Below are 56109 nucleotides of genomic sequence, written 5' to 3' on the forward strand. Positions count from 1 at the left end.
GAGCACGGCGTGGCCATGGCTCCCCGCAGCCTGGCCCTGCTGTTGGGCCTGCCCGTTCCCCTGGCCGCGGCAGTCGGCGCACTGAGCGGCCCCACTGACGTCCGGGGCGTAATCCGGGACCTGGCGACCGCGCCGGGGCTGGGGTTCCTGAAGCCTCGGCCGGTCACCGTCGTCGGCAGCGAAACAGCCACCGCGAAGGTGGACCTGTCGCCGGCGGGCCTGTTGCGGCGGGCGGACGCGGTGGGCCGGAGAAGCGGGGACATTGAAGTCATCCGGGTCGACGGCGGCGACCGGCGCGCCTGGGTGGTCATCATCCCGGGGACCCAGCTCGGGGGCCTGCCCGAGGGCACGAACCCTTTCGACACGGCCGGCATTGCCGAGGGCCTTGGCTACGATTCGCAGGAGACGACCGCTGCCATCCGGCAGTCGCTGCGCCAGGCCGGTGCGGAGGCGGGCGAACAGCTTGCTGTCGTGGGTTACAGCCAAGGCGGGATCCACGCCATGAACCTCAGCAAGGACAAGGCCTTCCTGGCTGAGTTCGACCTCAAGTTTGTCCTGACCGCCGGTTCCCCGGTGGGCGGCATCACCCCCGAGCCCGGGATCGGCAGTCTGCACCTGGAACACCAGCACGACTGGGTTCCGGGAGCCGACGGACTCGCCAACGCGGACACCAAGGACCGCGTGACGGTCACATTGACCAATGATCTTGTCCTGCCGCCGCCGCAGGATTTCGGTCTGGGTCCCGGCCATCGGCTGGAGAACTACGCGGCCGGGGCGGAGGCGGTCTCGGCGAGCCGGGACCCCTCGCTGCGGGCGTCCACGGCCGCGCTGGCCGCCGTGGTCGGCGCTGGCGGCACCGCAACGGTAACCCGGTTCTCCTTGCGGCGGGAGCCGCTGCCGGCGCAGGGGGTGGTGACGGCTCCGGGCGCAGACCGCAGGACCCGCGTGCTGCCTTCGAACCGGCCGCTGGCGGACGCGCCGCAGGCTGCGAAGGCCGCGCCCGCCGGTGTGCCCGGCTAGCGCCGATGTGCCCGGCTAGCGCCGGTGTGCTCGGGTAGCGCCGGTTAGCGCCGGCGGCCGCCGGGGAGTCGTCCGGCGACGAGGGAAACCACGGTGATGATGATAGCGGCGAGCACCGCGGTCCAGAAGAAGGAGTCGATGGTGAAGTGCACCGGCGTGTAGCTGCTCAGCCAGGAGGTCACGTACAGCATCGCGGCGTTGATAACGATCGTGAACAGCCCCAGGGTGAGGATGGTGATCGGCAGCGACAGCAGGCTGACCAGTGGCTTGACGAGGGCGTTGACGAGCCCGAAGATCAGCCCGATAAACAGGTACGCCAGAATGATCCCGATCGTATCCGTGCCCTGCGTGACGCCGCTGTTGGCCACGGCCCCGGTGGTGGCGGATGTGGAAATATCCAATCCGGGGAGGATCCAGCTGGCGATCCAAAGGGCCAGGGCGTTGACGATGACCCGCACGAAGAGTGAGCGCATGCGCCCATGCTGTCACATCACCCGCCCTCCCGGCAGGAGGGCGAAGTAGGCTAAGAGGCATGACTTCATCAGACAACCCGGCCGGAGGGATCCGCCCGCGGCCGGTAGTGGACCTCCTACCCCGCTACGCCGCCGGAAAACCGCCGGTCCCCGTCGAGGGCCTCGTGAGCTACAAGCTGTCCTCCAACGAGAACCCCCTGCCCCCGATCCCTGCAGTGCAGCAGGCCATCGCGGCGCAGACCGACTTCAACCGCTACCCGGACCCGCTGAGCAGCAAACTGCGCGGCGCGCTCGCCGGTTTCCTCAACGTCCCGGCCGAGGACATCGTCACCGGCGCCGGCAGCCTGGGCGCCCTCAACCAGCTGCTGGCCACCTTTGCCGGCCAGAACGACGACGGCAAGGCCGACGAGGTCATCTATGCGTGGCGCTCCTTCGAGGCTTATCCCATCAGCGTTGGCCTGGCCGGTGCCGAGAGTGTCCAGGTCCCGCTGACCGCCGACGGCCGGCACGACCTGGAGGCGATGGCCGCCGCCGTGACGGCGCGCACCCGGATGATCCTGCTGTGCACCCCGAACAACCCCACCGGTCCCATCCTGACGACCGAAGAGACCGAGCGGTTCCTCAGGACCGTCCCCTCGGACATTGTGGTCGTCATCGACGAGGCCTACCAGGAGTTCGTCCGGTCTGCGGAGGCCGTGGACGGCATCGAGATGTACCGCAAGTACCCGAACGTCGTCGTGCTGAGGACATTCTCCAAGGCCCACGGACTGGCGGGCCTGCGGGTGGGGTACAGCGTCTCCCAGCCGGACCTCACCCAGCACCTGCGCGTTACCGCCACGCCCTTCGCAGTCTCCCAAATCGCCGAGACAGCCGCCGTCACCTCACTGGAGCACTTCGACGAGGTTGTAGAAAGGGTACAAAGCCTGGTCGATGAGCGGGACCGCGTGACCGCCGGCCTCCGCGAGCTGGGCTGGTTCGTGCCGGACGCCCAAGGCAACTTCGTATGGCTCAATCTTGGCGCCAACAGCGCCGACTTTGCCGCACTGGCAGGGGAGCGGGCGCTGTCGGTCCGGGCCTTTGGCAACGAGGGCGTGCGGGTGAGCATCGGCGAGGCTGAGGCCAACACCCGTTTCCTCGAATTGTGTGCGATGTATACAAAACCCCCACAGCGTTCCTAGCGCTTAACACGAAGCCCGCCGCGATGAGGCTGCGGATAAAGTAGGGACGAGTAAGCCAAAATATATGCCGCGCCTGGAACGTATGCCAGGTAAGGCATATATCCCAGCGATCGCGGCGCATTCGGATGCGGCAGGCAAGGAGACGGTATGGGCGCCACACATCTGCCCTCTACCGAGTTCGACGGAACCGAAGCGGACGACCAGCTCGAGGCGCAGGCCGAGGCGGTGCTGGGCGACCCCGCGGTCCCGATGGTCCAGCTGCTCGGTCCGGACGGCACCCTGGGCACCGACCCGGTGTTTTCCGAGTACGCCGCGCGGCTGGACGCCGGGAAGCTCCGCGGTTTCTACGCCGACATGGCAAAGATCCGGCGCTTCGACGTCGAGGCAACAGCCCTGCAGCGGCAGGGCCAGCTCGCCCTCTGGGTGCCGCTCACCGGACAGGAAGCGGCGCAGATCGGCTCCGGCCGGGCCAGCCAGCCGCAGGACTACATCTTTCCCACCTACCGGGAGCACGGCGTCGCCCTGACCCGCAACGTGGACCTCGCGGAGCTGCTGCGCCAGTTCCGCGGCGTGTCCAACGGCGGCTGGAATCCCAAGGACACCAACTTCCACCTCTACACGCTGGTCCTCGCCGCCCAGACGCCGCATGCGGTCGGCTACGCCATGGGCATCCAGCGCGACCAGAAGCTCGCCGCAGCCGAGGCGGCCACCGGGGGAGCCGCGGCCGGCTCAGCGAAGCCCAAAGCGGCCGTGATGGTCTACTTCGGCGACGGCGCCAGTTCGGAGGGCGACGTCCACGAATCCATGGTCTTCGCAGCCTCGTACAACGCCCCCGTGGTGTTCTTCTGCCAAAACAACCACTGGGCCATCTCGGTCCCCACCGCCGTCCAGACCCGCATTCCGCTCTCCAACCGCGCCAAGGGCTACGGCTTCCCCGGCATCCGGGTGGACGGCAACGACGTGATCGCAGTCCACGCCGTCACCGAGTGGGCGCTCGAGCGGGCCCGCGAAGGCAAGAGCCCGGTGCTGATTGAGGCCTTCACCTACCGCGTCGGCGCGCACACCACCGCCGATGATCCGACGAAGTACCGCGGCTCGGACGAAGAGGCTCAGTGGCGGGCGAAGGACCCGCTGGAGCGGCTCGAGAAGTACCTGCGCGCCGAAGGGCTGGCCGACGACGCTTTCTTCGAACAGGTCAAGGCCGACGGCGACGAACTCGCCGCTTACGTCCGCAGGACCATCCACGACCTGGGGACCCCGGATATCCGGACGGCGTTCGCAAACACCTACGCCGAGGCACACCCGTTGGTGGCCGAGGAGCTGGCCTGGTTCGAGGAGTACAGCGCGGGCTTCGCCGATGAGGCAGAAGCAGACGAGGCACACACAGACGGGGCGGTGCGCCGATGACCACCATGACCATTGCCAAGGCCATCAACGAGGGCCTGCGCGCGACGCTGAGCAACAACCCGCGGACCCTGCTCATGGGTGAGGACATCGGCCCGCTCGGCGGCGTCTACCGCGTCACCGACGGCCTGATCGGGGAGTTCGGCGCAGACCGCGTCGTCGACACCCCGCTCGCCGAGTCCGGCATCATCGGCACCGCGATCGGCCTGGCGTTGAGCGGCTACCGGCCGGTCTGCGAGATCCAGTTCGACGGCTTCGTCTTCCCGGGTTTCAACCAGATCACTACGCAGCTGGCGAAGATGCATTCGCGCAGCAACGGCAACCTGACCGTCCCGGTCGTCATCCGCATTCCTTACGGCGGCGGCATCGGCTCGATTGAACACCATTCCGAGTCACCGGAAGCGCTGTTTGCCCACACCGCCGGGCTGCGGATCATCACCCCGTCCAACCCGCATGACGCTTACTGGATGATCCAGCAGGCCGTCGACTGCCTGGACCCCGTGATCGTCTTCGAACCGAAGCGGCGCTACTGGCTCAAGGGCGACGTCGACACCGACACCCCGGGCCACTCGGCAGACCCGTTCAAGGCGCATGTGCTGCGTGAAGGGTCCGACGCTACGGTCGTGGCTTATGGCCCGCTGGTTCCGGTGGCCCTAGCTGCGGCCTCCGCCGCGGCCGAGGACGGCCACAGCGTCGAAGTGATCGACCTGCGCTCCATTTCGCCGATCGACTTCGACACCGTCACGGCCTCGGTCCGGAAGACGGGCCGGCTGATCGTGGCGCACGAGGCTCCGACCTTCGGCGGGATCGGCGGCGAGATCGCGGCCCGGGTCAGCGAGCGGGCCTTCCATTCCCTGGAAGCTCCGGTCATCCGCGTCGGCGGCTTCCATATGCCCTACCCGGTCGCCAAGGTGGAGGAAGACTACCTGCCGGACATCGACCGCATCCTTGAGGCGCTGGACCGCGCCTTCGCCTACTGACGGGGATTTCCATGACCGTGAACAAGTTCAACCTTCCCGATGTGGGCGAAGGCCTGACCGAGGCCGAAATCGTGTCTTGGAAGGTCAAGGCCGGCGACACCGTGGCCGTCAACGACGTGCTGTGCGAAATCGAGACCGCCAAGTCCCTCGTGGAGCTCCCGTCGCCGTACGCCGGCACCGTCACCGAGCTGCTGGTTCCGGAAGGCGTGACGGTCGACGTCGGGACGCCGATCATCAGCGTCTCCGACGCCGCTGCCGCTGCCGTGCCCGCCGCTGCCGCGGCCGCCCCCGCGACCGCCGCTGCCGCGCCCGCTCCCGGTTCGGTTACCGAAGCGCCGGCTCCCGACGCCCCGATGTACGGAAAGCTGGAGCACGACGCATCCGACGCCGGGGAGTCTGCCGGACCCCCGGCCGGCGGCCCGCTGGTGGGTTCTGGCCCCAAGGCCGACGCCGTCAAACGCCGCCGCCGGATCTCCGCGCCGGCTGCGACCGCACCGGCTGCGACTGTCCCGGCTCCGACGGTGGAGCGGGCCGGGATCGAGGCCCACGACATCTGGATCAGCCCGGAAACGGTTCCGGCCGCGGAAGTCCCCGGTCCGGAGGAAGCAGCCGTCGACCAGCGGCCCACGCTGGGCGGGGCCATCACGGGCCTCGTCAACCGCGTCCTGGCCAAGCCCCCGGTCCGGAAGATCGCCCGCGACCTCGGCATTGACCTGGCCGACGTCGTCCCCACCGGCGCGCGCGGCGAGGTGACCCGCGAAGACCTCGTCAGCTACCAGGCCCAGCGCGACGCCGAGGTGGACAAGGCGGATTCGTTCTGGGGCAAGACCGGCCGCCCGCAGGAACAGCGGATCGAGCGCATCCCGGTCAAGGGGGTCCGCAAAGCCACCGCGCGGGCCATGGTGGAGTCCGCGTTCGCGGCACCGCACGTCAGCATCTTCGTCGACGTCGACGCCAGCCGCACCATGGAGTTCGTCAAGCGGCTCAAGGCCTCGCGGGACTTCGAGGGCATCAAGGTCTCCCCGCTGCTGGTCCTCGCCAAGGCCGTTATCTGGGCCGCGGCACGCAACCCCAGCGTCAACGCGAGCTGGGTGGACGCCGAAGACGGCAGCGACAGCGCCGAGATCCACGTCAAGCACTTCATGAACCTTGGCATCGCCGCCGCAACACCGCGCGGCCTGATGGTGCCGAACATCAAGAACGCCCAGGACCTCTCGCTCAAGGAACTCGCGCTGGCCCTCAACGAGCTGGCCACCACTGCCCGGGCGGGCAAGACCCAGCCGGCCCAGATGCAGGGAGGCACCCTCACAGTCACCAACATCGGCGCCCTGGGCATCGACACGGGGACGCCGATCATCAACCCCGGCGAGGTGGCGATCGTGGCTTTCGGCACCATCAAGCAGAAGCCGTGGGTGCTCGACGGCGAAGTGATTCCGCGCTGGATCACGACTCTGGGCGGCTCGTTCGACCACCGCGTGGTGGACGGGGACCTCTCGGCCCGCTTCATGGCCGACGTCGCAGCCATCCTCGAAGAGCCCGCCCTGCTGCTGGACTGAGCCGGGGCGGGGCCCCTCGGACGCTCCCGCCCAGTTCGTCCGGTACGGACGATCCCGCACCCGCGGAGTTCCCCGGGTTTCCCGGGGGCGTACCGGCGGCGGGCACGCAGTAACTGGGCGGGAACGTCCGCGCGGGTGTAGGGCGCGGCCGGGCCAGCCGACGTGCGGCTAGGTACCGGAATAAGCGGACAACAGCTGGGCCACAGCAGGGTCGCCGCCCCAGCCTGCCACGGCTGCCGCGGCGGCAAACACCACGCCGGCAAAGCCGAAACTGGCGGCCGTCACCGTGGCAAGGAACTTCCAGTCCTCGCGCAGGACGCTCCGGACCGTATCGGGCATCCGCAGCGCCGGGGAGATCAGGTTGGGGGCACTGTCCACCGAACCGTCGTCGAGGTAGGCCACCACCCGGCCGGCGGCGCGGTCCACCCGCATGGTGCTGATGTGGTTTCCGTGGCGGGCCAGCAGAATGTCGTGGCCGACGAGCTGGCGGCGCTGAAGAACAGGCATGGTTTCTCCCCGTGAGTGGGCGGATAGGACTGTCCGCACCATCGGGGGCACCTCCAATTTTACCGGCGCGCACCCCGCCGAATGGGGCCAAATCCCGGTGAGGCTGGCCACGGAGCAGGGTGACGGCGGTCAAATCCCCTGGAATCCTGTCCCGAAGCGGCGCGGCGGCACTAGAGTGGCACCAGCCGCCGCCGAGCCGGCGAACGCCGATCAAAGGAGATTTTGCGTGTTCTCGAGCCCGTTCCCCGCCGTGGAAATACCCGACGTCAGTCTCTACGAGTACCTTTTCGGCGGCCTGCAGGAGGCGGACCTGGACCGGGTCGCCGTCGTGGACGGCACCAGCGGAGCGGAAACGACCTACCGGGAGCTACGGGATCGGATCAACGGCCTCGCCGGCTCCGTCGCAGCACAGGGGCTGGGCATCCACGGCGTCGCCGCCATCCTTTGTCCGAACATTCCGGCGTTCACTGTCGTTTTCCACGGCCTGCTCCGGGCCGGCGCCACCGTCACGCCGGTCAACTCGCTCTACACGGCAGATGAGATCGCGAAACAACTTACCGACGCCGGAGCCAGCTGGCTCTTCACCATCTCCACCCTGCTCCCCGCCGCCCAGGAGGCGGCCGCGCAGGTTGGCATACCGGCGGAACGGCTGGTGGTGCTCGACGGCGCCGAGGGCCACCCCTCGCTGACGGACCTGCTCAGCAGCGGCGCACCCGCCCCGGACGTCAGCTTCGATCCGGCCACTCACCTCGCCGTGCTGCCGTACTCTTCGGGAACCACCGGACGGCCCAAAGGGGTAATGCTCAGCCACCGCAATCTCGTGGCAAACGTGGAACAGTCGCGCGGGCTGCTCAAGGTCCGGCCGGAGGACCGGCTGCTGGCGCTGCTTCCGTTCTTCCACATCTACGGGCTCACGGTGCTGCTGAATTTGGCCCTTCGGGAGCGCGCCCGCCTGGTCACGATCCCGAAGTTCGACCTCGCGGAATTCCTGCGGATGGTCCAGGACCACAAATGCAGCTACCTTTTCATCGCCCCGCCGGTTGCCGTGGCCCTGTCCAAGCACCCGCTGGTTGCGGACTACGACCTGAGCTCGGTGCACACCACCCTGTCCGGGGCGGCCCCGCTGGACGGCGAATTGGGGGCGCGGCTGGCCGAACGCCTGGGCTGCCGGGTGCTCCAGGGCTATGGCATGACGGAGATGAGTCCCGTCTCGCACCTGATCCCCGTCGATGCGGCGGACGTCCCGGTCAGTTCGGTGGGCTACACCGTCCCCAACATGGACTGCCGGCTGGTCGACCCGGCCACGGGCGAGGAAATCGAGGTCCCTGCGGAAGGAACCAGCGCCCCGGGCCACCTGCTGTGCCGCGGCCCCAACGTCATGCTCGGCTACCTGAACCGGCCTGAGGAAACGGCGGACACCCTCGACGCTGACGGCTTCCTGCACACGGGGGACATCGCCACGGTGCGGGCGGACGGAGTGGTCTCGATCGTGGACCGGCTCAAGGAATTGATCAAGTACAAGGGCTACCAGATCGCCCCGGCCGAGCTTGAGGCACTGCTGCTCACCCACCCCGGGATCGCCGACGCCGCCGTGGTAGGAACCGCCGACGCCGACGGCCAGGAGGTGCCGATGGCCTTCGTGGTGCGCCAACCGAACGCCGACGGCGAGCAGTTGGACGAAGCGGCCGTGGAGGAGTTCGTGGCCGCACGGGTGGCGCCGTTCAAGAAGATCCGGCGCGTGGAGTTCATCGACGCCGTGCCGAAGTCCTCGTCCGGCAAGATCCTGCGCCGGATGCTCAAAGCGGTGGACGCCTGAAAGTGGATGCTTAAAAGCAGTGGTGCCGGCGCAGCAGCCCTATGGCCGCCGCGCCGGCACCTCTACGCTTAGTCGGCGCTGTCAGTCTTGGCGATGTAGACGTCGCAGGGGGCGCCGTGGGCCACGCTGTTGGCAACGCTGCCCAGGACGCGCCCCAAGCCGCGCATCCGGCGGTTGCCGACCACGATCATCCGCGCGTCGGAGCGCTCCGCCTCCCGGATCAGCGCTTCCGCCGGCTTGCCCCGGGCCGCCGCGTAGGTCACGTTGATCTCGGCCGTCCGGAGACTGTCGGCTACGCCCTTGGCCACCTTTTCGGCGCCGTCGGCATCGGAGACAATGAACCGGTCGCTGCCGCTGCCGAACACCTCCGTCCGGTCGCTGTCGAAGGCGCTGACCACGTGCAGCGTGGCTCCCAGCGAGACGGCGAGGTCCCGGGCGGCCTGGGCCGCTTTCAGGGCAGTTTCACTGCCATCGACGCCGACAACGATGATTCCGGTCATAAGAGACTCCTCTGGTCACGCTTGAATAGGGTCAGGCACGGTCTGGTCCACAGCAATAGTTCAGGCTACAACGCCGCGACAGCTTCCCGCAGTACCGGCGCCAGGCGCCGCACGCCTTCCTCGATTGCCTCCGGCGGCACCGCACTGAACGCGAGCCGCAGTTTGTTGGAGGGCTCATCGGAGTGGGTAAATGCCGCGCCGGGAATGAAGACCACGCCGGCGTCAATGGCCTTCTGCAGCAGCGGATACGTGTCGATTCCCTCCGGCAGGGTGACCCAGATGAAGAAGCCGCCCTCCGGCCGCGTCCAGCTCAGCCCCTCCGGCATGTGCTCCTGGAGCGCCGCCAGCATGGCCTCGCAACGTTCCTGGTACAGGCCGCGGTAGGTCGCAATCTGGCCGCGCCAGTCGTAGTCGCGCAGGTAGGCGGACACCAGCATCTGGTTGAGCGTTGGCGGACACAGGGTGACGGCTTCCGAGGCCAGGTAATAGCGGCGCTGCAGGTGGGCGGGGACCAGGGCCCAGCCGATCCGCAGCCCCGGGGCGAAGATCTTGGAGAAGGAACCCATGTAGATCACGTCATCCGGGTTGCCGGCCCGCAGCGGGGTCAGCGGCTGGCCATCGAAGCGCAGCAGGCCGTACGGGTTGTCCTCCAGGACCAGGATATTCGCGTTACGGCATATATCCACGACCTGCTGCCGCCGTTCGGCGGCGAGGGTAATTCCGGACGGATTGTTGAAGCTGGGGATGGTGTAGAGGAACTTGATGGTCTTGCCGGCGGTCTGCAGGGCCGCGATCCTGGCTTCCAGGAGGTCCGGGACGATCCCGTGCTCGTCCATCGGCACCGTGCCCACCTCCACTTGGTAGGCCTCGAAAGTGTTGAGGGCGCCGACGTAGGTGGGATCCTCCACGAGGACCACATCGCCCGGGTTGCAGAAGACCTTGGTGGCGACGTCCTGGGCGGATTGGGAGCCTGCGGTGATGACGATGTTTTCGGGCTTCGCATCGAGGATCCCCTCGGCGGCCATGACCTCGCAGATCTGCGTGCGGAGTTCCTCGGTGCCCTGCCCGCCGCCGTACTGAAGCGCGGTCAGGCCCTGCTCGGCGATGATTTTCGCGGCGGACTGGCCGAGGCGTTCCAGCGGCAGGGACTGCAGGTACGGGCTGCCGCCGGCGAGGGACACGAGGCCCGGCCTCAGGGAGATGTCGAAGACGTCTCGGACGGCCGATTGCTTGATATTTGCTGCGCGCTCCGAGAAAAGCTTCTCGTGGCGGTGGGCGGACGTAGCCGCACGTTCGATTGCGTCAATTGCCTCGGCCGGAAGGAACTCTGCGGCGGCATCAAGTGTTTCGTGGGTCACAGTCCTAGGATACAGGCCAGCGTTGTCAGGGGGAAAACTTTTGTTCACAAGGAGGCTGGACCGGATCCGGATACAGGACACCCCCGGCAGTGGGGGGAACTGCCGGGGGTGTCAGTCTGTGGGGCTTAGGCGGCGTCGGCGGTCCGGGCCTCGGCCAGCGCCTCGAACACGCCCTTGATCTGCTCAACGACCTCGGCGTCGTCCTTCGGGTGGACCTCGGCAAAGCGGACCATCGAGCCGGGGACGGCAAGCTTGACGTCTTCGATCACCTTGGCGCCGGCGATGCCGACGGCCTTGCGGGCCTCGTCCTGGGCCCAGACGCCGCCGTACTGGCCGAAGGCGGTGCCGACGACGGCGGTGGGCTTGCCGCTGAGGGCGCCGGCACCGAAGGGGCGCGAGAGCCAGTCGATGGCGTTCTTCAGCGGGGCGGGCACAGTGCCGTTGTACTCCGGGGTGACCAGGAGCAGGGTGTCGGCGTCGTTGGCGGCGGCGCGCAGCGCTGCTGCGGCGGCCGGGACCTGGCCCTCGACGTCGATGTCCTCGTTGTAGAACGGGATGTTGCCGAGGCTCTCGTGGATGACGACCTCGACCTGCTCCGGAGCGTTGAGCTGGATGGCTTCGGCCAGCTGGGCGTTGGTGGAGCCGGCGCGCAGGCTGCCGACCAAGGTGAGGACGGTGTTGGTGGTCATGGGAACTCCTTGCTTCTCGCCGCGGGGCTTTCGGCGGCTGGTGGTCGCGGAGGCTTGGGAAGCCTTCATCCATGCTAAACGGACTGCGGTCCGGTTATTATTCCCCGGGGCTAGAATGGGCGCTGTGAGCCTCATCCCAATCCGCCCCGGCGGGCAAAATGCCGAACCCGCCGACCACCCCGGCAACCTCCCGGGCGTGCAAGGCGGCGCCGAGTCCGAGCGCCGGGATGCCGCCCGCAACCGCGAGCTGCTGCTCCGGGCCGCCCGCGAACTGATCGAGGAATGCGGGGCGGACGGCCTCACCATGGCGTCCCTTGCCGGGCGCGCCGGGGTGGGCAAGGGGACCGTCTTCCGGCGGTTCGGCAGCCGGGCGGGCCTAATGATGACCCTGCTCAGCGACGCCGAGGCCGAGTTCCAGGGCCGCTTCATGTTCGGGCCGCCGCCGCTGGGCCCCGGCGCGCCGCCCCTGCAGCGGCTCATCGCCTGCGGTGCGGAACGGATCGCCTGGGTACTGGAATTCGGTGAACTCGCCCGCGCTGCCGACGCCTCGGCGCACAACCGGTTCGATGTGCCCCCGGCCGTGCTCTGGCGCCGGCACCTGGAACTGCTGCTGCGTGAAGCCGGAGTCACTGCCGATTGCTGGCTGATGGCCGGCGCCCTGAGCGCGACGCTCGAGCCGGAGCGCATCCTGCATGCGGTGAGGGTCCAGGGTGTGGCCCCGGACGCGCTCATCGAGTCGTGGCGGGAGCTGGCCACGAGGGTGGCGTGCGGCGCGTAGGCTAACCCCGCCCGGAGCGGAATGCCAAGTCAAATCAATCCAAGTGAGTTATTCATAACGATCTGGTAGTGGACCACCGTTTCGTCCCGTTCGGCGCGCCTCCCCGCGATTTCTATGTGGTAGTTTCCTCTGGAATGTGACCCGCAACATAGCCCCACTGGGCTGGCCGAGAGGCCTGCGGGCGGCCAGATACCCGCTGGCCGAGATCCCGGAGTGGCAGCGGAAACCCCCTGCCGCGTGGGGGGACGACGGAAGGATCCATGCTGTGAATGTTGTAACGACCCCGGCTCCCGGACAGGCTGGTCCAGCCCGTCCCGCGGCGTCCGGCCCCGCGCGGGCAACGGCGATCCTGAACTAGTCCCATGCTCCGATACCTTGCCAAGCGTGCCGTCACGTATGCGTTCATGATCTTCCTGACCACCAGCGCCGGATACTTCCTGGCGGTCACCAGCCTGAAGCCGGCACTGCTGGAACAGGAAAAAATTCCGCGCCCCACGCCCGAACAGGTCGCCAATTCCTTCCGGCTCAAAGGCCTGGATCCCGCCCTGAGCCCGTGGGAACGCTACGTGGACTGGCTTACCGGAATCGTCACCCGCTGGGACTGGGGACGCAGCCCGAACGGCGCCTTCGTGAACGCGGAGTTCGGCGACCGGGTCTGGATCTCAACCCGGCTGTTCCTGGCTTCGATCATCCTCACCCTGATCATCGGCGTCGCGCTCGGCGTCTACACCGCGGCCCGGCAATACAAGTTTTCCGACCGTGCGATCACCTCGTACAGCTACCTCGTGTACATCGTGCCCGCCCCGATCGCCTACTTCCTCGTCCAGCTCGGCGCGATCAACATCAACGAAGCCGTGGGCGACCGCCTCCTGTTCGTCACGGGAATCTCCACGCCCGGGCTCGACGGTGACGGCTGGGCCGAGTTCCTCGACATGCTGGCGCACTATGCCGTGCCGACCTTCGCGATCACGATCGTGGGCTGGGGTGCCTACCAGATCGCCCAGCGGCAGTACCTGCTGGACAACGTCAACGCCGACTTCGTCCGCACCGCCCGGGCGAAGGGCCTCACCCGCAACCAGGCCATCACCCGGCACGCCCTGCGCGTCTCGTTCATCCCGGTCGCGCAGAGCATCGCCTTCACCATCCCGGCCATTTTCGCCGGCGGTTTCTTCGCCGAAAAGATCTTCGCCTGGCACGGCGTCGGTTCCTGGAGCATCGACGCGATCGCGCTGCAGGACGTCAACGCGGCCACGGCGACGCTCGCCTACGGCTCCGTGATCTTCGCGATCGGGGCGATCCTCGCCGACTTCGCCACCACCCTTGTCGACCCGAGAGTGCGGGTGCAGTAGCCATGACGAACCTGAACGCCATCGATCCCGCCGCCGTCGCGGAAGAAGCCAAGATCGAGACCAACGACGTCGTGATCGCGAAGTCGACGATCATCGTGCGGCGCTTCCTGCGCAACAAGACCGCCGTGACCGGGCTGGCGATCTTCGTGCTGCTCACCGTGCTGTCCTTGATCGGCGGGATCTTCTCCAGCTGGGACAAGGAGACGATCGACCCCTTCAACATCGGCATGGGCCCTTCCTCGGAGCACCTGCTGGGCACTTCCCAGGCCGGCATCGACCTGTACGCCCTGACCGTGGAAGGCACCCGGGTCTCCATCCTGATCGGCCTGGTCGTCGGCCTCGTCTCCGTGCTGATTGCCGCGGTGTACGGCTGCACCATGGCCTACTTCGGCGGCAAGGTCGACAAGGTGATGCTCTTCATCCTGGAGGCCCTCATCATGATGCCGGCCCTGCTGGTCGTGGCCGTGGCCACGAGCGGCGGCGGCAACGGCCTGCAGCAGAACCTGCCCAGCTGGATGCTGCTGATCATCGTGCTGCTGATCTTCAACTGGATGGGCACCGCCCGCCTGATCCGCTCGCTCTCGATGTCGCTCATGCAGCGTGACTTCGTCAAGGCCGCCCAGTACATGGGAATCCCGGCCCGCCGCATCGTCTGGCGCCATCTCGTGCCCAACATCGGCTCGCTGCTGGTCCTGGACATCACCCGCGGCGTGACCGGCGCCATCCTCGCCGAGGTCGCGTTCTCCTTCATCGGCATCGGCATCAAGGTTCCGGACGTGAGCCTGGGCGTGCTGATCGGCCAGGCCACCTCGCAGGTGTCCACCTTCCCGTGGATGTTCTGGGTGCCATTGACCGTGATGTTCCTGTTGACCGGTTCGCTCGCCATGATGAACGACGGCCTGCGTGACGCGTTCGACCCCAGCTCCAGCTCCATTGGCAGCGCCAAGAAAAAGAAGAAGAATTCATGAGCAGCGACACCACCCCCACCGAAGCCAGCACCGCCGAACGGCTGCACGTCGCCGGGCTGCACTCCGCGGGCGACGCCCCGGCAGGTGCGGTGCTCTCCGTCCGCGACCTCAACGTCCGCTTCAACACGGAGAACGGCGTGGTGCACGCGGTGCGCGGCGTCGACTTCGACCTGATGCCCGGAAAAACCCTCGGGATTGTCGGCGAATCAGGATCGGGCAAGTCCGTCACCTCGATGGCCATCATGGGCCTGCTGCCGGAAACCGCCGAGGTCACCGGCTCGGTCCTGCTCAAGGGCCAGGAACTGCTGGGCCTCAGCGACAAGGCCATGTGCCGCTTCCGCGGCAATGAGATCGCAATGGTCTTCCAGGATCCGCTGTCCTCGCTGACCCCGGTCTACACCGTGGGGAACCAGATCATCGAGGCTCTCACGGTGCACAACCCGACCATGAGCAAGCAGGCCAAGGAGGCCCGCGCCGTCGAGCTCCTGGCCATGGTGGGCATTCCCAGCCCCAAGGACCGGCTCAAGGCCTTCCCGCACGAATTCTCCGGCGGCATGCGCCAGCGCGTGATGATCGCCATCGCGATCGCCAACAACCCGCGCGTACTGATCGCGGATGAGCCGACGACGGCGCTTGACGTCACCATCCAGGCGCAGGTGCTCGAAGTACTGCACACCGCGCAGGAGGAAACCGGCGCCGCCGTCGTGATGATCACGCACGACCTGGGAGTCGTGGCCGGCATGGCCGACGACATCATGGTCATGTACGCCGGCAGGCCGGTGGAGACCGGCAGCGTCGACGATATCTACTACAACGCCAGGATGCCCTACACCATGGGTCTGCTGGGCGCCGTGCCCCGCGTGGACGTGGCCGAGAAGTCCTCGCTGGTGCCGATCGAAGGCATCCCGCCCAACCTCATCCATGAGCCCACCGGATGCTCCTTCGCTCCGCGTTGCCCGCTGGTCAGCGGGGCCTGCCTGCAGGGCGAGCCGGAGCTCTGGCCGGTCGGCGGAACAGGCGACGGCACCTTGGAGCACAAGGCGGCCTGCATCAAGTCCGAGGCCCTGGGCGCGGACGTGGATGTCCACGAGATCTTCCACGCCCCCGAGGTGCCCGTATCCCGGTTCGACTCCGTGCCGCGTGCCCAGCGCAAGGCCGTCCTGGAGCTCACGGAGGTCAAGAAGCACTTCCCGCTGATGAAGGGAGCCCTGCTCAAGCGGCGGATCGGAACGGTCAAGGCCGTGGACGGACTGAGCTTCGATATCCGCGAGGGCGAATGCTTCTCGATCGTGGGGGAGTCCGGCTGCGGCAAGACCACCACGCTGCTCGAAATCATGGAATTCCACCGCGACCAGGACGGCGAGGTGAAGATCGGCGGCCTTAGCAACAAAGCCGCCTCGGACGCCAAGACCAAGGCCGCCATGCGGAAGGAACTCCAGATGGTGTTCCAGGACCCCACCGGCGCCCTGGATCCGCGCTTCACCGTCTATGAGGTGCTGGCCGAACCGCTGGAGAACTCCGGAATGGCCAAGCCTGCCATCCGGAAGCGGATCATGGAGCTGATGGAGCTCGTGGGCCTCCAGCCGGACCACGTCAACCGCTTCCCGAACCAGTTCTCCGGCGGCCAGCGCCAGCGCATCGGCATTGCCCGAGCCCTCGCGGTGAACCCGAAACTGGTGGTCCTGGACGAACCAGTCTCCGCGCTGGACGTCTCCGTCCAGGCCGGCGTCATCAACCTCCTGGATAAGCTCCGCGCCGAACTGGGGCTGAGCTACCTCATGGTGGCGCATGACCTGTCCGTGGTGCGCCACATCTCCAACCGCGTGGCCGTCATGTACCTCGGCAAAATCGTGGAGATCGGGGACGTGGACAGCGTCTTCGACAACCCGCGCCATCCGTATACCCGGGCGCTGCTCTCCGCGATCCCGGTCCCGGACCCGCAGCTGGAACGCAGCCGCGAACGCATCATCCTGCAGGGCGACCTGCCCTCGCCGCTGGATGCGCCGAAGGGCTGCAACTTCGCCACGCGCTGCCCCGTCTTTGCCGCACTTCCTGCCGCGAAGCAGGAAAAGTGCCTCACCCTGGAGCCGCCGCTGGAAGCAGCCGCGGCGCCCGCCACCGGCCACGCGGCCGGCAGCCCCCGGACCGACGCCCCGGCGTCGGCCCCCACAGACCAGCAATTCGCCTGTTTCTATCCGGACGGCGAACTGGACGCGGACATGTTGGTTGTCCACGAGTCCCTCTGACGCACCAAACCGCACCTGAACCACAACTCGCACCAAGAATGAAGGGGATCATTATGAAGAATCTGACCAGGATCGGCGGGGTGGCCGCCGTAGCGGCAGCCCTCGCCCTGACCGGCTGTGGCGGAGGCGGCGCGACCACGACCGCCGAGAGCGCCAAGGCCCAGGATTCGTCCGGCGACATCAACAAGCTCATCAGCGTCAACGCCAAGAAGGCCGACGAACTGAAGCAGGGCGGCACCGTCACGCTGCCGGTCGGCAACATCGGCCCGGACTTCAACGGCTTCTCCAACGCGGGCAACTCCGCGGACAACACCGAGCTGCACTACCCGATCGACGAAGCCGGCTACGTGGGCTGCTGGAAGCTGGACTTCGACGGCACCGCGAACCTGAACAAGAACTTCTGCGAAGATTTCAAGAGCGAAGTCAAGGACGGCAAGCAGACCATCACGGTCAAGATCAACCCGAAGGCTATGTACAACGATGGCACCCCCATCAACGCCGCAACCTTCGTGAACACCTGGAAGATGCTCAACGGCAAGAACAAGGACATCGACATTGTCTCGTCCGGTGCCTACGAGTTCATCGACTCCGTCAAGGCCGGCAGCAACGACAAGGAAGTCATTGCCACCACCACCCAGCCGGTTTACCCGCTGAGCGACATCTTCGGCGGCTTCATCCCGCAGACCGTCAACACCCCGGAGCTCTTCAACACCGGTTTCTCCGGCCAGATGCACCCGGAGTGGATGGCCGGCCCGTTCAAGGTCGACAAGTTCGACTCCGCGGCCAAGACCGTGACCATGGTCCCGAACGACAAGTGGTGGGGCCAGAAGCCGGTCCTGGACAAGGTTGTGTTCCGCCAGCTCGAGGCCAGCGCCGAGATCGCCGCGTTCAAGAACGGCGAAATCGACATGGCTGACGGCCGCACGCTGACCAAGTACAAGCAGCTTGAAGGCTCCAAGAACTCCGAGGTCCGCCGCGGCCAGCGTCTCTTCGCCGGTGGCCTGAACCTCAACGCCCTCAAGGCCCCGCTGACCGACGTCGCCGTCCGCAAGGCAATCTTCACCGCCGTCGACCGTCCGGCCATCCGCGCCGTACGCTTCGGTGGCCTGAACTGGGAAGAGGAAAGCTCAGGATCGATGATGCTGATGCCGTTCTCCAAGTACTACCAGGACAACTACCCGGTCAAGGACACCGGCGCCGATGCTGCCAAGAAGGTCCTGACCGAGGCCGGCTACGCCCCCAACGCCAAGGGTGTCATGGAGAAGGCCGGCAAGCCCGTCTCCTTCAAGATCACCAACTTCGGTGACGATCCCACCTCGCTGGCCACGGTGCAGACCCTGCAGAAGCAGCTCCAGGCCGCCGGCATGGAGGTCGGCATCGATCAGCGCGGCGACGCCGATTTCGGCAAGGTTGTGGGCAGCCGCGACTTCCAGCTCACCATCAGCGGCTACACCGTGGGCGCCGACGCAACCTCGGGCGTGAAGCAGTTCTACGATTCCAAGACCAACGAGAACCAGCTCGGCGACGCCGAACTGGACAAGGAAATCAAGGACCTCGCTTCCATCCAGGACGATGCCCAGCGCAACAAGGCCGCCATGGACGTCGAAAAGAAGCACATGGCGAAGTACTACTCCATGGGCGTCATCATGAACGGCCCGCAGATCTACTTCGCACACACGGGCCTTGCCAACTACGGCGCGTCCCTGTTCCAGACCCCGGACTGGAGCCTGGTCGGCTGGCAGAAGTAACGCTCCCTCACGTATAGCGGCTTTTCGGGCGGCGCTCCCTCACTTCGTGGGGGAGCGTCGCCCGAATTGTTGCCGGACCTGAGGGAGCGTCGGCGGGTAGCGTGGAGGAATGACCTCCGTTCCCGCCCGCTCCGCCCCCGCCGCACCGCCTGAACTGGCCCGGATCCGCACCGCAATCGCAGGCTTCGGCCTCTCCGGCAGCGCCTTCCACGCGCCGCTGATCGCGGCCAACCCGGCCTTTTCCCTCGACGTCGTGTCCACCTCCGACGCCGGCAGGAAAGCGGCGGCGGCCGCCGCCTACCCGTCGGCCAGGATTGTCGATACCCCGGACGGGATCGTCGAGCTCGCCGGCCAACTTGACCTGCTGGTGCTGGGAACGCCGCCGGCCACCCACTATCCGCTCGCCAAGGCCGCGCTGGAGGCGGGCCTCGACGTCGTCGTCGACAAGCCCTTCACGGTGCGCAGCGCCGAGGGCCAGGAGCTGATCGAGCTCGCAGCACGGCTGGGACGGGTGCTCACCGTCTTCCAGAACCGGCGCTGGGACGGGGACTTCCTGACCGTCCGCGCCCTGCTGGAGAGCGGCGTCCTGGGCACCCTGACCCGGTTTGAATCACGCTTTGAGCGCTGGGCGCCCACTGTCACGAAGGCGTGGAAGGCGGCGGCCACCCCGGACGAGGGCGGCGGGGTGCTGTTCGACCTCGGCACGCATCTGCTGGACCAGGCCGTGCAGCTTTTCGGTCCCGGCACCGTGGTCCACGCGGAGCTGGCGGCCCGCCGTCCCGGCGAACGGTCGGACGACGACGTGTTCGTGGCCCTCCGGCACGATTCCGGGGTGACCAGCCACCTCTCGATGAACCTGCTCTGCGCGCAGCAGGGCCCGCGCTTCCGTCTGCTGGGCAGCGAAGGCGGCTTCACCAAGCACGGCGTGGACCCGCAGGAACCCTATCTCGCCGCCGGCGGCAGCCCGCTGGACGCGGCGTACGGGGTGGAGGACACCGGCTGGGCCGGGCAGCTGGGCCGCGACGGCCACTTGGACCGGCTGCCCACCGAGCGCGGTGCCTATCCGGAGTTCTACCGGCTCCTTGCCGAGAAAATCGCCGACGGCGGCGCAAGATCACACCGGCCGCTCCCGGTGGATCCCGCCGACGCCGTCGAAGTCCTCAAACTCATCGAACGGGCGCGGGAACTGGGTTAAACAGCCATCGACTGCTCCGCAACTGCCGTTTTGGGGGTCCAAAAGGGCGGTTACGGAGCAGCCGATGGGTGGGTGGAGCTTAGGCGGAGACCAGCTCGTGCCAGTCGGCGACGAGGGGCAGGTTGTGCGCCTCGGAAACCGAGCGGTGCGCCACCTTGCCGCCAGCGATATTGAGGCCGGCTGCGAGGGCCGCGTCGCGCTCGAACGCGGCCTTGACGCCGAGGTTGGCCAGCGAGACGGCGTAGCGCAGCGTGACGTTGGTCAGTGCGTAGGTGGAAGTGTTGGGCACGGCGCCGGGCATGTTGGCCACGCAGTAGAAGATCGTGTTGTGGACCTTGTACGTCGGTTCCTGGTGCGTGGTGGGGTGCGTGTCCTCGAAGCAGCCGCCCTGGTCCACCGCAATGTCCACCAGCACCGAGCCGGGCTTCATCCGGGAGACGAGCTCGTTGGTGACCAGCTTCGGGGCCTTGGCACCGGGGATCAGCACGGAGCCGATAACGAGGTCGGCGTCGACGACCGACTTTTCGATCTCGTAGGCGTTGGATGCGACGGTCTTCAGGCGGCCCTGGTACTGGGCGTCCAGCTCGCGCAGGCGGTTGATGTTGATGTCCAGGATGGTGACGTCGGCGCCGAGGCCCAGGGCCATGGCGGCGGCGTTGGTGCCGGCCACCCCGGCGCCCAGGACAACGACCTTGGCCGGGCGGACGCCCGGGACGCCGCCGAGCAGCACACCCTTGCCGCCGGCCGGAGCCATCAGCGAAGTGGCGCCGACCTGGACGGACAGGCGGCCGGCGACCTCGGACATCGGGGCCAGCAGCGGCAGCGAACGGCCTTCCTGCACGGTCTCGTAGGCGATAGCGGTGACGCCGGAGTTGATGAGTTCCTGGGTCAGTTCCGGCTCTGCGGCCAGGTGCAGGTAGGTGAAGAGGATCAGGCCCTTGCGGAAGCGGTGGTATTCGGCCTTGACCGGCTCCTTGACCTTCATGACCATATCGGCGCGGGACCACACATCGTCGGCCTCGGCAACGATCTCTGCCCCTGCGATGGCGTATTCCTCATCCGTGATGCCGGAGCCCAGGCCTGCGCCGCGCTCCACCAGGACGGTGTGGCCGTGGTGGCGGAACTCGTGCACGCCGGCGGCCGTGATGGCAACGCGGAATTCGTTGTTCTTGATCTCTTTGGGGACACCGATGATCATTTTTGGGCTCCAGTGCTGGTGGCCGCGCGGGCCGGGTGTACGGGGGAAGTCGTATTTCCAGAATAGGTCCGGCTGTGAGGCAGGCGACAGGGAGGCTGGACGCGGAGTACGCTCCACCCCCGTGTTTCCGGGGATTTCAGAAAACCCGCCTCGACAAATGTCGAACCAGCGGGCGTCAGGTGTCGCCTGCTGTCCGTAGCCGCCCTGTTCGGCGCCGGGACCCGCGGGGCAGTAATGTGGCAGCATGCAGCAGCAGGATGTAGAGCAGCTCGTGGAGCGCGTGGCCCTCCGGCTCGGGCGCGGGCTCTCGCTTGAAGACCTCGACGGCGTCCTGCTCGCCTACAGCTCCAACCAGTCCCAGGCGGACCGGGTCCGGGTGAACTTCCTGCTCAGCAAGCGCGTCGCGGTGGACGTCAGCGCCTGGCAGCTCTCGCATGGCATCGCGACGGCGGTCCGGCCGGTGGTGGTGCCGGCCAACGAGGAGCTGGGAATGCTGGGCCGAGTCTGTGTTCCCCTGCTGGTGCGCGGATTCCGGGTGGGCTACCTCTGGGTCCAGCTCGACGCCGAGGAGCCCACCGCCAGCACCGTCCTGGCCCAACTGCCGGAGGTGGCGCGCGAGCTGGAGGAGCTCTCCGCCCTGCTCCTGGACTCCAACACTGCCGAATCCGAGTTCCGCCGCCGGCGCGAGCAGGAGTTCCTCGCCGCCTGCCGTGGCGAAGCGAACGCCGTCGCCGCCGTCGCGGGCTGGAAGGAAGTGCAGGGCCGCGGACCCTGGCAGCTGGTGACCGTCCTCGACGCCGACGGCTGGGCCGAGGGCTCGGACCCGATCGCCTCCACCCTGATCCACCGTTCCGCCGCGCTGCAGGCCACCATCGGCGTGGACGCCGCACTCTTCAGCGCCGGGACCGAGACGCATGCCGTGGTGCTGTTCAAGGAGTCCACCGGCCGGGCCGACCACGCCCAGGTGCTGGTCCATTACCAGCTGGAGCTGGCCAAGCGTGCGGGCCGTCCGGTCCGCCGGATCATCCTGGGTACCTCCGAGGGGTTCTCCCGGCCGCGCGAACTGGCCGAAGCGTACCGGCAGTCCCGCCAGGCGGCGCAGGCCGCGGCGGTGGACCCCCAGCTTGGCGAACTCGTGGATTGCCGCGCCACCGGCCTGTACCAGCTGCTGGCCTCGGCGGGCGGCGGCGCGGGCGCGTGGGCCGACGCGGGTTCCGTCTATTTCCGGATGCTGGAGGACCACGACCGGAACGGTGAGCTGCTGCCGGTACTGGAGCTTTTCTACGACAACGACAGTTCGGTCCAGGAGGTTGCGGCCAAGCTGCACCTACACCGGAGCAGCGTCTACAACCGGCTAGGCCGGATACGCCAGGTGCTGGGCGTCGATCCGCTCAAGGGAATGGTCCGGCTGGAACTGCACGCAGCACTGAAGGCGCGGCGGTGGGCCGGGAGGCCAAGGATCTAGGCGCCGGGGGTCAGCGTTCGAGGCGGCCGCCGCTAGCGGTCCTCGCGGAGGGCGGAATTCCGGTCCTGGCCGGGGGCGGGGGGCTGCGCTGTCTCCCGCGCCGTCGGCCCCGACGTTTCGCGCGCTGCTTCCCGCGCTGTTTCCCGCGCTGTTTCCCGCCTGCGGCGGGAGATCCGGCTGTCGGTCCACAGGGCAACGGCCACGAACGCGACGCAGCTGGCCATGAAGGCCGCGGTGTTGTTCAGTCCCATCACCGTTCCGAGGATGCCGGTGAGCACCATGGCGGCGATGCCGGCCAGGATGTGCCACCCTCTGAACTTACCCACAATTCAAGCGTAACCCCGGCCTCTGCCGCGTTTCCGCGCCGGAACCCGATCGTTGTTTGATCCTTATCACGCCGTCACGAAGCATCCGCGCCGCCGTCATCGGCGCCGTCGGAAGAGCCGTGCGAGGAGGAGTCGCCCCCGGCGGCCGCGGCAGAGGCTTTTTCCGCGGCCGTTTTCTTCTTCTGCGTCTCCAGCCAGGCCATGATGTCGGCCAGCCGGATCCGCCGGTGGGTCCCGCGGTACTCGACCGGGATCTCGCCGCGGTCCGTCATGTTCCGCAGGTACGTGTGCGAGATTCCCGCCAGCTCCGCCGCCTTCGAAGTGGTCAGCATCTCCTCCACACTGCTGACGGTGACAGACTCGCCCCGGCTGAACCGGCCCAGCAGGTCGACGACGGCTTCCCTGGCGGCGGGCGGCAGGCGGTGGACGGTGCCGTCGACAAAGACCGTGATGTCGTTGCTGCCGTTGAGCGCGTACTGGAGTTTTTGTGCGTCCTCGGCCGGGAGCCCGGCGGTCACCCGGGGAGCAATCAGTGTCATGGAGTGCATCCTAGCGCCCCGGGTGCGGGCCCGCGCTCCGGTTACAGGCCCAGTTCTTCGAGCACCGGCAACTTGGCACGGACCCAGGCGCGCGCCTCGGTGGCGCTCGGGGCGGAAAGGGCCAGCTTGGCCAGTTCCTGCGCCTCGGCCAGGGTCACCGTCTTCAGCACCGCGGCCACGGCGGCGATGGAACGTGCCGTCATGGAGAGGGTGTTCACGCCCAGTCCGGTCAGCACGACGGCGAGGGCCGGGTCTGCCGCCGCCTCGCCGCACACGCCCACCGGTTTGCCGTGGCCTTCCGCGGCGGAGCCCTCGACCGTGAGGCCCACCAGCCGGAGCACGGCCGGCTGCCACGGGGTGTTCAGCGCGGCAAGCGGACCGAGCTGGCGGTCCGCGGCCATGGCGTACTGGGTGAGGTCGTTGGTGCCGAGGCTCGCAAAGGACACCTCGCGGAGGATTGCCTCGGCGGTCAGGGCTGCCGACGGCACCTCCACCATGACGCCGGGGGTCTTGATCCCGGCAGCAGCGCACAGGGAGGCGAAGCGTGCGGCTTCCTCGGCCGTCGAAATCATCGGTGCCATCACCCAGACGTCGGCCTCGGATTCCTGCTCCGCGCGGGCGATCGCCTGCAGCTGGCGTTCCAGCACGCCGGGGGTGGTGAAGTCGGTCCGGTAGCCGCGGACGCCGAGGGCCGGATTCGGCTCGGTGGCGTCGGTCAGGAACGGGAGCGGCTTGTCCGCGCCGGCGTCGAGGGTTCGGAGCACCACCTTTTTGCCCGGGAAGGCATCGAAGACGCCCTTGTACGCGGCCGCCTGCTCCTCCACGGAGGGCTCGGTGTCGCGTTCGAGGAAGCAGAACTCTGTGCGGAACAGGCCCACGCCCTGGGCGTTGAGCCCGGCAGCGGCCACGGCGTCCTTGCCGCCGCCGACGTTGGCCAGCAGCGGCACCAGGTGGCCGTCCGCCGTCGTGCCGTTGCCGTCAAAGTCCGCCAGCAGCGACGCGGTGGCGGCCCAGTGCTCCGCGGCGTCCCGCTGGGTGTCGTCGGGATCAGCCGTGATGGTGCCGGCGGCCCCGTCAACGTAGACTTCGGTGCCGTCCGGAAGGGCGTCAACCCCGGCGGCCGCGACCACGGCGGGCAGGCCCAGGGAGCGGGCGATGATCGCCGTGTGGGACTGCGGACCGCCGCCGGCGGTAAGCAGTGCCAGCACCTTCTCCGGGTCCAGCGTGGCGGTGTCCGCGGGGGCCAGGTCCTCGGCAATCAGGATGAACGGGGTGCTGGAGGCGGGGATGCCCGGGGCCGGGACGCCGCGCAGCTCGGCCACGATCCTCGCCCGCACGTCCAGGACGTCGGTAGCCCGCTCGGCCATGTAACCGCCCAGGTTATGCAGCATCTCCGAGACGGACGCGCCGGCTTCCCAGATGGCGCGCTGGTTGGAGGCGCCGCGGCCAATCAGTTTGGCGGCGGACTTCAGCAGCATGGTGTCCGTGGCCATCAGCGCGGTGGCTTCCAGTACGGCCTTGCCGTCGCCGCTGACCGTCTCGGACCGCGCCTTCAGCTCGTCGTGCACAGCCTTCGCCGCCGCCTTCAGCGCCGCCGTGGCTTCCTCGGCGGAGACGCCGGCCGGAAGCTGTTCGCCCGCCGGCGGCTCACTGACCGGTTTCGGCATCTGGCGGATGGTGCCGATGATCCGGCCGGGGCTGACGCCTACTCCTTGGAAGTTCTGCACTGAAAGTCCTCATTCTCTGCCGTGAGCCAGTAAATCAGTCCAGGTGCCGCCATTGGACCGCTAGATCCTAGATTTCCTGCGGCGGTCCGCTGCGTCAACCCGCAACCCGTTGCACCTGAAAGCCGAGCTGAAAAAAGTGTATGTGATGCACTTCATATAGCGTTGCTATAGGTGCTAGGGTAGCGGTTATGAGTATCGATGGCCAGCTACCGCCCAAAACCCGGCTGCTGCGTGCAGCCGCGGGATTGCTGGCCAAGTCCGGGGGAGCCGCGGTTTCCACACGCCAGATCACGCAGTTGGCGGGGGTGACCGCCCCAACCCTCTACCACCACTTCGGTGACAAGGAGGGGCTGTTTGACGCCGTCGTAGCCGCGGGGTTCGAGGAATATGTGGCGGGCGAACGCGACTTCGCCCCCTCCGGGCAGCCGCTGGAGGATATCCGCCGGATGTGGGACCAGCACGTGCAGTTCGGTCTCAAGCAGCCGGAGCTGTACCTCGTCATGTTCGGCAACATCCGCCCCGAGAGCCGACCCGCCGTCGTCGCCGACGCGGAGGCGCTCATGGAGGAAATGCTGAACAAGGCTGCCGTCGCGGGCCAGCTCAACGTCCCGCCCAGGGAGGCGGCGAGGAGCATCCTGGCCGCCAACGTCGGCGTGACCCTCATGCTCATCACGGAGAAGGCGCCGGAGCGGAACCTTGAGCTCTCCGCCATGACCCGCGATGCGATGCTCTTTGCGGTCTCCACGGAGCAGGCACGGGAAACCGCGCCGGATTCCGGAAAATCCCCGGTCGTGGTGGCGGCGATCGCGCTGAATGCGGCGCTGCAGGCCTCGCACTCGGACCAGCTTTCCAGCTCCGAACTCAAGCTTTTTCTCGAATGGCTCCACCGGATCTCCACCAGTTCCACCAGCTAGCTCGAAATATCGGACAATCCTGCGGTGCAGCAGGAACAACGGTTAGGAAATCAGATGGCAACAGAGACAGTTGCAAAACCACGGACCAGCATGCGGGTCGGCGTCCAGAAGTTCGGCACCTTCCTGTCCGGCATGATCATGCCCAACATCGGCGCGTTCATCGCCTGGGGCATTATTACCGCCTTCTTCATCCCGGCGGGCTTCACCCCCAACGAGGAACTGGCCAAGCTGGTCGGCCCGATGATCACCTTCCTGCTGCCGCTCCTGATCGGCTACACGGGCGGGCGCATGGTCTACGGCGTCCGCGGCGGCGTCGTCGGCGCGGCCGCCACCATGGGCGTGATCGTCGGCACTGACATCCCCATGTTCATCGGCGCGATGATCATGGGCCCGCTGACGGCCTGGATCATGAAGAAGCTCGAAAGCCTCTGGGAGAACAAGGTCAAGCCCGGCTTCGAGATGCTGATCGACAACTTCACGGCCGGCATCGTCGCCGCGGTCATGGCCATCTTCGGCATGCTGGTGATCGGGCCGGTGGTGAAGGCCTTCAGCAACGGTGCCAGCGCCGTCGTCGAGTTCCTGGTCAACAACGGCCTGCTGCCCTTCACGAGCATCTTCATCGAACCGGCCAAGGTGCTGTTCCTGAACAACGCCGTCAACCACGGCATCCTGACCCCGCTGGGCACCGAGCAGGCGCTCGCCCAGGGCAAGTCCATCCTGTTCCTGCTTGAGGCCAACCCCGGCCCCGGCGTCGGCATCCTGCTCGCCTACATGATCTTCGGCAAGGGCATGGCCAAGGCCTCGGCCCCCGGCGCCGCGCTGATCCAGTTCGTCGGCGGCATCCACGAGATCTATTTCCCGTACGTGCTGATGAAGCCGATCATCATCCTCGCCGCGATCGGCGGCGGCATGACCGGCATCTTCACCCTCGTCCTGACCGGCGCGGGCCTGCGCTCGCCGGCCGCCCCGGGCAGCATCATCGCCGTGTTCGCTGCCACCCCCGCGGACAGCTTCTTCGGCGTGGCGCTTTCAGTCCTGCTCGCCGCCACCGTGTCCTTCCTGATCGCCTCGGTCATCCTCAAGGCCAGCAAGGACGTCGAAGGGGATGAGCTTGGCGCCGCGACCACCCGGATGGAGAGCATGAAGGGCAAGAAGTCCTCGGTCTCCTCCGCCCTCACCGGTGCCGGCGCGGGTGCCGGCGGTGTCGCGGTGCTGGCCGGGCCGGTCAAGAACATCGTCTTCGCCTGCGACGCCGGGATGGGCTCGTCCGCCATGGGCGCCTCCGTGCTGCGGAACAAGATCAAGGCCGCCGGCTACCCGGACGTCAAGGTCACCAACTCCGCGATCGCGAACCTTTCCGACACCTATGACGTCGTCATCACGCACCAGGACCTGACCGAACGGGCCAAGCCGGCGACCTCCAGCGCCGTCCACGTCTCGGTGGACAACTTCATGAACTCGCCGAAGTACGACGAGATTGTGGAACTGGTCAAGAGCAGCAACGCCCCGGCCGACGCGTCCGGTGCGATGGCGGGCGCGGGCGCTGCAGGAGCCGGCACGGCCGTGGCTACGGCCCCTGCGGCCGAGGCGGAACCGGAAAACGGCGCGGGCCCTTCGGGCATCCTGGTGGCCGACAGTGTGATCCTCAGCGGCACGGCAACCACCCGTGATGCCGCGATCGACGAGGCGGGCCGGCTGCTGCTGGACCGCGGCGCCGTCGACTCCGGCTACCTGGACGCCATGCACGAGCGCGAGGAATCCGTCTCCACCTACATGGGCAGCTACCTTGCGATCCCGCACGGCACCAACGCTGCCAAGGACCACATCATGAAGTCCGCGGTGTCCGTGGTCCGCTACCCGGACGGCATCGACTGGAACGGCAAGGAGGTCAAGTTCGTCGTCGGCGTCGCCGGCATCAACAACGAGCACCTCCAGATCCTGTCCTCGATCGCCAAGGTCTTCACCAACAAGGCACAGGTCGCGCAACTCGAGGCGGCCACCACCGTCGACGAAGTGCTCGACCTGTTTGGAAAGGTAAATTCCTAGTGAAGGCTGTTCATTTCGGAGCCGGAAACATCGGCCGTGGATTCGTCGGGCTGCTGCTGCACGAGGCCGGGTATGAGGTGGTGTTCGCGGATGTCGCGGACGCCCTCATTACCCAGCTCGCCGCGGCGGACAGCTACCAGGTCCACGAGGTGGGGGACAACCCGGCTGTGCGGACGGTGGACAACTTCCGCGCGCTGAACTCGGGCACCCAGGAAGCCGACGTCGTCGCGGAAATCGCGACGGCGGACATCGTCACCACCGCGGTGGGCCCACACATCCTCAAGTTCGTGGCACCCGTGATCGCCAAGGGGATCGCGGCGCGGGCAGCGGGACTGGCGCCGCTGCAGGTGATGGCCTGCGAGAACGCCATCAACGCGACCGACATCCTGAAGTCCGAAATTGCCGCGCAGTGGGATCCGGCCGCCGGTTCCCTGGACGACGCCGCCGTGTTCGCCAACACGGCGGTGGACCGGATCGTTCCCAACCAGGAGGCCGGCCAGGGCCTGGACGTCACGGTGGAGACGTTCTACGAGTGGGTCATTGACCGCACCCCATTCAAGGGCCGGGAGCCGGTGATTCCGGGGGCGACCTTCGTGGACGACCTGGCGCCATACATCGAGCGGAAGCTGTTCACCGTGAACACCGGGCACGCCTCGGCCGCGTACTTCGGTTTCGAAGCCGGGCTGGGCAAGATCTCGGAGGCCATGGCGGACCAGGACGTCGCCGCCGATGTGCGCGCGGTGCTCGACGAGACCAAGGAACTGCTGGTGGCCAAGCACGGCTTCAACCGGGAGGAACAGGAAGCCTACGTGCAGAAGATCCTCGGCCGCTTCTCCAACCCGCACCTCCCCGACACGGTGAACCGGGTGGGGCGGGCGCCGTTGCGGAAGCTGAGCCGGCACGAGCGCTTCATCGGACCTGCAGCGGAGCTCGCCGAGCGCGGGATCGTCCCCGAGGCACTCCTCGGTGCGATCGCCGCGGCCCTGCGGTTCAACGACCCGGCCGACGCCGAGGCGGTGGAACTCGCGCAGCTCTTGAACTCCTCGACCCCGGAGGACGCCACGACGAAGATCACCGGCCTCGATGCGGGCCACCCGCTGTACCCGGCCGTCCGTGCCCTCGTCGAGGAGGCCAAGGCCGCCGTCTAGCCCCGATCCTCCCTCACGTTTGGCGGGTTTATGACCGACGCTCCCTCACGTTTGGCGGAAAAACGACGGACCCTCCCTCACATCATGTGAGAGAGGGTCCTTCATTTAAGCGCCGGAGCTGAGGGAGCGTCGCCCCTGGATCGGCCGAAGCTGAGGGAAGGTCGCCCCCGCGCGCCCCGGAGCTGAGGGAGCGTCAGGAGCGGGAGGCGGCCGTTTCGGCGTCGGCCATCGCCTTCCACTCGGCGACGCGCGCCTGGTGCAGCGGCGAGCGGCGTACGACGGCGAAGGCCGCGCCCAGGGCCGCGAACCAGAGCGGCGTGACCAGCAGGGCCACGAGGGTGTCCGGCTGCGTGGTGAGGGCCCAGACCAGGAACGCGAAGAACGCGAACACGACCCACACCATCGGGATGCCGCCGGGCATCTTGAACGAGGACGCCGTGTGCAGCTCCGGCCGGCGCTTCCGGAACACCAGGTAGCTGGCCAGGATGATGCTCCAGACAAACATGAAGCAGACGGCGGACACGGTGGTGACCATGTCGAAGGCCACGCCCACGTCCTTGCCGGCATACAGCAGCGCGACGCCGGCGAGCAGCAGCACGCAGGAGAGGAACAGGGCATTCTGCGGGACCTTGCGGCTGGAGAGGCGGCCGAAGAGCTTGGGCGCGTCGCCGTCGTTGGCCAGGCCGTAGACCATCCGGGAGGTGGAGTAGATGCCGGAGTTGGCCGAGGACATCGCGGAGGTCAGCACGACGAGGTTCACCACCGTGGCGGCCATGCCGAGCCCGGCGAGGGAGAACATCGCGATGAAGGGGCTCTGGCCGGCCTTGAAGCCGGTCCACGGGGTGACGGACATCAGGATGATCAGGGCGCCGACGTAGAAGAGCATGACGCGCAGCGGGATGGCGTTGATGGCGCGGGGCAGGTTGTGCTCCGGGTTCTTGGTCTCGGCCGCGGCGGTGCCCACCAGCTCGATGCCCACGAAGGCGAACACGGCGATCTGGAAGCCGGCCACGAAGCCCATGAACTCCTTGGGGAAGAAGCCGCCGTGGCTCCACAGGTTGCTGAAGCTGGCGGTGCCGGCATTGGACTGGAAGCCGGTGAAGATCATGACCAGGCCCACGGCGATCAGCGCCACGATGGCCACGATCTTGATCAGCGCGAACCAGAACTCAGTCTCGCCGAAGGCTTTCACGGTCGGCAGGTTCAGCAGCAGCAGGATGATGATGGTCGCAATTCCCGGGACCCACAGCTGGATGCCGGGCCAGAGCTGCTCGGCGTAGCCGGCGATCGCGATCACGTCGGCCACGCCGGTGACCACCCAGCAGAACCAGTAGGTCCAGCCGGTGAAGAAGCCGGCCCAGGGTCCCAGCAGGTCGCCGGCGAAGTCGCTGAAGGACTTGTAGTTCAGGTTGGAGAGCAGCAGTTGGCCCATGGCGCGCATCACGAAGAACAGCATGAAGCCGATGATCATGTACACGAAGATCACGGACGGTCCGGCGACGGAGATGGTCTTGCCGGAGCCCATGAAGAGGCCGGTGCCGATGGCGCCGCCGATGGCCAGCAGCTGGATGTGCCGGTTACTCAGCGAGCGTGCAAGGTGGGGCTCGCTGTCCCGGCTGGAGGCAGTTCGCTGCTCCGCGGTTGTCTGTTCGGGCATGTCAACAATCCTTAGTGTGGTCCGCCGAAGGTGACGGCGGTTACAAATCAGCCTTCCCAAAGTACAGCTTTGGAAATCGTGGTGCGATATCGAGGGGTCGCCGCGGCGTCATGGCAAGCTGGGCAGGTGACTTCAAATTCGGCCGGTCCGACCGCACTGCTAACATTCGGCGTCGACGCCGGGACGTTCCGGCTGCGCCGCGCAGCCCGGGCGGACCTGCCGGCCATTCTGCGACTGCTCGCCGACGACCAATTGGGGTCCTCGCGCGAGGACACCGCGGAGCTGGCGCCCTATGAGGCGGCCTTTGCCGCGATCGACGCCGACCCCGCCCACCTGCTGCTGGTAGGGGACCTGACTCCGGCGGACGGCGCGGGCGCCCGCGTGGTGGCGACCTTCCAGCTCAGCTTCCTCCCGGGCCTCTCCCGGCGTGGATCGTGGCGGGCGCAGCTCGAGGCCGTACGGGTCGCCGGCGAGCTGCGGGGCCAGGGGGTCGGGGCCGCGATGGTGCAGTGGGCGCTAGAAGAGTCGCGCCGGCGGGGGTGCTCCCTGGTGCAGCTCACCACGGACAAATCACGGACGGCGGCCCATCGTTTCTATGAACGGCTGGGTTTCGCGGCCAGCCACGAGGGCATGAAGCTCCTCCTCTGAAGCCCACACCGCCACCATTGACTCTTAGGTACCCTAACTGTTAGGCTACCTAACTATGAGTGAAGAACCGACGGCGGACGCCGGCCTGCTGACCCTCGCCGGAGATTTCCGCGAGGCCCTGCGCCACAGTATCTACCTGGTGCGGCGACTGGACGCGGACGGCGAGCTCACGGCCGCCCAGCTCAGCACGCTCAAGATGCTGCTGGACAGGGCGGGGACCGGCCGCGCGGACAGTCCCGAGACCAGCGGCGTGCGGGTCGGCGACATTGCGCGCAACCTCGGGGTCAAGGTTCCGAGCGCCACCGAGCAGATCATCAAGCTCGAACGTGCCGGGCTGGTCCGGCGCGAGGCGGATCCGGCAGACTCCCGGGCCGTCCGCGTCAAGCTCACCGTCGAGGGGCACGCCGCCGTCGAATCCGCCAACGCCCGCCGCAACGCGGTCATGGCAGGGATCCTCGGTTCACTCACGGACACGGAACGGCAGGCCCTCGCGGCCGCCATCCCGGTGATCGGCAAGATCAACGAGACCCTCCAGCCCTGACAGCCGGGCCTGCGGCCTGCCGGGAAAACGACAGAACGAACCACAACCTTAGGAGCGCCCTCCATGGACGGCCAGCTCACGGCGCCCGCGCCGGAAGCAACATCAACCCTTGAGGCCGAAAAGGCCTCGCTACTCAAGCAGCCCAAGGCGGTCTGGGCCACGGCCCTCGCGGCGGTCTTCGCCTTCATGGGGATCGGGCTGGTGGACCCCATCCTGCCCGCCATCGCCAAGAACCTCGAGGCCACCCCCAGCCAGGTGTCCCTGCTCTTCACCAGCTACTTCATGGTCACCGCCATCGCCATGCTGATCACCGGCTTCGTCTCCTCCCGGATCGGCGGCAAGCGCACGCTGCTGGCCGGTCTCGCCATCATCGTGGTCTTCGCCTCCCTGTCCGGCCTTTCCGGCAGCGTGAGCGAGTTGGTCGGCTTCCGCGCCGGCTGGGGCCTGGGCAACGCGCTCTTCGTCGCCACCGCCCTGGCCGTGATTGTCGGCGTCGCCAGCGGCGGCGCCGGAACCGCGATCATCCTCTACGAGGCGGCCCTGGGACTGGGAATCTCGCTCGGGCCCCTGCTGGGCGCCCTGCTCGGCGGCTGGCAGTGGCGTGCCCCGTTCTTCGGCACCGCGGTGCTGATGGCCTCGGCCTTCATCGCACTTGTTGCCCTGCTGCCCAAGACCCCGCTGCCCGAGCGGAAGGTCCGGCTCCGGGACCCGCTGCTGGCACTGGGCCACAAGGGCCTGCGGACGACGGCGGCCAGCGGGCTGTTCTACAACTACGGCTTCTTCACCATCCTCGCCTTCACGCCCTTCATCCTGGGGATGGATGCCTACGGAATCGGGGGCGTCTTCTTCGGCTGGGGTGTCGCCGTGGCCGTCTTCTCGGTGTTCGTAGCCCCTGCTCTGCAGCGCCGCTTCGGCGCCGTCCGGGTACTCAGCGGCACCCTGGCGCTGCTGCTCCTGGACCTGGCCGGCCTCGGTTTGGCCGCGGGGCACTCGGTGCCCGCCGTCGTCGTCCTGGTGGTGGTTTCCGGCGCGCTGCTGGGGATCAACAACACGATCTACACCGAGCTGGCCATGGGTGTTTCGGATTCGCCCCGGCCGGTGGCGTCCGCCGGGTACAACTTCGTGCGCTGGATGGGCGGGGCGCTGGCACCGTTTGCCGCCGCGCAGCTGGGTGAGCACTTCGGGCCCCAGGTTCCGTTCTTCGCCGCGGCCGTGGCCATGGCGCTGGCGATCGTGGTGGTCCTGGTCGGACGCCGCTACCTGAGCTCGCACGAGCCGCACCTGGTCTAAGGCGTCCCGCAGCAACAAAAAAACTGAGGCCCATGTTCCGCGGAACATGGGCCTCAGTTGTCGGCGCTTGCGCTGCCGGGGTTACTTCTTGGCGGAGCCCTTCGGCACGAACAGCGTCTCCGCGTGCTCAAGCGCCATGCCGTTGGTCTCCGGCACCTTGAACATCACGAAGAAGAACGACGCCGCCGCAAACAAGGCGTACATGGCATACGTCAGGGGCAGCGAGGCGGCCGCCATCACGGGGAAGCTCAGGGTGATGGCGAAGTTGGCGATCCACTGGGCAGCCGCGGCCAGGCCCAGGGCGCGGGCGCGGATGCGGGACGGGAAGATCTCACCCAGCAGCACCCAGACCAGCGGGCCCCAGGAGGCACCGAAGCTGATGACGAAGACGTTGGCGGCCACCAGGGCGGCCGGGCCCCAGGCGCCCGGGAGCGTGATCGCGTCGCCGGAGCCGGTGGCGGAACCGAACGCGAAGGCCATGGTCGCCAGCGAGGCGGCCATGCCGATGGAGCCCGCCAGCATGATGGGGCGGCGGCCGATCCGGTCCACCAGCGCGATGGCCACGAGGGTCACCAGGATGTTGGTGATGGCGGTCGCCACGGAGATGGTGAGCGAGTCCTTCTCCTGGAAGCCCACCGCCTTCCAGAGCGTCGTGGAGTAGTAGAAGATCACGTTGATGCCGACGAACTGCTGCAGCACGGACAGGATGATGCCGATCCACACCACCGGCTGCAGGCCCAGGGCCTTGCCGCGCAGTGAGCCCTTCTGGCCCGCGAGCTTGTCCTCCTCGATGGCCTTCTTGATGTCGCGCAGGTGGCGGTCCGTGTCCTCGTTCGGGGCGATGGACTCGAAGACCTTGAGGGCTTCCTCATCCTTGCCCTTGAACACCAGGAACCGCGGCGATTCGGGAAGCGTGAAGGCGATCCAGCCGTAGACGACGGCGGGGACGGCCGCGGCGACGAACATCCAGCGCCAGGCCTCGACGCCGAACCACAGGGCCTGGTCGGCGCCGCCGGCGAAGTTGGCGAACAGGGCGTCGGAGAGCAGCGCGGCGAAGATACCGGTGGTGATGGCGAGCTGCTGCAGCGATGCCAGGCGGCCGCGGACGTGGCGCGGCGAAATCTCGGAGATGTAGGCGGGGGCGATCACCGAGGCGAGGCCGATGCCCAGGCCGCCGATGAGGCGCCAGAAGATCAGGTCCCAGACGCCGAAGGCGAAGCCGGTGCCGAAGGCGCTGACCAGGAACAGCAGGGCCCCGAGCTTCATGGCGGGGATGCGGCCGTAGCGGTCCGCGACCTTGCCGGCCAGGTAGGCACCGGCAGCGCAGCCCAGCAGGGCGACCGCGACGGCGAACCCGGTGACGGCCTCGCTGAGCGCGAATTCGTCCTTGATGGCGTCGACGGCGCCGTTGACGACCGAGGAATCGAAGCCGAAGAGGAAGCCGCCGACGGCGCCCGCCACGGCCAGCCAAATGACCCGCTTGGGGATCTTGGCGACGGTCTGGTCTTGGGTGGTGGTCATGTGGCTCCCTCGGCAATTCGTGGTCCGCGGCTCACGCCGCAACTACCAAGTCTTACACCGGCACCGCCGCGGCGCATGTCACAGGACTTCGAAAGTGAGATGAAACATACAGTTAACCGCCAACGGCAGGCAGCCATAAGGCTGCCTGCCGTTTCGCGGGTCAAGAGCGGCTAGTGCGCGGCGACCGACTCCTTGGCGGCGGCCTTCGGATCGGTGAGCTTCTTGTTCGGCAGCGCGAAGCTGATCAGGAAGGCGATGCCGGTCAGGACGGCGGCGGTCAGCATCACGGCGTCGATCGACTGGGCGAATCCCTCGGTGATCGGCCGGGTCAGGCTGGCGTTCGCGGTGTGCAGCCAGCTGGTGTCGTTCAGCGAGTCGTTGCTGGCGCCGTTCTTGAAGAACTCGTACAGCTTGGCGTTCGCGGGGTCGGCGGCAACGGCCGGGTCCTTGAGTACCTTGAGGTAATCCGCGTTCTGCACCGCGGCTTTCATCCCGCTGCCGATCTTGTCCGCCGCGAGGCTGAACAGCATCGAGATGAACACCGCGGTCCCCACCGCGCCGCCCATCGAGCGGAAGAAGGCGGCGGAGGAGGTGCCCACACCCATGTCCTTGGCCGGAACCGAAACCTGCATGGCGAGGGTGAGCGGCTGCATGCAGAAGCCCAGGCCGAGGCCGAAGAACACGGCAATCGCGCCGGGAACCCAGAGCGGGGTGTCCACACCCAGTGAGAGCCCCATGACGACGGCGGCCGCGGTCAGCACGGCGGTGCCAAGGATCGGGAAGATCCGGTAGGTGCCGGACGCGGAGATGGTCCGGCCGGCGGTGATGGATCCGGTCAGGATGCCCACCGTGAAGGTGATCATCATGAGGCCCGCCTCGGTGGGGGTGAGGCCCTTGACCAACTGCAGGTACATCGGCAGCATCGCGATGGCACCGAACATACCCACGCCGATGATGAAGTTCAGCAGCGAGGAGAGTCCGAACGTCATGTTCTGGAACAGCCGGAGGGGGATCAGGGCGTAGTCTCCGGCGCGCTTTTCGGCGAGCAGGAAGGCGATGATGCCGACGACGCCGAGCGCGTAGCAGAGGAAGGCGCCGGTGGAGGTCCAGCCCCAGGTGCGGCCCTGTTCGGCGACGAGCAGCAGCGGGACGATTGCCAGTGTGATGGCGGCGGCACCCCAGTAGTCGATCTTCTGCTTGAGGTGCTTGGCCGGCAGGTGCAGGTAGAGGAAAACGACGGCGAGGGCAGCCAGGCCGATCGGGATGTTGATGAAGAAGACCCAGCGCCAGCCGTCGAAGCCCAGGATGTTGGCGGAACCGGCGAACGCGCCGCCGATCACCGGGCCCAGCACGGAGGAGATGCCGAAGACGGACATGAAGTAGCCCTGGAACTTGGCCCGGTCCTTCAGGGCCACGATGTCCCCGATGATGGTCAGCGCGAGGGCCAGCAGGCCGCCGGCGCCCATGCCCTGGATGCCGCGGGCGATCGCGAGTTCGGTCATCGAGTGGACCGAGCCTGCGTAGAGCGAGCCGGCCAGGAAGATCAGGATCGCCGCGAGGTATAGCGGACGCCGGCCGAAGATATCGCTGAGCTTGCCGTAGAGCGGCGTGCTCACCGTGGAGGTGATCAGGTACGCCGTCGTCGCCCAGGCCTGCAGCGAGAGGCCGTCCAGGTCGTTCGCGATGGTGTAGATCGACGTGGACACGATGGTCTGGTCGAGGGAGGACAGGAACATGCCGAGCATGAGGCCCACCATGACGGTGATGGTCTGACGGTGGGTCAAGACCTCTCCGGGCAGGCGCGAGGAGGTGGTTTTGGACATAACTGCTCCAAGGGGGAAGTTTTATGGGGTCAAGCAGGAAGGTTGCTTTCAGTAACTATCTTAGGGCCTGCTTTGTTCCCGCCCGCACCCCGGACCGGTCTCTGGCCCGGTAACCGGTCCGCTAACTGGTCCCCGTGCTCAGCGTTCGAGCAGGATCCCGTCCGGGTCGCACCAGATCAGCTGGCCCGGACGGATGGCGACGCCGTCGATCTCCAGTTCCACGTCGGCCTCCCCGGCACCTTCCTTGGCGCTCTTTCGCGGGTTGCTGCCGAGTGCCTTCACTCCGAGCGGCAGCCCGGAGACCGCCACCCGGTCGCGGATGGCACCGTTGATCACGACGCCGGCCCAGCCGTTCTCGACGGCGCCCGCCGCGATCATGTCCCCCATCAGTGCGGTGCGCAGCGAGCCGCCGCCGTCGACCACCAGGACGGCGCCGTTCCCCGGCGTCGCCAGCGTGGCCTTGACCAGGGCGTTGTCTTCGAAGCAGCGGATTGTCCGGACCGGGCCGTTGAAATGGGTGTGGCCGCCGAGGGAGTGGAACTGCAGCGAGATGGAGTCCAGTTCCGCGCCGCGCTCGTCGAAAAGGTCGGCGGTGTTTACGGGGTTGGCGGGTTCTGTGCGGGAGTGGGTCACTGGTTCTCCTCGGCCGGGTGAATAACGTGATGCCCACGATAGTCTGGGCCAACACTGATCTTCAGCTCCAGCATCAGTTCCGGGGGGAACCATATGAGCCTGTCCAATATCGCCGCGCCGGCGCTCGCCGAACCGCAGCAACGCGTCCGCCCGGTCTGGACCGCAGGCGTGGTCCTGGTCAACGTGGGCATCAACGCGGCGTTCTTCGGCCCGCTTCAGGTGCTCCTCGGCCAGCAGGCGGCGGCCTTCGACGAAGGCGAGAAGGAGGCGATCCTGGCCCTCGTGACCGGCGCGGGAGCGGCTGTGTCGCTCGTGGCCAACCCCCTGTTCGGGGCCCTGAGCGACCGGACGATTGCGCGGCGGGGCCGCCGGGTGCCGTGGGTCCTCTTCGGTGCCATCCTTGGCGCCGCCGCGCTGACTGCCCTCGCGGGAGCCCCGAATGTCGCCGTTATGACGATTCTCTGGTGCCTCGTCCAGGCAGGCTGCAACGGAGCCTACGCGGCCATCACCGCCGCCGTTCCGGACCGGGTGCCGGTGGCTCAGCGCGGTACCGTGGGAGGCCTCGCCGCGATGGGCCAGACCATGGGCATATTGATCGGGGCCGTGATCGCCGCCGTCGTCTCCGGCAACTTCGCGCTTGGCTACGCCTTCTGCGCGGTGGCCCTGCTGGCCGGCGTCGGTCTGTACTTCTTCAAGAACGACGACGTCGCGCTGCCGCGGGAAGCCAGGCCGCGGCTCGTACCGGCCGAATTTGCCAAGAGCTTCTGGATTTCCCCGGCCCGGTACCCGGATTTCGCCTGGGCCTGGCTCACCCGCCTGCTGGTGAACATCGGCAACCACATGGTGACGCTCTACCTGCTGTTCTTCCTCACCGACGCCGTCCACCTGCCGCAGACGCAGGGCATCGAGGCGGAGGTCGGCGTCCTGGTCCTGACCGGCCTGTACGCGGTCATGGTCATCATCACGAGTGTGATCGGCGGCCGGCTCAGTGACCGGATGGGCCGGCGCAAGCCGCTCGTCATCCTGTCCTCGGCCGTCATCGCGGCGGCCGCGTTGATCCTTGCCTTCGCCCCGACCTGGCCCGGGGCGCTGATCGGCGCCTCGGTGCTGGGCATCGGCTTCGGCGCCTACCTCGCTGTCGACTTCGCCCTGATCACCGAGGTGCTGCCCACGGCTCTGAACCGGGGCAAGGACCTGGGGGTCATCAACATCGCCAATTCGCTGCCGCAGGTGCTGGCTCCGCTGATCGCCTACCCGTTCGTGGCGCTCTGGGGCGGGTACGTCTCGCTATACATTGCGGCGGCCGTGATCGGGCTGCTGGGCGCCGTTTTCGTGGTCAAGATCAAGGGTGTGGACTAGCCGGCAGGGGAGCTCGTTTGACTGGCAGGGAGCCCCATACCGTGCCGTATAGTGGACGGGATTCCCGCGGCAGTGCTGTGGACTAACCCTCCCGGCTGCCGAGAAAACGACCCCGGAACGCTGCTGATGCCTGAATTCCCTTCGGATCTTCCACCAATGGCCCCGCCGCCCACCCTGCCCCGGCAGCGCCTGCGCTATGCGCGCATTCTGGACGTCGCCGCGGGTTTTGCCCGCAAGGGACTCGACTCCGTGGTCCTCTCCGAGGTGGCAGCCGGGGCGGATGTCCCGCTGGGAACCCTGTACCGCTATTTCCCGTCCTCCACGCAATTGATGCTGGCCCTGTACCGCAAGCAGCTCGGCGAACTCCATCTCGGCGAATGGCCGGACGGGGCCCGGGCGCCGGCGCACGCCCTGGTGGGCGCGGTGATGGAAATCTTCCACATGCGCCTGATGCAGCCCGCCGTGGAGCAATGCCTGAACCTCACGGTCTACGCGAAGGACACGGACACCACCCGCCTGCTCAGGGACATCGACGCGACGGCGGAGAAGGCTGTGACCGCGGTCAGCGGCGACCCCGCCGTCTCACGGGTCCTGCTGCTCACTGTCACCGGCCTGGTGCAGTCCGTGCGGTGCCGCCGGCTGTCGCTTTTCGAAGCGGAGGAGGACCTGAAAAAGGCCTGCTCGCTGCTGGCCAGGGGCCGCGAGGCCAAGTAGCCCAAGGGCCCGGGCGGTCTAGACCAGTTACCGGATTATGTCCGGCGGAATCTCCGCCGGGGATCGCCGTTGTTTACGATTGCAGAACCGGAGCGGCGCAAGCGCCAGCACTTCCGGGAGCTTCACCGCAGGTCCGCCACCCCGGGGCCGCCCAGGAAGTTCCCCCGACCATCTTGGGCACCCCCTGTGCCCGAGCAGCCAAGTGCCGTATGCCCACGGTGAGCCCCAGGAGACAACGACGTGTCCATTGAAACGACCATTCCCGCCCAACTCACTTCCCCGGCCGTGGCGGCAGAAGCGCCGGTAGCCGCGCTTACCGACCAGGAGATCCTCGCCTCCCACCAGGGCGGCAAGCTCTCGATCTCCAGCACCGTACCGCTCGCCAGCAAGCGCGACCTGTCCATCGCCTACACGCCCGGCGTCGCCCAGGTCAGCCGCGCCATCGCCGCCGACCCGGAACTGGCCAAGACGCTCACCTGGGCCCAGCGCCTCGTAGTGGTGGTCAGCGACGGCACTGCGGTGCTGGGCCTTGGCGACATCGGTGCCAGTGCCTCACTGCCCGTCATGGAAGGCAAGTCTGCGCTTTTCAAGGCCTTCGGCGACCTTGACTCAATCCCGCTGGTCCTCAACACCACCGACGTTGACGAGATTGTCGAGACCCTCGTCCGGCTGCGTCCCAGCTTTGGCGCGGTCAACCTTGAGGACGTATCGGCGCCCCGCTGCTTCGAGCTTGAGGAAAAGCTGATCGAGGCCCTCGACTGCCCCGTCATGCACGATGACCAGCACGGCACCGCCGTCGTCGTCCTCGCCGCGCTGACCGGCGCCGCGAAGGTGACGGCCCGTGAACTCGAGGGACTCCGGGTGGTGGTTTCGGGCGCCGGTGCGGCCGGGATCGCCGTCGCTGAGATCCTGCTCAGCGCCGGAATCGACGACGTCGTGCTGCTCGACTCCCGCGGCGTGATCAACCGCGACCGTACGGACATCGCCGCGGACTCGGCCAGCAAAAAGGCCCAGCTTGCCGCCCGCAGCAATCCCCGCGGCGTCGCCGGCGGCCCCGCAGAAGCCCTGCTGGGCGCGGACGTGTTCATCGGCGTCTCCTCCTCCCGGCTGGACGAAGAGCACCTAAAGCTGATGAACCACAGCGCCATCGTCTTCGCTCTCTCCAATCCGGACCCGGAAGTGCTGCCGGAGGTCGCGGCCCGGTACGCCGCCGTCGTCGCCACCGGACGCAGCGACTTCCCGAACCAGATCAACAACGTGCTGGCGTTCCCCGGCATCTTCCGCGGTGCCCTCGACGCCGGTGCCCGCCGGATCACCCCCGCGATGAAGCTCGCCGCGGCCCGCGCCATCGCCGACCTGGCCGAGAACGATCTCTCTGCCGACTACATCGTGCCGAGCCCGCTGGATCCGCGCGTCGCCCCGGCCGTTTCCGCCGCCGTCGCCGCGGCGGTGGAGGCGGAGTAGCGCACCGGCGCGGGGGCCGGGCCGCGCAGTAGCCAGCCATAGACTGGGGGCATGAACCCCGAAATCCTCGTGACTGTGCTCTGCGGCCTGGCCATTCTGGTGGGCGTGGCGGGGATCGTCATCCCGGTGCTCCCCGGCAGCATCCTGATTGGCCTGAGCCTGCTGGCTTGGGCGCTCTGGGGTGGCGCCGGAACCACCGGCTGGGTGGTCTTCGGTGTGGGCCTGGCCTTGGTGCTGGCCGGCATGGCGGCCAGTGCCTTGCTGACCGGCCGCAAGCTCAAGCAGCACAGCGTGCCGGGCCGTTCCGTGGTGGCCGGACTGGTTTTCGGCGTCGCAGGCATGTTCCTGATCCCGGTGGTGGGGCTCTTTGTCGGCTTCGCGGCCGGCCTGCTGCTGAGCGAACTCCACCGAACCCGCGCCTGGCGTGCCGCCGTGACCACCAGTTGGGCGGCCCTGAAAGCCACCGGAGTGGGCATGCTGGTGGAGTTCGGCCTGGCCTGCCTTGCCGTGAGCACCTGGGTCATTGGCGTCTGGGTGGCCGCGGCCAGCTAGCCCTTCCCTGCGCGCCAGGGGGCGCTATTAGCATGGAAGAATGAGCGCCGGACAGTCCCCAGGACCCATCTATCGCGACACCCGCGACCTCACGCCGTTCGGCAACCCGCAGGTCCGCACGCCGGTACGGGACCTGGCAGACGGCGTCGGCGGCATGCTGCAGACCGCCCTCGGCGGCCGGAGCGGTGCGCTGCTCAGCGTGGATGGCCCTGCCCCCAGGCTTAGGCGGATGCCCGGGAAAGCGGCGAAGGCGGTCCACGAGGCGACCTTCCACAATACCGACCCCAACCGGCTGATCGCCTTGGGCCGCACCTACCCCGGCTGGGCCGGGCTTTGCTATGTGCTCGCCGGGCTCCTGGCCCACAAGCAGGGCGGCTACCTGCGTGCCGCGGAACTCCTCCAGCGCGGACTCACCACCAGGAACGACGACGACGCCAACCAGTTCGCGTCCGGCTACCTGGCCCGGGTGGTCACCAGGGTCGGGGTAGCTGAGCGCATCGAGGTTCCGGTGCTCTTCAGTGAGGAGGCGGTGTTCCTGGCGCTGTCGCACTCCCTGCGGGAAACCGGCCACCTTGAGGCGGCGCTGCACACCGCGGCGTCGCTTCCGCCCTCGCTGCCCGCGGCGTTGGCCCGGTGCTCGGTGGCGTTCGCGACGGGCCGGGACAAGGAAGTTACGGTGTGGACGGAGGGGCTGCTGAACGCCGACGACCTCTCGGCCGCGCTGCTGCTGATCCGCGCCCGCTCACTGCGCCGCCTGGGTGCCGCTACGGCCTCCCAGGCGGCGTTGAAGGAGGTGCTCCGGCGGCGCAAGACTCACCTGGCGCTCCGTAACGATGCCTTGACGGACCGCGCCTTGCTGGTGCTGGATAACGGGCGCAGGTCACTGAATCCACGCGACTGGCTGCGCGGCCGGCCGGCCGAGCTCGAAACCTTCGAAGTCATCCGCAAGGACGTCGAAGAACGCAGGCTGTGGGAACAGGAGTGGAAGCAGTTGAACGGGGAATGATCCCGTCCCGCCGATGCCGGGCCCCTAGTGCCAGGCGGTTCCCGCGGCCAGCGGGACGAGCTGTTCGGCCAGCAGCACCAGGCCGAGGGCCACCATGATGACTCCGCTGGCCAGCGTCACCCGCCGGGCCGCGCCGGGCCGGGAATGCAGCAGCTTCCGGGCCAGCAGGGCCACGCCGCTGTAGACGACGGCTACCAGCAGGACAAAGGTGAGGCCCAACAGGCCTGACTGCGCCGGTACGGACAGGGCGGCGTCGGGCCTGACGAACTGCGGGATCAAGGCGACGAAGAACAGCAGGCCCTTCGGGTTGATGCCGCTGATGCCCATGCCCTGCAGGAAGGCCCTGAACTGAGTGTTTTGGGCGGGCCCGGTGGCGGTTTGGCGGCCAAAGCTGGCATCCCGCCAGGAGCGTACCGTGCTGATGCCCAGCCACAGCAGGTAGGCCGCGCCGGCCACCGTGAGCCAGCCGAGGAGGCCGGGGAGGCCCGTAATTACAGCAGCCAGACCGGCGGCCAGGAGTGCGGTGTGCACGACGTAGCCGCCGCACAGGCCGGCCACCGCCGGCACGAAGCTGCGCTCCTTGAGCCCGGCGGAAATCGAGTAGGCCCAGTCGACCCCCGGCGTGCAGGCAAGGGCCACGGCGACGCCGACGAAAGCGAGGAAGAGTTGGGGGTTCACGGCGTTCTCCTGGGTTGGCTGCAGGAGTAAGCCTAGGGATTTGGAGCCAACAAGTGTTTACTGATTTCGCCGAATAATCCGCGGCGGCAATAAGATAATTGCGTGATAGACCATATCGACAGAAGTATCTTGCGCCACCTCCGTGAGGACGGTCGAATGACCGCCACGGCACTGGCTGCGAAGGTAGGGCTGACCGTCGCGCCGTGCCACCGCAGGCTGCGCGAGTTGGAGTCGTCCGGCGTCATCCGCGGTTACCGCGCCGACATCGATCCGGCCGCCGTCGGGCTGGGCTTCGAGGCGATTGTGTTCGTCACGCTTCGGCAGGTGGACCGCGCCACCATGGAGATCTTCGAGAACCGCGTCGCGGAGAACCCGAACATCGTCGAAGCCCAGCGTTTGTTCGGTGAGCCCGACTATCTGCTCAAGGTCATCACCGCAGACCTGCCCTCGTACCAGCGCTTCTACGACGCCGAACTGACCTCGCTGCCCGGCGTCGAGCGGCTGACCTCCACGCTGGTCATGAAGAACCTGAAGGCGAATACCGGCCCGCCGGTCTGACCGGTTCGAAGGCCCTGAGGCCGGCTTAGCGCGGGTTCAGGACGGTTGATTGGAATCCGCCCGCGCCGCTGCCGGTGTAGAGCCACATGGTCCCGCGGGTGTCGGTGGCAATGATGTTCGGCTTGGCGATGCCTCCGAACCTGCCAACGCTGGCGAAGGTGCGGAAGATGTTCCAACCGTTGCCAATCAGCCGCCTGGGCTGGAAGCCGCCGCTGCCGTCGCCGGGGTAGAGCCACAGCTTTCCGTCGCTGGCGCGCGCCATCAGGTCGGCCTTGCCGTCACCGGTGAAGTCGTTCGCCGCCAGGACCTGGTTGAAGCCGCCCCAACCGGCACCGATCTGCCGCCTGGGCAAGAAACCGCCGCCGCCGTTGCCCGGGTAGAGCCACAGCTTTCCGTCATAGCCCTGGGCGAGGATGTCCGACCGGCCGTCACCGTTGAAGTCGCCGGGGGAGAGGATCTTCGAGAAGATGTTCCAGCCGCTCCCGATCTGCCGGCGCGGGCTGAAGCCGCCCGCGCCGTTGGTGGGGTACATCCAGAGCTTGCCGTCGGTCGAGCGGGCGACGAGGTCCGGGCCGCCCTGCCCGTCGAAGTTGGCCGCGGAAATGACCCGGTCGAAGATCTGCCAGCCGGAGCCGATCTGCTTGGAGCCCTTGAAGCTGCCCGAACCGTTTCCGGAGTACAACATCAAGGCGCCGGCGGTGTCCCGGGCCAGTACGTCCGGCCGGGCGTCGCCGTCGAAGTCGCCGGCTTCCCAGATGTCACTGAACTTGTTCCAGCCTGCGCCGATGTCCAGGCGTCCGGCGAACTTGCCGGTGCCGTCTCCTGCGTTCAGCGCCATCGCGCCGGTGGCTCGGGCGGCGAGCACGTCGGTGCTGCCGTCCTCCGTGAAGTCCTGGCCGCCCACGAGGTCTGCGGTGGTGTCCATGCCGGTGGCAACGGCAAGCCTCGGCCGGAAGCCTCCGGACCCGTTACCCGGGTAGAGGTACAGGGTTCCGTCGCTGCTCCGGGCGACGAGTCCCGGGGCGCCGGCGACCATCCCGGTTGCCGCGGCAACTCCGTTGAAGACCTGCCATCCCGAACCGGCCTGGCTGCGCGGCAGGAACCCGCCGGAGCCGTTGCCGGGATAGAGGTAGAGCTCACCGCTGGGCAGGATGCCGAACAGGTCGTTGTGGCCATCGCCGGTGAAGTCGCCGGCGGCAACAATGCGTTTGAAGATATTCCAGCCGGACCCGATCTGCTTCCTGGGCAGGAAGCCGCTGCGGCCGTTGCCCGGGTAAAGCCACAGCGTGCCGTCCGAGCTTCGGGCAATGATGTCGGCGAAGGTATCGCCGTCGAAGTCCCCATTGCCGATCACCGAGTTGAAGGCGTCCCAGCCTGCACCGATCTGGACCGGGGACCCGATGCGGTTGCCGGCCTGGCCCTGGCTCAGCAGGAGCGCGCCGTTGGACTCCCGGGAAATCATGTCGGGCCGGCCGTCCCCACTGAAATCGCCGACCGAGAACTGGATTTTGGTCCAGCGGTCCGGATCGGCCGTGATGGTGACGGTGGCAGCATCCGCGGTGACCGAATCGATCCGGACCCGGGTGCCTGCGTGGGTGACGAAGGTGCTCCCCTGCTGCCAGGCGAGATTCGCGTAGACGTTGCCGTCCGGCTTCGAATACGGCTTCAGGACCAGTGATGATGCCGCCGTGGCTCCGCCGCGCTGGACGATCTTCACGCCGCGGTTACTGACGTTGGACGCTGTCGCGAGGTAACTGTCGTAGCCGACGGGCTGCCGCAGTTCCAGGTAGTAGATCTCCCCGCTGATCGGATCGGTGAACTTCAAGGCCCGGTTGGGATCCTTGCCGCCCCACGGCTTGAGCGTGTAGCGCTTGACGCCGTTGGCGATGCCCACGTTCAGGATGTCGGTGCCGGTCCCGCTTCCCATGCCCAGGAAATCCCACAGCGAGGAGCTGATGACCGGCGAGGCATCGTTGCGGGACAGGCCCATGAGGTCGGTCGTGTCCCCGTATTCACGGATGTAGCAGGAAGAATCCGCGAAGGACCCGGAAGAGGTGGTCCCGACGTCGGAGGCGCCGCTGCCGCACTGCAGGGAGTCCGCGTGCATGGAGCCAAGGACATGGCCGAACTCGTGGGAGATGACGCTGGTGGTGTAGGCGCCAATTTTGGGCATCAGGATGCGACCGCTGACCCCGCCGGTGACGTAGCCGCTGTAGCCTGCGCCGAGCGCGCCGCCGGACAGCGAGGAGGCCGGAATAAAAATGACAAGGGCCGTATTGCTGGCGTAGTGCCAACCCAGCTCCGAGGTGATCTTGTCGATGAGGTCGCCGTAGAACTGCGTGGAGGTCCCCGCAGATTTGTGGCCGAGGATCCGTTTGGCCACCGTCATGGTGATGCGGCCGTTGGACATGTTGCTCCAGTACGCGCTGGATGCCGCGACTGCCTTCTCCGCAGCGACCGCGTCTACGGCGGTCCTGTTGTCGGCGAGGGTAGCGGTGACCAGTGTGACCTGGATTTTGCCGGCCGACGTCGACTCGGTCTGGAGGCCCCCGGCGGCGGCTTTCTCGGCGGGATTCGTCCCGGGCTCGAAGACGTGCTCGGAGTGGGGGGTGCCGTCCACGAAAACGGTCGGCGGACTGTCGGTGCCGCCGGTGTCCACGGCGGCGGCCGGTGCGCTGGGAAGCGAGACCATGCCTGCCGCGAGCAGCAGGAAGCCGGTGATAGACGCCAGAGATCGCTTAGCAGAACGCATGTAGTTCCTTCATATAACCCGGACCGGATGAGAGATGTTGTGGTGCGCGGCGGCGCCAGCCCCGGCACAGAAGTGCGGGCCGCGGCGGATCGTGCTGGTGTCGGTCACATCCGGAGGACCGACGGAAGCTCGCAGAACGTCGAAGTGAAAAAACTGGGGGCCGTGCGCCATCGACGGGCCGGCGAAGCTCGCAGCCCTCGGCGCTCACGGGGCTCAACGTACAGTTGACTCCCACATCCCCCCCAATACTTGCTTTCGCGCAAGTGTAACGGACGTGACGCATGAGACGGATGACAATTTTGTGAACGGGGTGATGATTCCGGGCGCGCGTAGCTGAAACCCGCGCCAAAATTGAGCGAAAGTGTCAGGAAAACTGCGGCCAGCTCGTGCCAGGGAGGGCGGCCCGCCGTGCGGGCGGCGCCCCCTTTACCCGCCCAGCAGGGGGGTGGTCCGGTAAGGAATGACTTCGCGCAGGAACATGCTCGTGGACGTCCGCACGATCCCCGGACACAGCCGGATTTCCTCGGAAACACGGTAGAGATCGTCGGGACTGGTGGCCACCACGCGGATCAGCAGGTCGGTGTCGCCGGCGGGTGCATGGCACTCGAGCACCTCCGGGATTTTCCGCAGCGCCGCGATCGCCTCATCCAGGTGGCTCTGGTCCAGTTCGGCGCTTACGGCCGCGGCGACGCCGCGGCCCAGCGCGGAGGGCAGCACCCGGCTGCTGTTTGGCCGGAGCGCGCCCGACGCCGTCATCCGCTCCAGGCGGGACTGGACGGTGCCGCGGGCCAAGCCCAACTTCTGGGCCAACACCATGATGGGCAGCCGCGGATCCGCGTCCAGGGCAAGAAGGATCCGGCGATCCGTCGCGTCGAGTTGCTGCAATCTGACCACTTCCTGCTAATCGTCGAGGCACCTACTGGTCATTCTGACCAAGAGACTCTAAGTCCGTTGCGCCAACTGTATGGCTCCTGCTCAAATAGTGGCAACAAAGGATGCGGGCCACCGCCGGCAGCCGATGGCTACAGATTCCCCGGCACACCTACCGGGCCCTGGACAAGGCATCCCGCAAGGAGCCCGCCGCTGATTGACTCTTGTTCACGCATCGTCTTTCCGCACACCCTTAACGGCAAGAGCCCCTGAGCCCCCGACGTCGGATGTCCGAAGTCATCGGTGGCTGAGGGGCTCTTGTGTTGCCCGGCATAGGCTTGTGCCATGACACCAGCCGGGCGTTTTGCCCCCAGCCCCTCCGGCGTGCTCCACGTGGGCAACCTTCGCACCGCCATCCTCGCCTGGCTCTTCGCGCGCGCAACGGGCCGGCGCTTCCTGATGCGCGTAGAGGACCTGGATCGTGCCCGCTCCGGTGCCGAGGCGGAGCAGCTTCGTGACCTGGCGGCGGTTGGCGTGGACTGGGACGGCGGCGTCGTTCGCCAGACCGACCGGGAACACCTCTACGCGGCCGCGATCGAGCACCTTGCGGAGGCCGGGCTGACCTACGAATGCTTCTGCACCCGCCGCGAAATCCAGGAGGCGCCGTCGGCCCCGCACGCCCCGCAGGGCGCGTACCCCGGTACCTGCCGGAACCTGACCGAGGCCGAGCGCGCCAGCAAGCGAGCCGTTCGGCCTGCGGCGGTCCGGCTCCGGGCGGGGGTGAGCGAGGCGAGCGTGCAGGACGTGCTGCACGGCAGCTTTACCGGCGTAGTTGACGACTTCGTCCTCCGCCGCAACGACGGGGTCACCGCGTACAACCTGGCCGTGGTGGTGGACGACGCCGCGCAGGGAATCGACCAGGTGGTGCGCGGCGACGATCTGCTGCCGTCCACCCCGCGGCAGGCCTACTTGGCCTCCCTTTTGAATATTCCCGTCCCGGAATATGCCCATGTGCCGCTGGTGCTCAATGCCGCCGGTGCCCGGCTGGCCAAGCGCGACGGCGCGGTGACGCTCGCGGACCTCGCGGCCGAGGGGGTCACCGCGGATGAGGTGCGGGACGCGCTGCTGGAGTCCTTGGGTTTGCCCGCGGGACCGCTGGTGCAGGCGCTGAACGAGTTTGATCCCGCTGCCCTCCCGAGGGAGCCGTGGGTGTGGCCCGGGATGGGCGGCCCCGGCGCGTAGGCTGGAATCATGTCAGAACCAGAGTTCACCGAAGCACGCGCCGACCGGCCGCATTTCACCGTCGAGACGGCCAGGGTCCTCGCCGAAGTGGCGCACAACCGCCAGAAGGACAAGCTCAAACGCCCCTACCGGGAGCACGTGATCGCCGTCGGCGATGCGTTGGCCGACTTCGATGACGACATCCGGATCGCGGGATACCTGCACGACATTGCCGAAGACACCCCGATGACGCGCCAGGCGCTGCTGGAGATGGGCGTTTCCGAGCGAGCCGTCGACATCATCGAGCGCGTCACGAAACGCCTGCACGAGAACCCGGACGACTACCAGGCCGGGATCCGCTACATAGCCGAGGACCACGACGCCACCCTGGTCAAGATTGCCGACAACGCGCACAACTCCCTGCCCGAACGGGTCAGGGCGCTGGCGGAGAAGTGGCCGGACAAGCCGCCGGTCACCCGCTACGACGACGCCCGGCCGGTGCTGTACGCCGCGGTTCCGGTCGAAGAGATCCGCAAGATCCTGGCCCGGATCAACCCGTGGCTACTGGAGGAACTCGACGACCGGCTCGACGAGGAAGACGACACCGACTACGAAAACCTCTCCTACGACGGCACCCCGCAGGGCTAGACCCGGCCCAGCAGGTCGATGTCCTCAAGGAACTCCTGCTGGACCTCCGCGCTGACGGTGGTCCGGGTGTCCGCGATCGCAGCGAGGTAATCCTGGGTCGCGGGACCCTTCCGGACCGCCTCCCGGAGGGAGGCGCCGGGGGAAGCGCCGCCGGACGGGCCGCCCGCGGTGCCCGCCCCGCCGTCGCTGTCCATTCCGTAAACGGCGTTCTCCAACGCGCGCTGTGAGGCGCTCCGGGCAGCGTACTCAATGTCCGCGGGGGAGAACCCTTCGGTGCGGTCCACCAGCAGCTCCACATCCACGTCGTCCACCACGGTGGCGGGAATGAAACGCTGCCACATGGCCTCGCGGGCCAGGCGGTCCGGCAGGCCGATCGGGATGACGTAGTCGAAGCGGCCGTGGCGCAGGAAGGCGGAATCCAGGGCGCGGATGAAGTTGGTGGCACAGACCAGCAGCCGGCCGGGCTGTTCGCGGAACGCCGGAATGATCTTGAGCAGTTCGTTGGTGACGCCCTGCAGCGGCGACGGCGGATCCCCGGCACGTTGCGAGGCGATCTCCTCCACCTCGTCGATGAAGACAACGGCGTGCTCCAGCTCGGCGATCTCGAGGAAGGTCTCGCGCAGGGCGCCGGCCAGGCCCAGCGGGTCGGCGGCGAGCCGGGAGGGGAAGACCTCCACAAACGGCCACTCCAGCCGTGACGCGATGGCCTTGGCGAAGGTGGTCTTGCCGGTGCCGGGCGGGCCGAACAGAACCACGGCCCGCGGCGGCACCACGCCGTACTCGTCGGCCAGGTCGGCTTCGGCCAGCGGCAGGACGAGGCGGCGCTCCAAGAGTTCCTTCTCCATGCGCATGCCGGCGACGTTTTCCCAGAGGTCCCGGGCCAGGATCCGACCGCCGAGCTGGCTGAGCGGTTCGAGTTCCTGGCGTTGCACGGGGATCTTGCGTTCGAAGTAGCGCAGGTTCTTCTTCAGCACGAAGCCGCGGCTCAGGAAGGCCTCCACGCGGGTTTCGGATTCCGGCATGAGCGCTGAGAGCTTGTTCAGTCCGTGCGGGGCCATCCGGTTCTCCACGGCGGCCAGCAGCGAGGTGCCGATTCCCCGGCCGCGGAACTCGGGCAGGGTGGCCAGGAAAACGATCCAGCCCTGGTCATGGGCGGCGCGGCCGACGGCGGCGCCCACCACCTGCTCGCCCTGCACCGCGACGACGGCGTGGTCCTTCTCGCACGAGGCGAGAACCTCGGAGAGCGCGTAGACAGGCTCGACATTCGTGGCCTTGAGGGATTCCCAGAGATGCAGGATCCCGTCCAGGTCGGCTGAATGGAAATCCCTGATCCGCCAGTTGGTCATGAAGTGTCTCCCGGGTGGTTCGTCGCTGAGCCAGTGGAACTGTTCCTTCGAGCTTAGGCGAACCCGGGCGGTGGCGGCACGGCATTACGCGCCGCCGCCCAAGCCAAGCCCGGGCTGCTCCGGGCTCAGAGACCGGCCAGCAGCCCCTTCATTTCCTTGATTTCGTCCGTCTGGGAGGCGGCGACGTCCTTGGCCAGTTTGATGGCCTCCGGGTTCTTTCCGCTCCGGACCTCCGCGTTGGCCATCTCGACGGCACCCTCGTGGTGGGCGACCATCTGGGTGAGGAACAGCTTCGCAGCATCGGTACCGGTGGCGGCGTCGAGCTGGCGAATGCCGTCATCGCTCACCATGCCGGACATGGCGTGGCCTCCCGGCATTTGGGTGGATTCGTCCCAGTTCAGGAGCCAGCCGGTCATGCGTTCGATCTCCGGACCCTGGGCGGCCTTGATTCGGCCGGCCAGGGCGGACACCTTCGGGTCGATGCCCTGCTTCTTGAGGATCATCTCGCTCATCTGGACGGCCTGGGCGTGGTGCGGGATCATTCCCTGCGCGAACATGGTGTCCGTGCCGTTGTGGTCCGTGCTTGCGGCCGCGGAGCTTGATTCCGTGTTGCTGTGGTCCATTCCGGGCATGTTGCTGCCGGAGTCGGAACTGGTGGAGCAGCCGGCCAGGGCGATGGCGGCGGCCATGGCCGCGGCGGAAATTGTCAGTACTTTGTTCATCGAAATCTATCCTTTGGGAATCCGGCGAGTGCCGGCGTCGGACGGCGGGCGGCTGGGGCCGCGCGCGCCGTTGGGGGCTGGATGCCGCAAATCTGCGGCCCGGATCCCCTTTTACGTCCGGCTAATGGAGAGCTCGCTCGGCGTCGGCGTGGCGGGGCGATAGGAGTAGGCGGGAAGCCGATCGGGTTCCGCCCCGCTCCGGGGCAGGACCGTGAGCAGTGTTGTCCCCGGCGGGGGAGCGCTCGGGGAAGCGGTCGGGGCGGCCGGGGTGCAGGAGCCGTGTGAGGCGTGCTGTTCGCCGCAGCCTCCGCCGCAGACGCACGACGGCGGCGTCGGAGTTTCGTGGTGGGCCGCTGGGGCAGGATGGCCGGACGTCGCGTGGGCGGATGCTGCACGGGCGGAAGCTTGATGGCCGGACGTCGCGGTGGTCTGGGACTCAACCGCTGGATGCCCGGTCGAGGAGGACGCTCCGTGGACGCCGGAGAAGACATGCATTCCGAGAAGGCCGGCAATGACGGCGGCGATGGCGGCCAGCAGCGCGACGCGGAGAAGAACAACGGCCGGATTGTGCCGAGCTGTCTTGGCCACGTCGCTGCTCCTTCCAGGCTGAGGTCGCGCCTCTCACGCTACCGGGTTTTCAACGACGGTCCCGCGGATTGTGTTCCCGCCACTTAGCTGCCGTCCGGGTCGGGGTTGTTCGGGCGCAGCGCATATGACATTATCTGCGTATGAATGCAGATATGCAGGTTGATCTCGACAGCCCCCACGTGGAGTTGGCCGTTGAAGTGTTTTCCATGTTGGCCGACGCCACACGGGTTCGGCTGATCCTCGCGCTGGGGGATGGCGAGCTGCCGGTGAACGCCCTCGCGGAGAAGGTTGGGAAACCGGCTTCGGCCGTTTCGCAGCACCTGGCCAAGATGCGGCTGGGCGGCATGGTCGCCACCCGGCAGGAGGGGACCAAGGTCTTCTACCGGCTGCAGAATGATCACGCCCGCCAACTGGTGATGGATGCGATCCACCAGGCCGAGCACGCCTTGGGTACTGCTCCGGGACACGGCGCGTGAGCGGGCCGGGGAACGCCGTGGGCCGGCAGCGCCACGGGGAACACGAGGGCCATAGCCACCCGCATGAGCATGAGCACGGGCATGGGCACGACCATGACCATGACCACGACCATGACCACTCGCATGACCACCCACACGACCATGACCACGACCACCCACACGGGCACACGCACGCCTCCGGCCTGAAGGGCTGGCTGCACGAACTGTTCGTCCCGCACTCCCACGACGCCGCGGACTCAATCGACGAGGCGCTCGAGTCCAGCGCGCAAGGCATCCGCGCGGTCAAGGTTTCACTGCTGGGCCTGGGGACCACCTCGTTGTTCCAGTTGGCAATTGTGCTGGTCAGCGGCTCCGTGGCGCTGCTGGCGGACACCGTGCACAACTTCTCCGATGCGCTGACAGCGGTGCCGTTGTGGATCGCGTTCCTGCTCGGCCGCCGAAAGGCGACGCGAACCTACCCCTACGGCTTCGGCCGCGCCGAGGACCTCGCCGGACTCTTCATTGTCGCCATGATTGCCCTCTCCGCGGTCGTGGCCGCCGTCGAGTCGATTCGCCGCTTCTTCGAGCCGCAGCCCGTGCAGAACCTCGGCTGGGTCCTCGCGGCCGGGCTCGTCGGTTTCGCCGGGAACGAGCTGGTGGCGATCTACCGGATCCGGGTCGGACGGCGGATCGGTTCCGCGGCCCTGATCGCCGACGGCGTGCACGCCCGGACCGACGGCTTCACTTCCCTCGCCGTGGTGGCCGGTGTCGTGGGCGTCTGGCTCGGCTTCCCACTGGCGGACCCCATCGTGGGTCTGCTGATCTCGGTGGCGATCATGGTGCTTCTCTGGGGCACCGTGCGCGACGTCGGGCGGCGGCTCATGGACGGCGTCGACCCCCACCTGAGCGACGCGCTGGCCGGCGTCGTCCGGGAGCGCTCGCCCATGGGCGGCACCTCGCGGCTGCGCTGGTCCGGCCACCGGCTGCACGCCGAGATCACCATCCCCGTCACCGCGGACGCCCGGCTGGCCGAATTCTCCTCGGTGGCCGCGGACCTGGAGGAGGGCGCCAAGGCGGCGCTGCCGCACCTGGGCTCGGTGACCGTTGTGCCGGCGGTACCGCAGCCCGCCTAAGGGGTCAGATCCCGAGGGAGGCGAGGCTCTGCCGGAGGGTTTCGGCGGAGTGGTGGAGCGAGGCGAGTTCGCCCTCGTCCATGGGCGTCTCCAGCACCGCGCGCACGCCGCCGTTCCCCACAATGCTGGGCAGCGACAGGGCGACGCCGACGATCCCGTATTGGCCGTGCATCACCGTGGAGACCGGGAGTACCGCGTTTTCGGAGCGCAACAGCGCCTCGACGATCCTGGCGCCGGAGAGCCCGATCGCGTAATTCGTGGCGCCCTTGCCGGCGATCACCTTGTACGCCGCCTGGGTGACTTCGCGGGCGGTTTCGCTGAGGTACCCGGGCGTGAAGATGCGCTCGCCGTCGACCTTCCATTCCCGGATCGGTACGGGCCCGATGGTCGCGCCGGACCATATCGGGAATTCGGTGTCGCCGTGTTCGCCGACCATGCTGGCGTGCACACTGCTCACCGAAACGCCCGCTCGGTGCGCCAGCAGCCAGCGCAGCCGCGAGGTGTCCAGGACAGTGCCCGAGGAGAAAATCCGGGAGGCCGGCAGCCCGGTGATCTTTTGCGCGGCCACGGTCAGCACATCACAAGGGTTGGTGACCAGCACGTAGACCGCGTCGGGGGCGTGTTCGAGCAGTTGCGGCATGAGCTGCTCAAGGATGCGGACGTTCGTACCGGCCAAATCCAGGCGGGTCTGCCCGGGTGCCTGCTTGGCCCCGGCGGTGATGACGACGACGTCGGCGCCTTCGGTGACGCTGATGTCCGCGCCGCCGTGGACGGTTGCCGCCGCCGCGGTGAACTGGGTGCCGTGGGCCAGGTCCAGGACCTCGGCTTCGGCCTTCGCCGCGTTGACGTCGAAGAGCGCGACGTGGCTGGCCGAACCACGGATCAGGGCGGCGTAGGCCAGTGAAGTGCCGACGCTGCCGGCACCGATAACGGCCAGTTTGGACCCGGAATGCGCAGGCATGAGCTTTTCCATTTCCTGTGGGTCAGCTGCCGGGCGGCACGACGGTGCCCGCGGTTTCGCCGCCGTCGACGACGAATTCGGCACCCGTGACAAAGGAGGATTCCTCGCTGGCCAGATAGACGGCGAGTTGGGCGATCTCGGTGGGCTGGCCGATCCGGTGCAGCGGCACGTGGCCGGTATCGAAGGTCATGCCCTCGGTCATGGGGGTCTGGATGACGCCCGGGTGCACTGAGTTGACCCTGATCCCGTCCCGCCCGAGGTCGAGCGCGGCGGCCTTGGTCAGCCCGCGGACGCCGAACTTGGAGGCGGTGTAGCCGGCAAGGTTCTCGTAGCCGCGCAAGCCCGCGATGGAGGAGACGTTAATGATGGAGGAGGCGCCCGCCTTGGCCAGAGCCGGGGCGGCGGCCTTGATGCCGTTGAAGACACCGGTGAGGTTCACATCGATGATCCGGGACCACTGCTCGTGCGGATACTCGTCGATCCGGCCGAAGTTCACGATGCCCGCGTTGTTGACCAGGACGCTGAGGCCGCCGTATGCGGTCACCGCTTCGTTGACCGCGGCGTCCCAGCCGCTCGGGCTGGTCACGTCGAGGTGCACGTAGCGGACGCGGTCGCCGAGTTCCGCCACCAAGGCGGCGCCGTCGTCGTCCAAGACGTCGCCGACGACGGCCGCGGCCCCTTCGTCAAGGAAGCGCCGCGCGATCGCAGCGCCAATGCCGCGGGCGCCGCCGCTGATCAGGGCAACTTTGCCGTCCAACCGTCCCATGCTGGTGTCCCTTCCAAGGAGCAACCGTCAGCGCTGGCAGGCGCCGCGACGGGCTGTCCGTTCTCCGGTCAGCTATCCCAGCTTGGCCGTGGGGGAGGGGATTGGGCAGGGCCGTAGGGCCCAAGCGGTCGACGACGACGGACGGCTGGGAGCCGGCGTCGGGGGTCCCTAGAGGTGCTGGATGCCGGCCCGCTGCATGGCGTCTTTGTAGACCGCCACATTCTTGGCCAGCAGTTCTTCCTGCTTGGCCGGTGAGACGGCAAAGGCGCGGCCGCCGAGGGCGGTGGCCTTGTAGATCTTCACGCCGCGGTTCTTTAGTGAAGAGTGGTAGGTCTTTTCGAACAGCGTCAGGAAAGCGTGCGCGTCGGCACCGTGGGCGATAATCGCGGAGGTGCGCTTGTTGATCTTCATGAACTGCCGGAAGGGCCGCAGGCCGTCGGTCTTTTCCTGGACGTTCAGGGCGGAGGGGAGCTCCGGGTCGCGGACCCACGGGTAGGCGTTCCACGGCATCACGTAGCGCGGGTCGAGCTCGACGGCTTCGTAGATGGACGTGGCGCGGCGGGCGGCCTCATCCTCATTGAAATGCGAGACGAACCCTGATTCGCAGCCCTTGCCGGGCGCAATATGGAGGCTCACGATGCGGCATTCGTCTTCGTCATGGACGGGGTCGATGTAGGGGACAACGGATCCCGGCTTCTTCTCCATCAGTTCGTCGCAAAGTTGTGTCACGGCCGCGATGTTCGGTTCCTGCAGCAGAGTCTTCTTTTCGTCCCAGTCAATCGTCACGATTTCTCCCTCAGCACTCGGCGTCCAGAATCAGGCGTCTTGTTCCACTCTACGCTCCTGCGCCGAGGGGTGTTTCCGCGCGTCACGGAAGAGGCGAGCGACCCCTAGTCAGGGCTCCGGCACCGGGCGTACGCTTAAAGCGCCTGCAGGTAACCATCTGATTTGCTCGGGTCGTTCAGGACATTCAATTGTCCGGGCCAGCTCATAGCGAGATCGCGAAGGTACCTGCAGGCCTTGTGTTTAAGGGGGCCCGGCTCCCGGCCTCAGCACCTCAGCATCTTGACGGTGT

Annotated in this window: 51 protein-coding genes and 1 pseudogene (2 of these 52 cut by a window edge); 29 read left to right on the forward strand and 23 right to left on the reverse strand. The window is 67.6% G+C overall.

Annotated elements, in window-relative coordinates; translation table 11 throughout:
* Positions 1 to 1020, forward strand: the 3' portion of a protein-coding gene (locus AC1DNC_RS05305; protein WP_476861497.1) for a hypothetical protein. The gene continues 450 nt to the left of window position 1, outside the view; the window shows 1020 of its 1470 coding nt (coding positions 451-1470); its start codon lies beyond the left edge, outside the window; it ends in the stop codon at positions 1018 to 1020.
* Between the two features lie 44 nt (positions 1021 to 1064).
* Here AC1DNC_RS05305 and AC1DNC_RS05310 read toward each other — a convergent pair whose 3' ends face one another.
* A complete protein-coding gene (locus AC1DNC_RS05310) occupies positions 1065 to 1493 on the reverse strand; it encodes a phage holin family protein (protein ID WP_476861498.1) in 429 nt (142 codons plus the stop codon).
* Between the two features lie 59 nt (positions 1494 to 1552).
* On the opposite strand from AC1DNC_RS05310, the gene AC1DNC_RS05315 reads away from it, so the two are divergent.
* The 4 genes from AC1DNC_RS05315 (at position 1553) to AC1DNC_RS05330 (ending at position 6611) form a co-directional block, all read left to right on the forward strand.
* Positions 1553 to 2671: a histidinol-phosphate transaminase gene (locus AC1DNC_RS05315; protein WP_476861499.1), complete on the forward strand. Its 1119-nt coding sequence runs from the start codon at positions 1553 to 1555 to the stop codon at positions 2669 to 2671.
* A gap of 147 nt (positions 2672 to 2818) precedes the next feature.
* Complete coding sequence (locus AC1DNC_RS05320) at positions 2819 to 4078, forward strand: thiamine pyrophosphate-dependent dehydrogenase E1 component subunit alpha (RefSeq protein WP_476861500.1); 1260 nt, start codon at positions 2819 to 2821, stop codon at positions 4076 to 4078.
* The gene (locus AC1DNC_RS05325) at positions 4075 to 5055 is read left to right on the forward strand and encodes an alpha-ketoacid dehydrogenase subunit beta (protein WP_476861501.1); all 981 of its coding nucleotides are present in this window, start codon (positions 4075 to 4077) and stop codon (positions 5053 to 5055) included. The genes AC1DNC_RS05320 and AC1DNC_RS05325 overlap by 4 nt, the downstream gene beginning before the upstream one ends.
* Before the next feature lie 11 nt (positions 5056 to 5066).
* On the forward strand, positions 5067 to 6611 hold the full coding sequence (locus AC1DNC_RS05330; protein ID WP_476861502.1) for a dihydrolipoamide acetyltransferase family protein: 1545 nt from the start codon (positions 5067 to 5069) through the stop codon (positions 6609 to 6611).
* A 168-nt stretch (positions 6612 to 6779) separates the two neighbouring features.
* Here AC1DNC_RS05330 and AC1DNC_RS05335 read toward each other — a convergent pair whose 3' ends face one another.
* A complete protein-coding gene (locus AC1DNC_RS05335) occupies positions 6780 to 7118 on the reverse strand; it encodes a hypothetical protein (RefSeq protein WP_476861503.1) in 339 nt (112 codons plus the stop codon).
* 226 nt (positions 7119 to 7344) lie between these two features.
* On the opposite strand from AC1DNC_RS05335, the gene AC1DNC_RS05340 reads away from it, so the two are divergent.
* A complete protein-coding gene (locus tag AC1DNC_RS05340; RefSeq protein WP_476861504.1) occupies positions 7345 to 8934 on the forward strand; it encodes an AMP-binding protein in 1590 nt (529 codons plus the stop codon).
* Positions 8935 to 9002: 68 nt separating this feature from the next.
* Here the strand turns inward: AC1DNC_RS05340 and AC1DNC_RS05345 are convergent, their stop codons facing one another.
* From AC1DNC_RS05345 to AC1DNC_RS05355, 3 genes are all read right to left on the reverse strand, one after another.
* Positions 9003 to 9434: a universal stress protein gene (locus AC1DNC_RS05345; RefSeq protein ID WP_476861505.1), complete on the reverse strand. Its 432-nt coding sequence runs from the start codon at positions 9432 to 9434 to the stop codon at positions 9003 to 9005.
* A gap of 65 nt (positions 9435 to 9499) precedes the next feature.
* Entirely contained in the window at positions 9500 to 10792 is a 1293-nt protein-coding gene (locus AC1DNC_RS05350; RefSeq protein ID WP_476861506.1) for an aminotransferase-like domain-containing protein, read from the reverse strand.
* 125 nt (positions 10793 to 10917) lie between these two features.
* Positions 10918 to 11481, reverse strand: a complete 564-nt coding sequence (locus AC1DNC_RS05355; RefSeq protein WP_476861507.1) for an NAD(P)H-dependent oxidoreductase — start codon at positions 11479 to 11481, stop codon at positions 10918 to 10920.
* A gap of 124 nt (positions 11482 to 11605) precedes the next feature.
* On the opposite strand from AC1DNC_RS05355, the gene AC1DNC_RS05360 reads away from it, so the two are divergent.
* The 6 genes from AC1DNC_RS05360 (at position 11606) to AC1DNC_RS05385 (ending at position 19765) form a co-directional block, all read left to right on the forward strand.
* Complete coding sequence (locus AC1DNC_RS05360; RefSeq protein WP_476861508.1) at positions 11606 to 12259, forward strand: TetR/AcrR family transcriptional regulator; 654 nt, start codon at positions 11606 to 11608, stop codon at positions 12257 to 12259.
* Positions 12260 to 12621: 362 nt separating this feature from the next.
* Complete coding sequence (locus AC1DNC_RS05365) at positions 12622 to 13608, forward strand: ABC transporter permease (protein WP_476861509.1); 987 nt, start codon at positions 12622 to 12624, stop codon at positions 13606 to 13608.
* Between the two features lie 2 nt (positions 13609 to 13610).
* On the forward strand, positions 13611 to 14576 hold the full coding sequence (locus tag AC1DNC_RS05370; protein WP_476861510.1) for an ABC transporter permease: 966 nt from the start codon (positions 13611 to 13613) through the stop codon (positions 14574 to 14576).
* Positions 14573 to 16822, forward strand: a complete 2250-nt coding sequence (locus tag AC1DNC_RS05375) for an ABC transporter ATP-binding protein (RefSeq protein WP_476861511.1) — start codon at positions 14573 to 14575, stop codon at positions 16820 to 16822. Before AC1DNC_RS05370 ends, AC1DNC_RS05375 begins: the two co-directional genes overlap by 4 nt.
* Positions 16823 to 16875: 53 nt before the next feature.
* Positions 16876 to 18570 (forward strand): ABC transporter family substrate-binding protein, encoded by a 1695-nt coding sequence (locus AC1DNC_RS05380; RefSeq protein ID WP_476861512.1) that lies wholly within the window; start codon positions 16876 to 16878, stop codon positions 18568 to 18570.
* A gap of 109 nt (positions 18571 to 18679) precedes the next feature.
* Positions 18680 to 19765: a Gfo/Idh/MocA family protein gene (locus AC1DNC_RS05385; protein ID WP_476861513.1), complete on the forward strand. Its 1086-nt coding sequence runs from the start codon at positions 18680 to 18682 to the stop codon at positions 19763 to 19765.
* Positions 19766 to 19844: 79 nt separating this feature from the next.
* Here AC1DNC_RS05385 and ald read toward each other — a convergent pair whose 3' ends face one another.
* Positions 19845 to 20963, reverse strand: a complete 1119-nt coding sequence (gene ald, locus AC1DNC_RS05390) for an alanine dehydrogenase (protein WP_476861514.1) — start codon at positions 20961 to 20963, stop codon at positions 19845 to 19847.
* A 244-nt stretch (positions 20964 to 21207) separates the two neighbouring features.
* Between ald and AC1DNC_RS05395 the strand changes: the two genes are divergently transcribed.
* Positions 21208 to 22428, forward strand: a complete 1221-nt coding sequence (locus AC1DNC_RS05395; protein ID WP_476861515.1) for a PucR family transcriptional regulator — start codon at positions 21208 to 21210, stop codon at positions 22426 to 22428.
* Between the two features lie 32 nt (positions 22429 to 22460).
* On the opposite strand, the gene AC1DNC_RS05400 is transcribed toward AC1DNC_RS05395, so the two are convergent.
* The 3 genes from AC1DNC_RS05400 to ptsP all read right to left on the reverse strand — a co-directional run bounded on the left by AC1DNC_RS05400 (position 22461) and on the right by ptsP (position 25020).
* Entirely contained in the window at positions 22461 to 22754 is a 294-nt protein-coding gene (locus AC1DNC_RS05400; protein ID WP_476861516.1) for a hypothetical protein, read from the reverse strand.
* A gap of 74 nt (positions 22755 to 22828) precedes the next feature.
* Positions 22829 to 23293, reverse strand: a complete 465-nt coding sequence (locus AC1DNC_RS05405; protein WP_476861517.1) for a helix-turn-helix domain-containing protein — start codon at positions 23291 to 23293, stop codon at positions 22829 to 22831.
* 41 nt (positions 23294 to 23334) lie between these two features.
* Positions 23335 to 25020, reverse strand: coding sequence for a phosphoenolpyruvate--protein phosphotransferase (gene ptsP, locus AC1DNC_RS05410; RefSeq protein WP_476861518.1), 1686 nt, complete (start codon positions 25018 to 25020; stop codon positions 23335 to 23337).
* Between the two features lie 188 nt (positions 25021 to 25208).
* Between ptsP and AC1DNC_RS05415 the strand changes: the two genes are divergently transcribed.
* From AC1DNC_RS05415 to AC1DNC_RS05425, 3 genes are read left to right on the forward strand one after another with little or no spacing between them, the layout of a single operon-like run.
* Positions 25209 to 25934: a TetR/AcrR family transcriptional regulator gene (locus AC1DNC_RS05415; protein WP_476861519.1), complete on the forward strand. Its 726-nt coding sequence runs from the start codon at positions 25209 to 25211 to the stop codon at positions 25932 to 25934.
* A gap of 54 nt (positions 25935 to 25988) precedes the next feature.
* Complete coding sequence (locus AC1DNC_RS05420; protein WP_476861520.1) at positions 25989 to 27980, forward strand: PTS mannitol transporter subunit IICBA; 1992 nt, start codon at positions 25989 to 25991, stop codon at positions 27978 to 27980.
* Positions 27980 to 29128 carry a mannitol-1-phosphate 5-dehydrogenase gene (locus AC1DNC_RS05425; protein ID WP_476861521.1) on the forward strand — a complete coding sequence of 383 codons (1149 nt, stop codon included), beginning with the start codon at positions 27980 to 27982 and terminating at the stop codon, positions 29126 to 29128. The genes AC1DNC_RS05420 and AC1DNC_RS05425 overlap by 1 nt, the downstream gene beginning before the upstream one ends.
* 193 nt (positions 29129 to 29321) lie before the next feature.
* Here the strand turns inward: AC1DNC_RS05425 and AC1DNC_RS05430 are convergent, their stop codons facing one another.
* Positions 29322 to 30785, reverse strand: coding sequence for an amino acid permease (locus tag AC1DNC_RS05430; RefSeq protein ID WP_476861522.1), 1464 nt, complete (start codon positions 30783 to 30785; stop codon positions 29322 to 29324).
* 126 nt (positions 30786 to 30911) lie between these two features.
* Here AC1DNC_RS05430 and AC1DNC_RS05435 point away from each other — a divergent pair, with 126 nt between their 5' ends.
* From AC1DNC_RS05435 to AC1DNC_RS05445, 3 genes are all read left to right on the forward strand, one after another.
* Entirely contained in the window at positions 30912 to 31433 is a 522-nt protein-coding gene (locus tag AC1DNC_RS05435; RefSeq protein ID WP_476861523.1) for an N-acetyltransferase family protein, read from the forward strand.
* Positions 31434 to 31488: 55 nt separating this feature from the next.
* A complete protein-coding gene (locus AC1DNC_RS05440; protein WP_476861524.1) occupies positions 31489 to 31974 on the forward strand; it encodes a MarR family winged helix-turn-helix transcriptional regulator in 486 nt (161 codons plus the stop codon).
* Positions 31975 to 32037: 63 nt separating this feature from the next.
* Positions 32038 to 33264: an MFS transporter gene (locus AC1DNC_RS05445; RefSeq protein ID WP_476861525.1), complete on the forward strand. Its 1227-nt coding sequence runs from the start codon at positions 32038 to 32040 to the stop codon at positions 33262 to 33264.
* A gap of 81 nt (positions 33265 to 33345) precedes the next feature.
* Here the strand turns inward: AC1DNC_RS05445 and AC1DNC_RS05450 are convergent, their stop codons facing one another.
* The 3 genes from AC1DNC_RS05450 to rraA all read right to left on the reverse strand — a co-directional run bounded on the left by AC1DNC_RS05450 (position 33346) and on the right by rraA (position 37241).
* Positions 33346 to 34785: a sugar porter family MFS transporter gene (locus AC1DNC_RS05450; protein WP_476861526.1), complete on the reverse strand. Its 1440-nt coding sequence runs from the start codon at positions 34783 to 34785 to the stop codon at positions 33346 to 33348.
* A gap of 170 nt (positions 34786 to 34955) precedes the next feature.
* Positions 34956 to 36608: an MDR family MFS transporter gene (locus tag AC1DNC_RS05455; protein ID WP_476861527.1), complete on the reverse strand. Its 1653-nt coding sequence runs from the start codon at positions 36606 to 36608 to the stop codon at positions 34956 to 34958.
* A gap of 138 nt (positions 36609 to 36746) precedes the next feature.
* Complete coding sequence (gene rraA / locus AC1DNC_RS05460; RefSeq protein ID WP_476861528.1) at positions 36747 to 37241, reverse strand: ribonuclease E activity regulator RraA; 495 nt, start codon at positions 37239 to 37241, stop codon at positions 36747 to 36749.
* A 93-nt stretch (positions 37242 to 37334) separates the two neighbouring features.
* Here rraA and AC1DNC_RS05465 point away from each other — a divergent pair, with 93 nt between their 5' ends.
* From AC1DNC_RS05465 to AC1DNC_RS05485, 5 genes are all read left to right on the forward strand, one after another.
* Complete coding sequence (locus tag AC1DNC_RS05465) at positions 37335 to 38600, forward strand: MFS transporter (protein WP_476861529.1); 1266 nt, start codon at positions 37335 to 37337, stop codon at positions 38598 to 38600.
* Positions 38601 to 38726: 126 nt separating this feature from the next.
* Positions 38727 to 39314 carry a TetR/AcrR family transcriptional regulator gene (locus AC1DNC_RS05470; protein ID WP_476861530.1) on the forward strand — a complete coding sequence of 196 codons (588 nt, stop codon included), beginning with the start codon at positions 38727 to 38729 and terminating at the stop codon, positions 39312 to 39314.
* Positions 39315 to 39599: 285 nt separating this feature from the next.
* Positions 39600 to 40778, forward strand: coding sequence for an NAD(P)-dependent malic enzyme (locus AC1DNC_RS05475; RefSeq protein ID WP_476861597.1), 1179 nt, complete (start codon positions 39600 to 39602; stop codon positions 40776 to 40778).
* A gap of 51 nt (positions 40779 to 40829) precedes the next feature.
* Positions 40830 to 41330 carry a DUF456 domain-containing protein gene (locus AC1DNC_RS05480; protein WP_476861531.1) on the forward strand — a complete coding sequence of 167 codons (501 nt, stop codon included), beginning with the start codon at positions 40830 to 40832 and terminating at the stop codon, positions 41328 to 41330.
* Positions 41331 to 41370: 40 nt separating this feature from the next.
* Positions 41371 to 42336 (forward strand): hypothetical protein, encoded by a 966-nt coding sequence (locus tag AC1DNC_RS05485; protein WP_476861532.1) that lies wholly within the window; start codon positions 41371 to 41373, stop codon positions 42334 to 42336.
* A gap of 24 nt (positions 42337 to 42360) precedes the next feature.
* Here the strand turns inward: AC1DNC_RS05485 and AC1DNC_RS05490 are convergent, their stop codons facing one another.
* On the reverse strand, positions 42361 to 43014 hold the full coding sequence (locus AC1DNC_RS05490; protein ID WP_476861533.1) for a LysE family translocator: 654 nt from the start codon (positions 43012 to 43014) through the stop codon (positions 42361 to 42363).
* Between the two features lie 102 nt (positions 43015 to 43116).
* Here AC1DNC_RS05490 and AC1DNC_RS05495 point away from each other — a divergent pair, with 102 nt between their 5' ends.
* Positions 43117 to 43572, forward strand: a complete 456-nt coding sequence (locus AC1DNC_RS05495) for an Lrp/AsnC family transcriptional regulator (protein WP_476861534.1) — start codon at positions 43117 to 43119, stop codon at positions 43570 to 43572.
* Positions 43573 to 43597: 25 nt separating this feature from the next.
* Here AC1DNC_RS05495 and AC1DNC_RS05500 read toward each other — a convergent pair whose 3' ends face one another.
* A complete protein-coding gene (locus AC1DNC_RS05500) occupies positions 43598 to 46324 on the reverse strand; it encodes an FG-GAP-like repeat-containing protein (RefSeq protein ID WP_476861535.1) in 2727 nt (908 codons plus the stop codon).
* A gap of 426 nt (positions 46325 to 46750) precedes the next feature.
* Positions 46751 to 47209 (reverse strand): Lrp/AsnC family transcriptional regulator, encoded by a 459-nt coding sequence (locus AC1DNC_RS05505; RefSeq protein WP_476861536.1) that lies wholly within the window; start codon positions 47207 to 47209, stop codon positions 46751 to 46753.
* Between the two features lie 330 nt (positions 47210 to 47539).
* Between AC1DNC_RS05505 and gluQRS the strand changes: the two genes are divergently transcribed.
* Complete coding sequence (gluQRS, locus tag AC1DNC_RS05510) at positions 47540 to 48436, forward strand: tRNA glutamyl-Q(34) synthetase GluQRS (protein ID WP_476861537.1); 897 nt, start codon at positions 47540 to 47542, stop codon at positions 48434 to 48436.
* Between the two features lie 9 nt (positions 48437 to 48445).
* Positions 48446 to 49063, forward strand: coding sequence for an HD domain-containing protein (locus AC1DNC_RS05515; RefSeq protein WP_476861538.1), 618 nt, complete (start codon positions 48446 to 48448; stop codon positions 49061 to 49063).
* On the opposite strand, the gene AC1DNC_RS05520 is transcribed toward AC1DNC_RS05515, so the two are convergent.
* From AC1DNC_RS05520 to AC1DNC_RS05530, 3 genes are all read right to left on the reverse strand, one after another.
* The gene (locus AC1DNC_RS05520) at positions 49060 to 50409 is read right to left on the reverse strand and encodes an ATP-binding protein (protein WP_476861539.1); all 1350 of its coding nucleotides are present in this window, start codon (positions 50407 to 50409) and stop codon (positions 49060 to 49062) included. The two genes, AC1DNC_RS05515 and AC1DNC_RS05520, sit on opposite strands and share 4 nt — an antisense overlap.
* A gap of 125 nt (positions 50410 to 50534) precedes the next feature.
* The gene (locus AC1DNC_RS05525) at positions 50535 to 51131 is read right to left on the reverse strand and encodes a DUF305 domain-containing protein (RefSeq protein ID WP_476861540.1); all 597 of its coding nucleotides are present in this window, start codon (positions 51129 to 51131) and stop codon (positions 50535 to 50537) included.
* Between the two features lie 111 nt (positions 51132 to 51242).
* A complete protein-coding gene (locus AC1DNC_RS05530) occupies positions 51243 to 51719 on the reverse strand; it encodes a hypothetical protein (protein WP_476861541.1) in 477 nt (158 codons plus the stop codon).
* A gap of 140 nt (positions 51720 to 51859) precedes the next feature.
* Between AC1DNC_RS05530 and AC1DNC_RS05535 the strand changes: the two genes are divergently transcribed.
* Together AC1DNC_RS05535 and AC1DNC_RS05540 are read left to right on the forward strand one after the other, a co-directional pair.
* The gene (locus tag AC1DNC_RS05535) at positions 51860 to 52195 is read left to right on the forward strand and encodes an ArsR/SmtB family transcription factor (RefSeq protein ID WP_476861542.1); all 336 of its coding nucleotides are present in this window, start codon (positions 51860 to 51862) and stop codon (positions 52193 to 52195) included.
* Positions 52192 to 53307, forward strand: coding sequence for a cation diffusion facilitator family transporter (locus tag AC1DNC_RS05540; protein WP_476861543.1), 1116 nt, complete (start codon positions 52192 to 52194; stop codon positions 53305 to 53307). The genes AC1DNC_RS05535 and AC1DNC_RS05540 overlap by 4 nt, the downstream gene beginning before the upstream one ends.
* Positions 53308 to 53311: 4 nt before the next feature.
* Here the strand turns inward: AC1DNC_RS05540 and AC1DNC_RS05545 are convergent, their stop codons facing one another.
* The 4 genes and pseudogenes from AC1DNC_RS05545 to AC1DNC_RS05560 form a co-directional block, all read right to left on the reverse strand.
* Positions 53312 to 54268 carry an L-lactate dehydrogenase gene (locus AC1DNC_RS05545; RefSeq protein WP_476861544.1) on the reverse strand — a complete coding sequence of 319 codons (957 nt, stop codon included), beginning with the start codon at positions 54266 to 54268 and terminating at the stop codon, positions 53312 to 53314.
* Positions 54269 to 54290: 22 nt separating this feature from the next.
* On the reverse strand, positions 54291 to 55034 hold the full coding sequence (locus AC1DNC_RS05550) for a glucose 1-dehydrogenase (RefSeq protein WP_476861545.1): 744 nt from the start codon (positions 55032 to 55034) through the stop codon (positions 54291 to 54293).
* 168 nt (positions 55035 to 55202) lie between these two features.
* Positions 55203 to 55820 (reverse strand): uracil-DNA glycosylase family protein, encoded by a 618-nt coding sequence (locus tag AC1DNC_RS05555; RefSeq protein WP_175323539.1) that lies wholly within the window; start codon positions 55818 to 55820, stop codon positions 55203 to 55205.
* A 263-nt stretch (positions 55821 to 56083) separates the two neighbouring features.
* Positions 56084 to 56109 (reverse strand): annotated as a pseudogene (locus tag AC1DNC_RS05560) (HNH endonuclease) (it continues 1251 nt past the right edge of the window).

It is taken from the genome of Arthrobacter sp. 01N442 (assembly GCF_056399345.1).

Excerpts from the sequence above, each read along its gene's own strand:
- AC1DNC_RS05365 (WP_476861509.1), top strand. The coding sequence starts at position 12,622 with ATGCTCCGATACCTTGCCAAGCGTGCCGTCACGTATGCGTTCATGATC.
- AC1DNC_RS05385 (WP_476861513.1), top strand. The coding sequence starts at position 18,680 with ATGACCTCCGTTCCCGCCCGCTCCGCCCCCGCCGCACCGCCTGAACTG.
- AC1DNC_RS05310 (WP_476861498.1), bottom strand. The coding sequence starts at position 1,493 with ATGCGCTCACTCTTCGTGCGGGTCATCGTCAACGCCCTGGCCCTTTGG.
- AC1DNC_RS05330 (WP_476861502.1), top strand. The coding sequence starts at position 5,067 with ATGACCGTGAACAAGTTCAACCTTCCCGATGTGGGCGAAGGCCTGACC.
- AC1DNC_RS05485 (WP_476861532.1), top strand. The coding sequence starts at position 41,371 with ATGAGCGCCGGACAGTCCCCAGGACCCATCTATCGCGACACCCGCGAC.
- AC1DNC_RS05335 (WP_476861503.1), bottom strand. The coding sequence starts at position 7,118 with ATGCCTGTTCTTCAGCGCCGCCAGCTCGTCGGCCACGACATTCTGCTG.
- AC1DNC_RS05395 (WP_476861515.1), top strand. The coding sequence starts at position 21,208 with ATGCAGCAGCAGGATGTAGAGCAGCTCGTGGAGCGCGTGGCCCTCCGG.
- AC1DNC_RS05455 (WP_476861527.1), bottom strand. The coding sequence starts at position 36,608 with ATGTCCAAAACCACCTCCTCGCGCCTGCCCGGAGAGGTCTTGACCCAC.
- AC1DNC_RS05445 (WP_476861525.1), top strand. The coding sequence starts at position 32,038 with ATGGACGGCCAGCTCACGGCGCCCGCGCCGGAAGCAACATCAACCCTT.
- AC1DNC_RS05405 (WP_476861517.1), bottom strand. The coding sequence starts at position 23,293 with ATGACACTGATTGCTCCCCGGGTGACCGCCGGGCTCCCGGCCGAGGAC.
- AC1DNC_RS05535 (WP_476861542.1), top strand. The coding sequence starts at position 51,860 with ATGAATGCAGATATGCAGGTTGATCTCGACAGCCCCCACGTGGAGTTG.
- AC1DNC_RS05465 (WP_476861529.1), top strand. The coding sequence starts at position 37,335 with ATGAGCCTGTCCAATATCGCCGCGCCGGCGCTCGCCGAACCGCAGCAA.
- AC1DNC_RS05480 (WP_476861531.1), top strand. The coding sequence starts at position 40,830 with ATGAACCCCGAAATCCTCGTGACTGTGCTCTGCGGCCTGGCCATTCTG.
- AC1DNC_RS05515 (WP_476861538.1), top strand. The coding sequence starts at position 48,446 with ATGTCAGAACCAGAGTTCACCGAAGCACGCGCCGACCGGCCGCATTTC.
- AC1DNC_RS05380 (WP_476861512.1), top strand. The coding sequence starts at position 16,876 with ATGAAGAATCTGACCAGGATCGGCGGGGTGGCCGCCGTAGCGGCAGCC.
- AC1DNC_RS05520 (WP_476861539.1), bottom strand. The coding sequence starts at position 50,409 with ATGACCAACTGGCGGATCAGGGATTTCCATTCAGCCGACCTGGACGGG.
- AC1DNC_RS05450 (WP_476861526.1), bottom strand. The coding sequence starts at position 34,785 with ATGACCACCACCCAAGACCAGACCGTCGCCAAGATCCCCAAGCGGGTC.
- AC1DNC_RS05500 (WP_476861535.1), bottom strand. The coding sequence starts at position 46,324 with ATGCGTTCTGCTAAGCGATCTCTGGCGTCTATCACCGGCTTCCTGCTG.
- AC1DNC_RS05315 (WP_476861499.1), top strand. The coding sequence starts at position 1,553 with ATGACTTCATCAGACAACCCGGCCGGAGGGATCCGCCCGCGGCCGGTA.
- AC1DNC_RS05420 (WP_476861520.1), top strand. The coding sequence starts at position 25,989 with ATGGCAACAGAGACAGTTGCAAAACCACGGACCAGCATGCGGGTCGGC.
- AC1DNC_RS05345 (WP_476861505.1), bottom strand. The coding sequence starts at position 9,434 with ATGACCGGAATCATCGTTGTCGGCGTCGATGGCAGTGAAACTGCCCTG.
- AC1DNC_RS05525 (WP_476861540.1), bottom strand. The coding sequence starts at position 51,131 with ATGAACAAAGTACTGACAATTTCCGCCGCGGCCATGGCCGCCGCCATC.
- AC1DNC_RS05470 (WP_476861530.1), top strand. The coding sequence starts at position 38,727 with ATGCCTGAATTCCCTTCGGATCTTCCACCAATGGCCCCGCCGCCCACC.
- gluQRS (WP_476861537.1), top strand. The coding sequence starts at position 47,540 with ATGACACCAGCCGGGCGTTTTGCCCCCAGCCCCTCCGGCGTGCTCCAC.
- AC1DNC_RS05325 (WP_476861501.1), top strand. The coding sequence starts at position 4,075 with ATGACCACCATGACCATTGCCAAGGCCATCAACGAGGGCCTGCGCGCG.
- AC1DNC_RS05370 (WP_476861510.1), top strand. The coding sequence starts at position 13,611 with ATGACGAACCTGAACGCCATCGATCCCGCCGCCGTCGCGGAAGAAGCC.
- AC1DNC_RS05375 (WP_476861511.1), top strand. The coding sequence starts at position 14,573 with ATGAGCAGCGACACCACCCCCACCGAAGCCAGCACCGCCGAACGGCTG.
- AC1DNC_RS05320 (WP_476861500.1), top strand. The coding sequence starts at position 2,819 with ATGGGCGCCACACATCTGCCCTCTACCGAGTTCGACGGAACCGAAGCG.
- AC1DNC_RS05415 (WP_476861519.1), top strand. The coding sequence starts at position 25,209 with ATGAGTATCGATGGCCAGCTACCGCCCAAAACCCGGCTGCTGCGTGCA.
- AC1DNC_RS05430 (WP_476861522.1), bottom strand. The coding sequence starts at position 30,785 with ATGCCCGAACAGACAACCGCGGAGCAGCGAACTGCCTCCAGCCGGGAC.
- AC1DNC_RS05545 (WP_476861544.1), bottom strand. The coding sequence starts at position 54,268 with ATGCCTGCGCATTCCGGGTCCAAACTGGCCGTTATCGGTGCCGGCAGC.
- AC1DNC_RS05440 (WP_476861524.1), top strand. The coding sequence starts at position 31,489 with ATGAGTGAAGAACCGACGGCGGACGCCGGCCTGCTGACCCTCGCCGGA.
- AC1DNC_RS05355 (WP_476861507.1), bottom strand. The coding sequence starts at position 11,481 with ATGACCACCAACACCGTCCTCACCTTGGTCGGCAGCCTGCGCGCCGGC.
- AC1DNC_RS05550 (WP_476861545.1), bottom strand. The coding sequence starts at position 55,034 with ATGGGACGGTTGGACGGCAAAGTTGCCCTGATCAGCGGCGGCGCCCGC.
- ald (WP_476861514.1), bottom strand. The coding sequence starts at position 20,963 with ATGATCATCGGTGTCCCCAAAGAGATCAAGAACAACGAATTCCGCGTT.